49 protein-coding genes and 1 pseudogene (2 of these 50 only partly in view) are annotated in these 57,671 nt (G+C 69.6%); 30 read left to right on the top strand and 20 right to left on the bottom strand.

The features are described 5' to 3' along the window. Positions 1–138, top strand: partial view of a hypothetical protein gene (locus LBW94_RS09065; protein WP_225062287.1) — the 3' portion only. 117 nt of this gene lie to the left of the window's left edge; the window shows 138 of its 255 coding nt (coding positions 118–255); its start codon lies beyond the left edge, outside the window; it ends in the stop codon at positions 136–138. 106 nt (positions 139–244) lie between these two features. Further along, positions 245–1,120, top strand: coding sequence for a ribonucleotide reductase N-terminal alpha domain-containing protein (locus LBW94_RS09060; RefSeq protein WP_266270378.1), 876 nt, complete (start codon positions 245–247; stop codon positions 1,118–1,120). Positions 1,121–1,295: 175 nt separating this feature from the next. On the opposite strand, the gene LBW94_RS09055 is transcribed toward LBW94_RS09060, so the two are convergent. Next, a complete protein-coding gene (locus tag LBW94_RS09055) occupies positions 1,296–1,832 on the bottom strand; it encodes a GNAT family N-acetyltransferase (protein WP_225062839.1) in 537 nt (178 codons plus the stop codon). A 463-nt stretch (positions 1,833–2,295) separates the two neighbouring features. Between LBW94_RS09055 and fxsT the strand changes: the two genes are divergently transcribed. The 10 genes from fxsT (at position 2,296) to LBW94_RS09005 (ending at position 13,283) form a co-directional block, all read left to right on the top strand. Next, complete coding sequence (gene fxsT, locus LBW94_RS09050; protein ID WP_225062736.1) at positions 2,296–4,773, top strand: FxSxx-COOH system tetratricopeptide repeat protein; 2,478 nt, start codon at positions 2,296–2,298, stop codon at positions 4,771–4,773. An 870-nt stretch (positions 4,774–5,643) separates the two neighbouring features. Beyond that, positions 5,644–5,916: a hypothetical protein gene (locus tag LBW94_RS09045; RefSeq protein ID WP_225062735.1), complete on the top strand. Its 273-nt coding sequence runs from the start codon at positions 5,644–5,646 to the stop codon at positions 5,914–5,916. Positions 5,917–6,181: 265 nt separating this feature from the next. After that, on the top strand, positions 6,182–6,517 hold the full coding sequence (locus tag LBW94_RS09040) for a transposase (RefSeq protein WP_225062808.1): 336 nt from the start codon (positions 6,182–6,184) through the stop codon (positions 6,515–6,517). Beyond that, positions 6,517–7,446 (top strand): IS3 family transposase, encoded by a 930-nt coding sequence (locus LBW94_RS09035; protein WP_225062807.1) that lies wholly within the window; start codon positions 6,517–6,519, stop codon positions 7,444–7,446. The genes LBW94_RS09040 and LBW94_RS09035 overlap by 1 nt, the downstream gene beginning before the upstream one ends. A 43-nt stretch (positions 7,447–7,489) precedes the next feature. Next, entirely contained in the window at positions 7,490–7,675 is a 186-nt protein-coding gene (locus tag LBW94_RS09030) for a hypothetical protein (RefSeq protein ID WP_225055599.1), read from the top strand. Between the two features lie 54 nt (positions 7,676–7,729). Then, the gene (locus LBW94_RS09025) at positions 7,730–8,152 is read left to right on the top strand and encodes a VOC family protein (protein WP_225055597.1); all 423 of its coding nucleotides are present in this window, start codon (positions 7,730–7,732) and stop codon (positions 8,150–8,152) included. A gap of 384 nt (positions 8,153–8,536) precedes the next feature. Then, a complete protein-coding gene (locus LBW94_RS09020) occupies positions 8,537–9,457 on the top strand; it encodes an ABC transporter ATP-binding protein (RefSeq protein WP_225055595.1) in 921 nt (306 codons plus the stop codon). Next, a complete protein-coding gene (locus LBW94_RS09015; protein ID WP_225055593.1) occupies positions 9,454–11,085 on the top strand; it encodes an ABC transporter permease in 1,632 nt (543 codons plus the stop codon). Before LBW94_RS09020 ends, LBW94_RS09015 begins: the two co-directional genes overlap by 4 nt. 243 nt (positions 11,086–11,328) lie before the next feature. Next, positions 11,329–12,318: an Acg family FMN-binding oxidoreductase gene (locus LBW94_RS09010; protein WP_225055591.1), complete on the top strand. Its 990-nt coding sequence runs from the start codon at positions 11,329–11,331 to the stop codon at positions 12,316–12,318. Between the two features lie 383 nt (positions 12,319–12,701). Beyond that, positions 12,702–13,283, top strand: coding sequence for a hypothetical protein (locus LBW94_RS09005; protein WP_225055589.1), 582 nt, complete (start codon positions 12,702–12,704; stop codon positions 13,281–13,283). 315 nt (positions 13,284–13,598) lie between these two features. Here LBW94_RS09005 and LBW94_RS09000 read toward each other — a convergent pair whose 3' ends face one another. The 4 genes and pseudogenes from LBW94_RS09000 to LBW94_RS08985 all read right to left on the bottom strand — a co-directional run bounded on the left by LBW94_RS09000 (position 13,599) and on the right by LBW94_RS08985 (position 16,550). Then, entirely contained in the window at positions 13,599–13,841 is a 243-nt protein-coding gene (locus tag LBW94_RS09000) for a hypothetical protein (protein ID WP_225055587.1), read from the bottom strand. Positions 13,842–13,935: 94 nt separating this feature from the next. After that, a complete protein-coding gene (locus LBW94_RS08995) occupies positions 13,936–14,193 on the bottom strand; it encodes a DUF1918 domain-containing protein (RefSeq protein WP_225055585.1) in 258 nt (85 codons plus the stop codon). 334 nt (positions 14,194–14,527) lie between these two features. Next, a pseudogene (locus LBW94_RS08990) lies at positions 14,528–15,166 on the bottom strand (DUF4389 domain-containing protein); the annotation flags it as partial. 157 nt (positions 15,167–15,323) lie between these two features. Then, complete coding sequence (locus LBW94_RS08985; RefSeq protein WP_225055583.1) at positions 15,324–16,550, bottom strand: MFS transporter; 1,227 nt, start codon at positions 16,548–16,550, stop codon at positions 15,324–15,326. 99 nt (positions 16,551–16,649) lie between these two features. Here LBW94_RS08985 and LBW94_RS08980 point away from each other — a divergent pair, with 99 nt between their 5' ends. Continuing rightward, positions 16,650–17,351: an SRPBCC family protein gene (locus LBW94_RS08980; RefSeq protein ID WP_225055581.1), complete on the top strand. Its 702-nt coding sequence runs from the start codon at positions 16,650–16,652 to the stop codon at positions 17,349–17,351. A 34-nt stretch (positions 17,352–17,385) separates the two neighbouring features. On the opposite strand, the gene LBW94_RS08975 is transcribed toward LBW94_RS08980, so the two are convergent. The 3 genes from LBW94_RS08975 to LBW94_RS08965 all read right to left on the bottom strand — a co-directional run bounded on the left by LBW94_RS08975 (position 17,386) and on the right by LBW94_RS08965 (position 19,952). Continuing rightward, positions 17,386–17,916, bottom strand: a complete 531-nt coding sequence (locus LBW94_RS08975; protein ID WP_225055579.1) for a DUF2231 domain-containing protein — start codon at positions 17,914–17,916, stop codon at positions 17,386–17,388. An 84-nt stretch (positions 17,917–18,000) separates the two neighbouring features. Next, positions 18,001–19,221, bottom strand: a complete 1,221-nt coding sequence (locus LBW94_RS08970; RefSeq protein WP_225055577.1) for a sensor histidine kinase — start codon at positions 19,219–19,221, stop codon at positions 18,001–18,003. Next, positions 19,218–19,952: a response regulator transcription factor gene (locus LBW94_RS08965; protein ID WP_323137813.1), complete on the bottom strand. Its 735-nt coding sequence runs from the start codon at positions 19,950–19,952 to the stop codon at positions 19,218–19,220. The genes LBW94_RS08970 and LBW94_RS08965 overlap by 4 nt, the downstream gene beginning before the upstream one ends. Positions 19,953–20,150: 198 nt before the next feature. Between LBW94_RS08965 and LBW94_RS08960 the strand changes: the two genes are divergently transcribed. From LBW94_RS08960 to LBW94_RS08950, 3 genes are all read left to right on the top strand, one after another. Further along, positions 20,151–20,411 (top strand): SHOCT domain-containing protein, encoded by a 261-nt coding sequence (locus LBW94_RS08960; protein WP_225055575.1) that lies wholly within the window; start codon positions 20,151–20,153, stop codon positions 20,409–20,411. A gap of 174 nt (positions 20,412–20,585) precedes the next feature. Further along, positions 20,586–23,213, top strand: a complete 2,628-nt coding sequence (locus LBW94_RS08955) for a cation-translocating P-type ATPase (RefSeq protein WP_225055573.1) — start codon at positions 20,586–20,588, stop codon at positions 23,211–23,213. Next, positions 23,210–24,094, top strand: a complete 885-nt coding sequence (locus tag LBW94_RS08950; protein WP_225055571.1) for a universal stress protein — start codon at positions 23,210–23,212, stop codon at positions 24,092–24,094. Before LBW94_RS08955 ends, LBW94_RS08950 begins: the two co-directional genes overlap by 4 nt. Positions 24,095–24,222: 128 nt before the next feature. Here LBW94_RS08950 and LBW94_RS08945 read toward each other — a convergent pair whose 3' ends face one another. From LBW94_RS08945 to LBW94_RS08935, 3 genes are all read right to left on the bottom strand, one after another. Further along, positions 24,223–24,468 (bottom strand): hypothetical protein, encoded by a 246-nt coding sequence (locus LBW94_RS08945; RefSeq protein ID WP_225055569.1) that lies wholly within the window; start codon positions 24,466–24,468, stop codon positions 24,223–24,225. Between the two features lie 257 nt (positions 24,469–24,725). Then, on the bottom strand, positions 24,726–27,287 hold the full coding sequence (locus tag LBW94_RS08940) for an ATP-binding protein (protein ID WP_225055568.1): 2,562 nt from the start codon (positions 27,285–27,287) through the stop codon (positions 24,726–24,728). A gap of 278 nt (positions 27,288–27,565) precedes the next feature. Beyond that, on the bottom strand, positions 27,566–28,927 hold the full coding sequence (locus LBW94_RS08935; protein ID WP_225055567.1) for a DUF2254 domain-containing protein: 1,362 nt from the start codon (positions 28,925–28,927) through the stop codon (positions 27,566–27,568). 296 nt (positions 28,928–29,223) lie between these two features. Here LBW94_RS08935 and LBW94_RS08930 point away from each other — a divergent pair, with 296 nt between their 5' ends. Further along, positions 29,224–29,520 (top strand): hypothetical protein, encoded by a 297-nt coding sequence (locus LBW94_RS08930; RefSeq protein WP_225055566.1) that lies wholly within the window; start codon positions 29,224–29,226, stop codon positions 29,518–29,520. 117 nt (positions 29,521–29,637) lie between these two features. Here LBW94_RS08930 and LBW94_RS08925 read toward each other — a convergent pair whose 3' ends face one another. Both LBW94_RS08925 and otsB read right to left on the bottom strand, forming a co-directional pair. Further along, positions 29,638–30,888, bottom strand: a complete 1,251-nt coding sequence (locus tag LBW94_RS08925; protein WP_225055564.1) for an APC family permease — start codon at positions 30,886–30,888, stop codon at positions 29,638–29,640. 128 nt (positions 30,889–31,016) lie between these two features. Then, positions 31,017–34,997: a trehalose-phosphatase gene (gene otsB, locus LBW94_RS08920; RefSeq protein WP_225055562.1), complete on the bottom strand. Its 3,981-nt coding sequence runs from the start codon at positions 34,995–34,997 to the stop codon at positions 31,017–31,019. Between the two features lie 122 nt (positions 34,998–35,119). Between otsB and mgtA the strand changes: the two genes are divergently transcribed. From mgtA to LBW94_RS08855, 13 genes are all read left to right on the top strand, one after another. After that, positions 35,120–37,765 carry a magnesium-translocating P-type ATPase gene (gene mgtA / locus LBW94_RS08915; protein ID WP_225055560.1) on the top strand — a complete coding sequence of 882 codons (2,646 nt, stop codon included), beginning with the start codon at positions 35,120–35,122 and terminating at the stop codon, positions 37,763–37,765. A gap of 169 nt (positions 37,766–37,934) precedes the next feature. Continuing rightward, a complete protein-coding gene (locus LBW94_RS08910; protein WP_225055558.1) occupies positions 37,935–38,924 on the top strand; it encodes an Acg family FMN-binding oxidoreductase in 990 nt (329 codons plus the stop codon). After that, positions 38,921–40,423: an AAA family ATPase gene (locus LBW94_RS08905; RefSeq protein WP_225055556.1), complete on the top strand. Its 1,503-nt coding sequence runs from the start codon at positions 38,921–38,923 to the stop codon at positions 40,421–40,423. Before LBW94_RS08910 ends, LBW94_RS08905 begins: the two co-directional genes overlap by 4 nt. A 46-nt stretch (positions 40,424–40,469) precedes the next feature. Further along, the gene (gene hypF, locus LBW94_RS08900; protein ID WP_225055555.1) at positions 40,470–42,821 is read left to right on the top strand and encodes a carbamoyltransferase HypF; all 2,352 of its coding nucleotides are present in this window, start codon (positions 40,470–40,472) and stop codon (positions 42,819–42,821) included. A 3-nt stretch (positions 42,822–42,824) separates the two neighbouring features. Further along, on the top strand, positions 42,825–43,079 hold the full coding sequence (locus LBW94_RS08895; RefSeq protein ID WP_225055553.1) for a HypC/HybG/HupF family hydrogenase formation chaperone: 255 nt from the start codon (positions 42,825–42,827) through the stop codon (positions 43,077–43,079). Continuing rightward, positions 43,076–44,182 (top strand): hydrogenase formation protein HypD, encoded by a 1,107-nt coding sequence (gene hypD, locus LBW94_RS08890; RefSeq protein WP_225055551.1) that lies wholly within the window; start codon positions 43,076–43,078, stop codon positions 44,180–44,182. Before LBW94_RS08895 ends, hypD begins: the two co-directional genes overlap by 4 nt. Then, positions 44,179–45,225: a hydrogenase expression/formation protein HypE gene (gene hypE, locus LBW94_RS08885; RefSeq protein WP_225055550.1), complete on the top strand. Its 1,047-nt coding sequence runs from the start codon at positions 44,179–44,181 to the stop codon at positions 45,223–45,225. The genes hypD and hypE overlap by 4 nt, the downstream gene beginning before the upstream one ends. 77 nt (positions 45,226–45,302) lie before the next feature. Beyond that, positions 45,303–46,424 (top strand): 4Fe-4S dicluster domain-containing protein, encoded by a 1,122-nt coding sequence (locus LBW94_RS08880; protein WP_225055548.1) that lies wholly within the window; start codon positions 45,303–45,305, stop codon positions 46,422–46,424. Further along, positions 46,411–46,932, top strand: coding sequence for a Crp/Fnr family transcriptional regulator (locus tag LBW94_RS08875; protein ID WP_225055546.1), 522 nt, complete (start codon positions 46,411–46,413; stop codon positions 46,930–46,932). The genes LBW94_RS08880 and LBW94_RS08875 overlap by 14 nt, the downstream gene beginning before the upstream one ends. Continuing rightward, complete coding sequence (locus LBW94_RS08870) at positions 46,929–47,780, top strand: FAD/NAD(P)-binding protein (protein WP_225055545.1); 852 nt, start codon at positions 46,929–46,931, stop codon at positions 47,778–47,780. The genes LBW94_RS08875 and LBW94_RS08870 overlap by 4 nt, the downstream gene beginning before the upstream one ends. Beyond that, a complete protein-coding gene (locus LBW94_RS08865) occupies positions 47,780–48,556 on the top strand; it encodes an oxidoreductase (RefSeq protein WP_225055543.1) in 777 nt (258 codons plus the stop codon). The genes LBW94_RS08870 and LBW94_RS08865 overlap by 1 nt, the downstream gene beginning before the upstream one ends. Then, complete coding sequence (locus tag LBW94_RS08860) at positions 48,540–49,832, top strand: Ni/Fe hydrogenase subunit alpha (protein ID WP_225055542.1); 1,293 nt, start codon at positions 48,540–48,542, stop codon at positions 49,830–49,832. The genes LBW94_RS08865 and LBW94_RS08860 overlap by 17 nt, the downstream gene beginning before the upstream one ends. Continuing rightward, entirely contained in the window at positions 49,829–50,302 is a 474-nt protein-coding gene (locus LBW94_RS08855; RefSeq protein ID WP_225055540.1) for a hydrogenase maturation protease, read from the top strand. The genes LBW94_RS08860 and LBW94_RS08855 overlap by 4 nt, the downstream gene beginning before the upstream one ends. A 39-nt stretch (positions 50,303–50,341) precedes the next feature. Here the strand turns inward: LBW94_RS08855 and LBW94_RS08850 are convergent, their stop codons facing one another. The 7 genes from LBW94_RS08850 to LBW94_RS08820 all read right to left on the bottom strand — a co-directional run. Next, positions 50,342–53,098 (bottom strand): cation-translocating P-type ATPase, encoded by a 2,757-nt coding sequence (locus LBW94_RS08850; RefSeq protein ID WP_225055538.1) that lies wholly within the window; start codon positions 53,096–53,098, stop codon positions 50,342–50,344. 77 nt (positions 53,099–53,175) lie between these two features. Continuing rightward, on the bottom strand, positions 53,176–53,793 hold the full coding sequence (locus tag LBW94_RS08845; protein ID WP_225055537.1) for a V-type ATP synthase subunit D: 618 nt from the start codon (positions 53,791–53,793) through the stop codon (positions 53,176–53,178). Then, the gene (locus LBW94_RS08840) at positions 53,790–55,172 is read right to left on the bottom strand and encodes a V-type ATP synthase subunit B (protein WP_225055535.1); all 1,383 of its coding nucleotides are present in this window, start codon (positions 55,170–55,172) and stop codon (positions 53,790–53,792) included. Before LBW94_RS08840 ends, LBW94_RS08845 begins: the two co-directional genes overlap by 4 nt. Further along, entirely contained in the window at positions 55,169–56,914 is a 1,746-nt protein-coding gene (locus tag LBW94_RS08835; protein WP_225055533.1) for a V-type ATP synthase subunit A, read from the bottom strand. Before LBW94_RS08835 ends, LBW94_RS08840 begins: the two co-directional genes overlap by 4 nt. Beyond that, positions 56,911–57,438, bottom strand: coding sequence for a hypothetical protein (locus tag LBW94_RS08830; RefSeq protein WP_266270325.1), 528 nt, complete (start codon positions 57,436–57,438; stop codon positions 56,911–56,913). Before LBW94_RS08830 ends, LBW94_RS08835 begins: the two co-directional genes overlap by 4 nt. Then, a complete protein-coding gene (locus tag LBW94_RS08825) occupies positions 57,435–57,650 on the bottom strand; it encodes a V-type ATP synthase subunit F (protein ID WP_225055529.1) in 216 nt (71 codons plus the stop codon). The genes LBW94_RS08830 and LBW94_RS08825 overlap by 4 nt, the downstream gene beginning before the upstream one ends. A gap of 1 nt (position 57,651) precedes the next feature. Then, on the bottom strand, positions 57,652–57,671 hold the final stretch of the coding sequence (locus LBW94_RS08820) for an ATP synthase subunit C (protein WP_225055527.1). The gene runs 400 nt beyond the window's last position; 20 of the gene's 420 nt are visible here — the last part of the coding sequence; its start codon lies beyond the right edge, outside the window; the stop codon is at positions 57,652–57,654.

Here is a 57,671-nt window from a genome sequence, read left to right as displayed (position 1 = left end):
ACGATGATCGCTGATCTGACAGGCGTTCTGCCGGACTCCTTCGGCGTCGACCTGGCCGCGGATCGCGTGTTGGTCAGCGTCGAAGAGTACGCCGCCGGTCAGGCGGCACTCCAGCGATGGCATCCAGCGCGGGTGTGACCAACCAGCCTTCACACGAATCTGCTTGCTCCAGTAGCTCTTTCAGTTCCATTCACGCTTCCGGCTGACGGCTGCACGCTGTCAGCCGATCGAAACGAGTTCTTGTATGTCCCAATTCGTACCATCCCCGCACGCTGAGCATGTCTTACGAGCAGGCCGCATCATCGACCACGACGAAACACCGGCCCACATGGTGAAGCGCGTGACCGCCGCCTTGGCCGACCAGGAGGCCGAGTTTTCCGGCCGACGATCAGCCGCCCAATTCGCCGAGGCGTTCGAGGCAGCACTGGACCGGCGGGAGATCATCATGAGCACGCCGGTCATGATGAACGCCGGCCGCCACCCGGACCGGCCTCTGACGGCATGTACGGTACCGACCGCCGACCTCGATCCGGCTCGATCAGGGCGACTGCGCGAGGAGGTCATCACCCTGCACGAACAGGGCATGGGTACAGGATTCAATCTTGACACAGCAGAGGACCCTGTCGCTACCTTGCGCTTTCTGAACCGCGTCGCCGTCGACAGCGCACAGCAGGGCAGGGAAGAGCGCCCGGTCGGCAACATGGCCATCGTGAGCGTCCGGCACCCGAGAATCCATGAGTTCATCCAGGCCAAGGTCAGCGCGAGAGCCGACGACACCGACTGGAAGTTCAACATCTCGATCAACGTCGACGACGCCTTCATGGCAGCCGTCGATGGCGGGTGGGACGTTGAACTCCTCGACGGGTGCCGGGTCGACCCCAGTCGCCTCTTCGATGACATCTGCACTGCCGCAGCCGTATGCGCCGATCCCGGCATCGTCTTCCTGGAGAGGGCGTCGACCAAATGCTCGAACGCCTCGAACTCACCGACGACGAACGCGAAGCGCTCGAGGGCGACAGGGAGGTGCTCCTCCAACTCGCCGATCGACTTGCCGACGTCCCAACGCCTGCCGGACCGACGCCCAGCGAACTCGGCACAGACCAAGCGTTCATCGCACTGACCGAGCTTCAGGAGAGTATCGGCCGGTCGGCTGGCTCCACCTAGCCCGCATTTCAACCGAAGAAGTCCGCTCGCGAACGTCACGGAAATGCCGATTACCGCGCCGCACTTACTTCGCGAGAGCATCGAACGAGCGATGGCCAGTGGTATCGAGTCGCGATGGACGAAGTCGGGTGTCAGAGCTGTCTCGTGAGGAACACGGTGATCCCGCGGACCGCGTCGACTTCGGTGCGCTCGGTTTCGGTGAAACCGACCTTCGCCAGCACACGGCGAGAAGCGATGTTCCAGTCCCAGACTGTAGCCCACAGACGTTCGTACCCGGAGGATCTCGCCCAGTCCAGAACCGCCAACGAGGCTTCGGTGGCGTACCCGTGACCCCAGACTCGGCGAAGCAACTCGAACGCCAGCTCCGGTTCCCCCTCTGCTCCCCGTCCAGTGTCTACCAGTCCGCAGTAGCCAATGACGTCCCGGTCGACCTTGCGCTGGACCGCCAGCAAGCCGGTAGACGACGGCTGCTCGGTACGGATCCCATCCTCGAGCTCTGCGAGTGTGGGGTATCCATCCGCGTCGATTCGACGGTGCGGAGGCACTCGTGGATCACGTTCGGTCCACAGCTCGCGCTGGACGACGGCCTCGGCTACCCGCCAAGGCCTGAGCAGTAGGCGACTGGTCTCCAACACAACCTCGCGGCCCGGCGTCACTCCAGCTGGCATGAAAGCAACTCTCTCACAGGGGAACACACGACGATGCCGCATACCGAGCGAAATCTGCTGTGCCCAAAGAGCATCCGCTCATGCCGATTACCGGATGTTCGGGATCAGGGTCTCGACCGCTGAATATTCTGTTCGCTTCTCGCCCGCCCGTGAGGCCGTCGCGGGTGCGCTCGGATATGAGGGTGTGCGCGAATTCGGCGATGGTGCCCAGAATCGGGAAGAACATCGCCCCCACGGCAGGGAGGTGTCTATGCCCTGATCCCGCTGTCGATATCCGGAGTCGTGTGCACAGGTCCCCGATGCCCCCTGCAACGAGAAGGCCGTTCCCGCGGTGGTGTGGAGGTTCTACGATGAGGCGGTCCGCCCGCCAGGTTATGTGGCGGGGGAATGTTCGGCCGGTCCGTGTCGCGGGGCGGTCATGGCCCGGGGGATCTGCGTTCGGTGTCGTCGAGGTGGGGATCGGATGAAGTGGTTCGGGGGGCGCGGCAGGCCGACGCTGGTACCCGAGGCCGGGGCGTCGACCGGGACGTCCGGGCGACGGGCGGTCGTGGTCGAGACCGGCGGTGGTGACGTCTCCTCCACAGTGTCGATCGGGGGCGATACGACGGTGGTGCAATCGGCGCGGATCATCGGTGACGGCAATCATGTGGTGCAGGCCGGTCGGGACGTGGTGGCCCTACCGGCAGTGCCGTTGACCCCGATGGCCGAGGTCGATGCTCCGCCCGGGATGGGGAACGTGCCGTTGCCGCCAACCCGGTTCGTCGGCCGTGGTGAGCATCTGGCTGCGCTGGATACGGCGGCCGGGGTGGGGCTGATGGTGGTGACCGCGGTCCACGGGCTGGGCGGGATCGGTAAGAGCACCCTGGTCGCGCACTGGGCCACCACCGGTAGCCACGGGTGCACGCCGGTGTGGTGGCTCACTGCCGACAGTCCGGCTGCGGTCGAGCAGGGCCTGGCGGGTCTGGCGGCGGTGCTGGAACCGGTGGTGGCGCGGGGGCTGGCGGTCGAGCAACTGGCCGAGCGGGCAGTGCAGTGGCTGGCCACCCATACGGGGTGGCTGCTGGTCCTGGACAACGTGAGCGACCCACGCGATATCGAGACCGTGCTGGCCCGCACCCGGAACGCGGGAGGCCGGGTGGTGGTCACCAGCCGGCTGGCCACCGGCTGGCAGCACGCCACCACCACGATCGGAGTCGACGTCCTGACACCGCCGGAAGCATCGGCTCTGTTGTCGGGGATCGTCACCACCAGCGGGCCACGTGATCTGGACGGCGCGGCGGAACTGTGTGCGGTACTGGGGTTTCTGCCGTTGGCCGTCGAGCAGGCCGCCGCGTATCTGGCGCAGAACCCGGCCACCGGCCCGCGCACCTATCTGGGGTTGCTGACCGGGTATCCGGCCGTCATGTTCGACCGCGCGGCGGTGACCGCCGATCCGCAGCGGACAGTGGCACGGATCTGGCGGGTGACCATGGAGCAGATCGCCGCGCTCGAACCGTTCGCGGTGGAACTGTTCACGATCCTGGCCTGGTGGGCCCCCGACAACATCCCTGCGAGCCTGCTGGACGGGCTCGCCGACCCACCCACCGTGGACGTCGCGGTCGCGATCCTGGCCGCCTACACCATGATCACCGTCGACCCGGGTACCGGCGCGATCTCGGTGCATCGGCTGGTACAGGCTGTCACCCGCACCCCCGACCCACACCACCGTGCCCTGACCGACCAGGCATGCGATCGCGCCACCACCGCCCTGTCCGACGCACTGCCCCGAACATGGGAGGACCCCGCCGACTGGCCGTGGTGGCGGGTCCTGCTGCCGCACATCGAAGCACTGGCTGCCTGCACCCGGCCCGACACCGACACCGACACCACCGCGACCGTCCTCAACCGCACCGCGCTATTCCTCGACGATCAAGGGTCACCGACACGCGCCATCCCCCTGCTCCAGCGAGCCTTCACCGAACGAGAACGGGTCCTCGGCCCCGACCACCCCGCCACCCTCACCTCCCGCAACAACCTCGCCAGCGCCCACGAGTCCGCGGGCCGGATCGACGAAGCGATCACCCTGCACGAGCGAACCCTCACCGACCACGAACGGGTCCTCGGCCCCGACCACCGCGCCACCCTCCTCTCCCGCAACAACCTCGCCGGCGCCCACGAGTCCGCGGGCCGGGTCGACGAGGCGATCCCCTTGTACGAGCGGAATCTCACCGACCGGGAGCGGGTCCTCGGTCCCGACCACCGTGACACCCTGGCCTCCCGCAACAACCTCGCCAGCGCATACAAATCGGCGGGCCGGGTCGACGAAGCGATCACCCTGCACGAGCGAACCCTCACCGACTGCGAACGGATCCTCGGCCCCGACCACCCCGCCACCCTCACCTCCCGCAACAACCTCGCCGGCGCCCACGAGTCCGCGGGCCGGGTCGACGAGGCGATCCCCTTGCACGAGCGGAATCTCACCGACCGGGAGCGGGTCCTCGGCCTCGACCACCCCGACACCCTGGCCTCCCGCAACAACCTCGCCAGCGCATACCGGTCGGCGGCCCGGATCAACGAGGCGATCACCCTGCACGAGCGAACCCTCACCGACCAGGAAAGGGTCCTCGGTCCCGACCACCCCGCCACCCTCACCTCCCGCAACAACCTCGCCGGCGCCTACAGGTCGGCGGGGCGGGTCGACGAAGCGATCACCCTGCACGAGCGGAATCTCACCGACCGGGAACAGGTCCTCGGCACCGACCACCCCGACACCTTCTTCTCCCGCAACATCCTCGCCAACGCCTACCGGTCGACGGGCCGGGTCAACGAAGCGATCACCCTCTACGAGCGGAATCTCACCGACCGGGAGCGGGTCCTCGGCACCGACCATCCGAGGACAGCGGCGGTGCGAAACAATCTGGCGGTAGTGGTCGCCAACTCAATGCACGAGGACGACCGGTAGGCAAGGTGCAGTCGACGCGCGCTGTAATGCCGCATACCGCTCGAAACCGGTTGCGTCCGTACAACATTTCGCTCATGCCGATTACCGTGCGTTTCTGGCTGTGAGCGGTTGGCCGGAGCGGCCCGTGGCTGGCCCCATCCGAACAATAGCCAAGACGACCTGCGCGAGTTGATGTCGCTTTCGCGGGCGGTGATCTCGTGGTGCGGTCGGCTTCGGTCGCTCTTCTCGCGCGCTACACCGGCAGCTCCCGAATCCGCTGCGGCTCGGACCTACGCCTGTACTTCGCGTGGTGCTGCGAGCATGGGCAGGCACCGCTGAGCGTGGCGTGCCCGGAAGCCGAACGCTACGGGCGAGGGATGCGGGGAACCCGCTGATTCACACCATTCATCGTGTCGCGCACCATGGTCACGATCATCGCTTTCTGCCGGTGACCGCGCTCGCGGAGGTGAGCGCCGTCACCGGTATCTGTGTCATCGGCGGATCCTCGAGCACTCCCCGGCCCAGCATGTCCGCCGCCCGGGAGTGCACAACGACTCGCCCACCCCCGGGCTTCCACACCTGCGATTCGAATTCCTGCTCGCCTCCGCCTGCGATTCGGGCAACCGGTTCGACGTTCCCCGGTCGCGATGCTCGGCACGTTGAACCGCGTATCCGCGGTCTGGACTCGCCGGACTCGCATGGTTTAGGGTTGCCTAACCTAATGGAAGTGGGGATGGAATTATGCGGGATCGACAACGACAGGACTCGACGGAGCGCGTGGTCTCGTACGCGATCGGCATCGGGCGGATCGCGTGGGGTACCACCACAACTCTGGCGTCACGTCGCGTGCATTCCGCGCTCGGCGTCTCTTATCCCGGCGAGGACCGAGGCGTGTGGATCAAAGCTTTCGGCGTTCGTGACGTAGTCCTCGGCGTGGCGGCACTGCACCCCGACGCGACGATCCGCCGAGCGGCGCTGCGGTCCGGAATCGTGATGGACGTGATCGACGCCGTGGTGGTGGCCAACGCCGCTCGACTGGGCTTGCCGCACCGGGCAGCCACGGCGGGAATAGCACTCGCAGGCGGCACCGCCATGTTGGCGGCACTGGGACCAGCGGCACTCGGATACTTGCGAGACCGTGAGGTCGTGCCGAGCCAGCCGTAGCAGCCCTGCCGAGACCTGCACATACATCAGCCTCGAATCAGAGCCACGGCCGTACGCTGGCGTGCCCCCGAACAACACCAGCCATCAAGGGTCCCTCTGGCAGGTCGATAGATCACTCGGAGTTCCTCGGGTTTGAACGTCCTGTAATGCCGCGATTGGTGTGTCCGGTTGTCGTGCTGGCGCGCACCGTGGTTCATGTGAGGTTCCCCCTGGAAAGTGGACACCGATTTGACAGACCGAATGGTCTTGTTGGAAGGATGTCCCTATGCCACCTCGCAAGCGCCGGTCGTACACGGCCGAGTACAAGGTCGAGGCAGCACATTGTGTGATCGATACCGGTCGCACGATCGCCGACGTCGCCCGGGAGTTGGGGATCGACGCCGGCATGCTCAGTTACTGGGTGAAAGACGAACGCCGCCGCAACGGGGCCGCCGCCGGAGGTGGTGAAGACGGTGGTGGCGAGCCGTTGTCAGCCGTGGAGAGGGCCGAGTTACAGGCTCTCCGGAAGCGAGTTGCCGAGCAGGACAAGGACATCCAATTCCTTAAAAAAGCCTCGGCGTACTTCGCTGCGATGCAGAACAACCGACCCGGTTCGAACTGATGGCGAAGTACGCCGCCCCTGATGCGCAGGCGGTGGCCGCGACCGCCGGCACCACGACCAGCCCGCAATGCTTCGATGTGACCCGGATGGCACGGCTGCTGGAGGTGTCGAGGGCGGGATTCTATGCGTGGCGCAAGCGCAGGGCCGCAACGGATTTGACGCCGCGCCAGCAGCGCCGCGCGGACCTGACGGTGAAGATCCTCGACATCCATGACGACTCCGCGGGCACGTACGGATCACCTCGGATCACCGACGAGCTGCGCGAACGCGGCGAGAGGGTGAACTACAAGACAGTCGCGGCGATCATGGCCGAGATCGGGATCGAGGGCATCAGCCCTCGCACTTTCAAAGTTCGCACCACCGTGGCCGATCCAGCTGCGGTGTTCGCGCCGGACCTGGTGGCGAGGGAGTTCGATCAGGGCCACCCGGACGCCGTCTGGACCACGGATTTCACGTATCTGACCTGCGGAGAAGGCGACATGTATCTATGTGCCATCCGGGACGGGCATACCCGCCGGGTACTCGGTCACGCGGTCGCCGACCACATCGGTGCGGACGTGGTCGAGGTCGCGATCGAGCAGGCCGTTGCCGTGCGCGGCGGACGGGCGCGCGACACGATCCTGCATTCGGACCGCGGCGGCGAGTTCACTGCGGGATTGACCGTGAAAGCCTGTGCTCGCCACGGCCTGCGGCGGTCGATGGGGGCCACCGGCATATGCTGGGACAACAGCCCCGCCGAATCGCTGTGGTCGACCTTCAAGCATGAATTCTACTACCGGCACGCCTTCACCACGAAAGCCGAACTCATTGCCGCAGTTGACAAATGGATCATCCGTTACAACACTACGAGAAGACACTCCGCGATCGGTGGCATCAGCCCGATCCGCTACGAGCAGTCACTCATGACAGCCGCAGCGAACGCTGCGTAACCAGCTGTCCACGGTTCGGGGGGAACCTCAGGCCAGACAGGCTGTGCTGCTGTTGCAGCAGGGGATGGCGACGATCGAGGTCGCGCAGCGGACGGGGTACCACGACCAGCCGCACCTCGCGCGTTCGCTGACCCGGTTCACCGGCCGCACAGCTTCCCAGCTGCGGCGCGCCGACGACGACGAGATGCTGTCGCTCCTGTACAAGACCGAGGTCGAGGTGCGTCCCTAGGTTGGTGGTGTCGCCGGGAACACCCGGCACACCGGAAATCCTTGGAGGCACGTCGTGGCATTCACGCAGATCTACGTCAACCTGCCGGTCACAGACCTGGAGGCGAGCAAGAAGGTGTACACGGCGATGGGGGCGACGATCAACCCGGATTTCACCGGGGACACCTCCGCTCAGGTGGTCTTCGCGGACGCGGTCGTGGTGCAGCTGATGACCCGCGAGACGTTCGCCACCTTCACCAAGCGAGACATTGCGGATGGTCCGATCGAGGTGATCAACGCGCTGGCTGCCGGATCGCGTGAAGAAGTGGACCGCCTCGCCGACGCGGCGCTGGCCGCAGGGGCCACCGAACCACGGGAGGCCCAGGACATGGGCTGGCTGTACAACCGGGCAATCGACGACCCGGACGGCCACTGCTGGGAACTGCTGGCCTACGACCCGGGCGCCACGGGCGACGACACCACGACCGGCCAGGGCTGACATCGGCGGGTCGGATCGTCCCGGGTGCAGGCGGGGTGACCCGAGCACTGTTGCGCACCGACGGATTCCGCACCGCCACAGAGCTGTCCGACGCCGTCGGCTCCGGCGCGGCCGACCCCGCCGGCATGCGCGAAACGCTGGTGGTCGAGCCCGAACCACCCACCCGAATGCCTGTAGCGCAACAGACTGGGCATCGTCCCGGCGGCGTCATGCCTGCACCCGCAGGTCGATGTGCAGCGGTGCGGTCGCGATCGCCTTCGGCGGTGAGGTCCAACTGCTTCTGATCCGGGGACTTGCGGCCGTGGTCGCCGCGCGAGAGTGCGGCGCAGTCTCGACACACGGAGTACGACTTGGGCTCCGGCCGGTGTGTATCGAGGAGACTCCATGGCCGCAATAATCGACATTCGGGATCTGTACAAGAGTTTCGGACATGTCCACGCCCTCGACGGGCTCGATCTGACCGTCGACGAGGGTGAGATCCACGGCTTCCTCGGTCCCAACGGTTCCGGGAAATCCACCACGATTCGTATCCTGCTCGGCATTCTGCGGGCCGATTCCGGGCATGCGGTGCTGCTGGGTCGTGATCCGTGGGCCGATGCGGTCGCGCTGCACCGCCAGGTGGCCTATGTGCCCGGCGATGTCGCGTTGTGGCCGTCGCTGACCGGCGGGGAGACCATCGATCTGCTCGCACGCATGCGCGGGGGCATCGACACCGCGCGGCGGGCCGAGCTGATCGAGCGGTTCGACCTGGATCCGCGCAAGAAGGCGCGGTCCTATTCCAAGGGCAACCGGCAGAAGGTGGTGCTGGTATCGGCGCTGTCGTCGCACGCGCGGCTGCTGCTGCTCGATGAGCCCACGGCCGGGCTTGACCCGTTGATGGAGCAGGTTTTCCGGGATTGTGTGCGTGAGGCACGTGATCGCGGGGTGACGGTGCTGCTGTCCAGTCACATCCTGTCCGAGGTCGAGGCGCTGTGCGAGCGTGTCACCATCATCCGGTCCGGCCGCACCGTCGACAGCGGGTCGCTGGAGAGCATGCGGCATCTGTCGCGCACTGCGATCACTGCCGAATTGCTCGGTGACCCTGGCGATTTGAGCGATATTCCCGGCATCGAGAACCTCACCGTCGAAGGCTCGACACTGCATTGCCAGGTCGATGGCCCGAACCTCGGCGCGTTGATCCGCCGCCTCGGGGACATCGGTGTCCGCACGCTCGTCAGTCAGCCGCCCACGCTGGAGGAGTTGTTCCTGCGTCACTACCGGCTCGCCTCGGCGGACGCGCCTGCCGCGGAGTTGGTGACCGCATGACCACCCTCGCCTGTGCCCCTGCCGCTCCCGCTCGGCCACGGTCCGCCGGACTGGCCGGCACCTGGTTGTCGCTGCGATTGGTCCTGCGTCGTGACCGGATCGTGTTGCCGCTGTGGACATTCGTGCTCGGCGTGCTGATGCCGGTCACCTATGCGGGCAGCATCCGGACCGTCTACCGGACGCCGGCGGATCTGCAGGCGTTCGCCACCGCGACCTCTGCCAACCGTGCCGAGATCGCTCTGTACGGACCGGTGTTCAACGCCAGTCTCGGCGCGGTCTCCATCTGGAAGGCGCAGGCGCTGGGTGCGGTTCTGGCGGTGGCGGTGATCCTCACCGTCATTCGCCACACGCGCGCCGAAGAAGAGGTCGGGCGAACCGAATTGGTCGACTCCGCGTCGGTGGGACGCTTCGCCGGGCTCACCGCCGCGGTCCTGATGTCGGCGGGCGCGTCGATCGTCGTCGGTGCGGCGTTCGCGCTGATGCTGTGCGCATATCGGCTCCCGGTCAGCGGGTCGATCGCCTATGGTGCGGGACTGACCGCGGCCGGGCTGGTGTTCACCGGCGTCGGCGCGGTGGCGGCCCAGGTGAGTCCGAGCGCGCGCGCCGCGCGCGGTTACGCGCTGGCGGCGCTCGGTGTGGCGTTCGCGGTGCGGGCAGTGGGCGATGCGGGCTCGGGCACGCTGTCGTGGTTGTCGCCGCTGGGCTGGACCGTGCTGATCCGGCCGTTCGCGCAGGAACGCTGGTGGCCGTTGGGGTTGCACGCCGTAGCCATCGTGGCGCTGCTCGCGGCCGCGTACGGGCTGTTGGCCCGGCGGGATGTCGGGTCCGGTCTGCTGGCCGAACGCGCGGGGTCTGCCGGTGCCGGGCGTGGGCTGTCGGGTCCGTTCGGGCTCGCGTGGCGGATGCAGCGCGGCGTCATGCTCGCCTGGACCGTCGCGTTGACGCTGTACGGCTTGCTGTTCGGCAGCGCGGCGACCAGTGTCGGCAAGCAGTTGGGCAGCAACGAGGCGTTTCAGCAGTTCTTGCAGCGCATCGGCGGCACGCGCCAGCTGGACGACATGTTCGTCGGCATCGCCATCAGCATGCTGGCGATGGCCGCCGCGGCGTACGCGGTGTCGGCGGTGCTGCGGCTGCACTCCGAGGAGATCGCCGAACGGGCGGAGGCCGTCCTCACCGGTGCGGTCGGCAGAACTCGCTGGGCGGCAAGCCATATCGTCTACGCCCTGCTCGGACCCAGCCTCGCGGTGCTGGCGGCGGGTACGGCCGCCGGACTGGCGTACGGCAATTCGACCCACGACCTGGGCGGCAAACTCGCGGCCTGCGTCGCGGGCGCCGCGGTGCAGTTGCCCGCGATCTGGCTGACCGCGGCGGTGGCGGTGGCGTTCTTCGGACTGTCACCCCGCCGGGCGACCAGCGTCTGGGCGGTGTACGTCGGCTTCCTGCTGATCTATATGTTCGGCGGTGTCGCGAGATTCCCCCAGTGGGCGCGCGACCTCGAACCTTACAGCCATCTGCCCAAGCTGCCCGGCGGCCACTTCAACGCCGTCCCGCTGCTCTGGGAGGTGCTGGTTACCGCGGTGTTGCTGGTGATCGGTCTGGTCGCCCTGAGGCGGCGGGATCTGCGGTGAATCAGGTTCTGGGCGGCCCCTTTCGTCTGCGCCCCCACGCGGCCGGCGGTGAGAGGCAACCTCGGCCGCGCACCGAAGGACGGACACCGAATGCGCCGCCGGGCATCGGGCTTCGCCCTGCTATCGGCCCGCTGGGCTGTCGCGGACGTGACCGGTTGCCGCGCCGGGCACGGGCCGGGCTGCCCGAGGATCGGTGTCCAAAGGCCCTCGGCCCTCGGTTTCGCCGCTCCTACCGTGGAGTACATGAACAGTATCCCTTCCCATACGGTCATCGAGAAAGCGGTCCTGCTGGCCGGCCGGGCCCCTTCGCTGCACAACAGTCAGCCGTGGCAGTGGATCTTCGACGGCGTCACCCTGCAACTGTTCGTGGCCCGCGAGCGGTCGCTGCCGAACACCGACAGCACAGGGCGGCAGTCGATCCTGGGGTGCGGGATTGCCCTGGGGCACCTGCGTGCCGCGCTGGTGGCGGCCGGTTGGCGGACGGGTGTGTCGTGGCTGCCGGACCCGAACCATCGGGACCATCTCGCGACGGTCCGTTTCGCTCCGGCGCTGATCGTCACCGAGGCCGAGCGGGACCGGGCCGACGCGATCCTGCGCCGCCGCACCGACCGGCTGCCGTTCGATCCGCCCGCGAACTGGGACCGGGCCGAGACCGTGCTGCGCTCGATCATCGATCCCTCGGACGCGGTGTTCGAGGTGCTGCCGGAGCACAGCCGCCGGGAATTGGCCCCGGCCGCCCGGCTCACCGCCGATCTGCGGCGTCACGATTCCGGATATCAGGCCGAATTGCAGTGGTGGACAGGACATGTCACCGGCGCGACCGGAATTCCGGCGTCCGCGCTGACCAGCGCCCAGGAGCAGGAGCGGGTGCCGGTGGGGCGGAGCCTGCCGGTCACCTCCGGCACCCCGCGGCGACCCGATCGGGAGATCGATCGATCGGTGCTGGTCGCGCTGTCCACCGATACCGACCGCACCGACGACGTATTGCGGTGCGGGGAGGCGCTGTCGACCCTGCTGCTGGAGTGCACGGCGGCCGGATACGCCACCTGCCCGCTGACCCATCTCATCGAATTCCCGCGCAGCCGGTCGGTCGTCCGCGATCTGCTCGGCGGGGATTGGCAGCCGCAGGTGCTGGTACGCATCGGTTCCGTACCCGAGAACCGGGAGGAACCCGAGCCCACGCCCCGGCTACCGCTGTCGGCGATCCTGCGGACCGTGGCACCGCAGGTATGAGCGGCCCGGCTCCGCACGCCCGACGTCTACGTCGGTGTCGGCGATATCCACGGATTCCTCGGTGAGCGGGATGAATCGGTGCTGGTGATGCGGGCAGCTGCCGGCGCGGGCCAGGCTCACCGCCCTCGCCGCCGACCTGGCACGGGCGGCGGAACTGCTGCCCGCCCTGGTGACGACGCTCGCCGCGGGGCTCGTCACCAGCGCTTCCTGTTCGCCTGCCCGACCGGACAGAGGTCCCGAGCGACAGGGACCGGTCGGCCCATATCGGTTGCGACATTGTGCACTTCCGACGGATTCCACATCGCTGCGATGCTGGATTCGAGCCGAATTGCCTGGTAGCGACCGGGCCGATCGTGAACGGGATTCCGACCATGACACCAGCGATGACGAACAGATACCGACTGCTGCTACGCCGCGCGTGGACTATGTACCCATGGCGGCGTAACCCGCTCCTGCCCGCGAGCTACCGCCTGCGATACGCACTGCGTGCAGCGCTACTGGGCACCTTGGTGGCCGCGATCCCCGTCGCGGTGGCACTGGGTACCACCAGCTACAGCCACTTCGCTCAGGACAGCGACAGGCAACGGGTGGTTCTCCATCGAATCGACGCGACAGCCGATGCCGACGCATCGGTCATCTGGGGCGAGGAAACCGCGGTCCCGGCCGAATGGAACTATGCCGGAACAGGCCACACGGCAACGATTCCCGCGAATTCCACCACGCATGCACGCGATCGGGTCGAGATCTGGGTGACGGCCGCCGGTGACGAGACTGCGCCGCCGCCGACCCGATCACAGGACATCGGCGATGCGGTGGTGGCCGCGATCTCCGCCTATCTCGCTGGTGCGCTTGCGGTGGCGATTGCGCTGTGGGCCGTCGACCGGATGGTGGATCGGCACCGTTACCGGCTCTGGGACCAGGAATGGGCGGCGCTGGCCGCCGACCGGCGGTGGAACTCCCGATGACAACGCCAGGGGTCGCGCGCTGTCGGGGGTAGTCCGCGTGCATCCTCGGCGGCATGGCTTCTTCCAGCGTCGCCCCGCCCGCGCACATGCCCGGCCACCGAGGCGCACGGTGAGCGCCGGGAAGACCATGGTGGTGTTCTTGTCGGCAGCCGGTCGATGATCGGAATGATCGAATTCAGCCCGGGATCTCGCACCGCGACCACACGGCCCAGCCGGAACGGCACGCCCTTCTCGTACTGGAACAGGATCCGGACGGACATGCCAGCAGGATCACCGGCGCCGGCACGACCACCACCACGATGGTCATTGCGGGAGTCACCGCAGTTCCCCCGGGGAGGCGTGCGCGGGAACGGCTGCCAGCGCGTCACGGATGTCGTTTTCCAAGCCGTTCATCGCTGCGAGCGCGGAGGACGGATCGCTGTGCAGGATCGTGGGAAATTCGGGGCTGCAGGCGATGTAGGCGGCGTCCGCGGGGGCCCACCAGACCTCGCAGCGGAGTCCCAGTATCCGCCGTTCGATCGTGCTCGCCGCAGTCCCGGTCTGTATCGAAGTACTCATGTCGACCACTGTCGCTCGCGCCGATATACCGGCGACCGATGACGAAGACCTCGGTTTCGGTGGCTTTCGTCCTCGAAATCCGATCAATGCCCGTTCACATGCTCCGCGCACTCTGCTGCCCGGCCGTATAACGTGCCCATACCTCCGCTTCCGCAGCGTCCAGGTTCTCACTGGTCAGTACGTGTGCGTCGGGTCCCGGAAAGGTGAGCGCGCGGTGGCCGGTATCGGACCAGCGCACGAGAAACGGCGGCGTGCCGTCGATGCCGTGTACTTCCTCGATGAGTCCGCGGCGTGCCGGGCCGTCGACGACGCGAGCTTCGACCACCAGCCAGTCACCAGGCTTCGCACGCATATCCCGACCTCCTCGTGAGAATTGTGAGATGGCCTCCGCGCCGCGAACCTCGTCGCGCGGGGTGCTCTTCATCGTTACTCGCAGGTCGGCACCGCCACAGATCCGGTGGTCGCCGGAACAGGTGCCGTTGGTCCCTGTTCGTCCCGGCACCGGGCGCCGGAATGTGAGTAGGTTCGCCGATATGACCGATCGCAGCAGTCAGATGGTGCCCGGCATGAAACGATCCACCCGCATCGTGCGCTTCCGGTTCCGAGTCGCCGGCGGCGATCGGTTCGACGCACGCGAAGGACCCCGGCGAGGGCACCCTCGCCGGGGCAGGAGATCGTGAGTGGGTTCAGGCCGGCTCGCGGGGGCCTTGGTCGAGGCGGAACGGCGGGTACTCGTCGCGCATCAGCGCGGCGTACGCGATGACCCGGTACAGCCACCGGTTGACACCCATCACGAAATCGAACAGCCGACCAGGGTAGCGGCCGGTGAACAGCAGTGCCACCGCGGCGATGATCACCAGCACGCCCAGCAACGGAATCGCCATGTTGTTGCCGTGGTTGCCGCCGATGGTGGCGCCGCCACCGACCAGTGCCGCAACCACCAGATAGTGCGGGATCGCCAGCAGCCACCATTTGACGAGAACCAGCCCCCGCGAGAGCCGCTCGGGGTAGTCGATGTTCAGATCTGCCGGATAGTCGGCGGTGCCGAGCGTGAAAGGCGGGTATTTGTCGGTGCCCAGGGCGGCGTAGGTGTAGTACTGCACCCGCCACGACCAGCGCAGCACGCCGACGTTGAAGTCGAAGATCTTTCGCGGATACCGTCCGGTGAACAGGATCGCGAATCCGGCCACCACCGTGAGCACGGTGACAGCGACCCACAGTGCCAGCAGCACGATGTAATGGGGTATCGCCAACAGCCATTTGACCAGCCACAGCCACCGTGACAGCGGTTCATCGAGATCGCCTCGCAGCGCCACCGGATACACAGGAATGTTCTCGGACATGATGGTCCGTCCTCGCCTCGGTCAACCCGGACCTCTCGGTCTGGCGTACAGATCGAGTTTCGTACCCTGGCGGCGCCGCACGCTGGAGCACGAGGGCCCGAGCCGACCGGGACGAAAGCCCTGAATCCGGCTTCGCCGCCTACCGGCCGGCCGGGGCGATGTCACCGCGCGCCGCACCCGCCGGCGACAGGCGACTACCGGTCAGGGCGAGCACGGCGGCGAGCGCGAGTGCGACACCGCCGGAGATCAGCAACGGCATGCGGCCGTCGGTCTGCCAGAACAGACCGGCCCACAGGCCGGCGACGAGCACGGCGGCGCCCGTCAGACCCTGATAGATCCCTTGTGCGGTGGACTGGCGAGCGGCGGGGGCGAGGTCGGCGATCCAGGCTTTGCCGACTCCGTCCGTCGCGGCGGCGAATCCGCCGTAGACCGGGAGGACGACGAAGACCCAGGTGGGGGAATTCGCCAGGCCCAGACCGAGATAGCCGACCGCGAAACAGACCAGCCCGCCCGCGAAAACGAAGTGCCGCGGTAGCGAGTCCGAGAGGGCGCCCGCGGGATATGACAGCAGGGCGTATGCGGCGTTGTACGCGATGTAGCCGGCGATCACCCCGGCCACCGACAGCCCGAGCTGGTGAGCGCGCAGCAACAGCAGGGAGTCGGGGAAGTTCACCAGCGAGAACACCGTCAATACCGCGATCACGGTACGCAACCGTGCCGGCAACCGGGCAGGAGTATCTGCCGCTGCCGATTCGGCAGTGAATGTTGTTGCGGTGGCCGGGTTCTCGCGAACGGCGGCAACGAGAGCAACGGCCGCGAACGCCGGCAGGACAGCGATCATCAGCAGCGGCCGGATCTGGTGGCCGAGCAGCTCGTAGAGGCCCAGCCCGAGCGCCGGGCCGACAACCGCACCAGCGGTGTCGGCCGCGCGGTGAACACCGAAGATCCGCCCTCTGCGGGTGGGGTCGGCACCGACCATGAGCAGTGCATCGCGGGGTGCGTTGCGGACACCTTTGCCGAGGCGGTCCACGCAGCGGCCGGCCAGCACGAGCGGCCAGGCCACCGCGGCAGCCACGATGATCTTGCCCAGCGCCGCCAATGCGTAGCCGACGGCGATGAGCGGCCGCTTACGACGCCGATCCCCGAGACGTCCGACGAGGATCTTCGTCAGCGCGGCCGTGGCCTCGGCCGCTCCCTCGACCCCGCCGACCACGGCCGTGGGGGCGCCGAGCACAGTGGTGAGGAAGATCGGCAGGACCGGATACACCAGCTCGCTCGCGGTGTCGGCAAGAAAGCTTACCGCGCACAGCACCCGCAGGTTCGGCGTCAGCCATGCCGGCCACCGGCTGGTGCTCTCGGCTGTCATCGCCGTGATTCTAGGGCAGCGGGTGATCGGCCACACGTCCGGACTTTTCGGGCCGAACGACCCTGGCTGCCCGGTCCAGCGCACAGCACTCTGGGCGGTATGAGCTCTTCCCTCACCAAGACGATCACCGCCGCCGTGCTCGGTGGCGCGAGTTTCCTCGGCGGGCTGGCCGTCGGCTATCCCCTGTTCGCCCGCGCCAAGGTCCTGACCTGGGGTGCGAGCGGCGAGGAAATCGCTCGGCTGATGCCGGGTGACGAACTACTGCCGGAGGCCGCAATAGTCACCACCCGCGCGATCTCGATCTGCGCCGGGCCCGAGACCATCTGGCCGTGGCTGGTGCAGTTCGGGCCCGGCCGGGGCGGCGTGTACAGCTACGACTGGATCGACCAGTTGCTCGGCGTGCCGATGCACAGCGCCGATACGATCCTCCCCGAATACCAGCGCCTCACCGTCGGCGAGACATTCGGGCTCGCCGCCGAGGGGCCGCGGATGCGGGTCGAAATTCTCGAACCGCAGCACGCCCTGGTGTTTCGCTCCGAGGACCACAACTGGGTCTGGTCGTTCGGCCTCTACCCGGTCGACGGTGGCACCCGCCTGGTCAGCCGCAATCGGATCGCCACTGCGGACGCGTCCCCGGCCACCCGGGTGTGCTACCGCTACCTGCTGGAGCCGGGCAGCTTGATCATGGAGCGAAAGATGTTGCAAGGCATCAAGAACCGCGCCGAGCGAAGCGTGCCACCGAGAACGGTGAAGCCGGCATCCGCGATACGGCACGACACGACCGCACCGACACCCCGGTAGCTCATCCGGCAAACGTTCGCGGTGGGGTTCGGTTTCAGCGCTGGGCAGGGTCGGCGGCGGACTGATCCGCGACACGGTCGTGCCAGGCGGCTCGTGCCCCGCTGTCGCCGATTCGGTAGACCTGGACCATCGAGCCGACCGAGACGGCCACCGCTACCGCGGCGAGGACGATCGAGACGGCACGGTGCGCGCTCAGTGTGTCGATCTTGGCGAATCGTGGCCGCCACCACTGCCCCGCGCGTCGGCTGTGCAAGGCCCACCAGACGGCGGACAGCAGGAAGGTGGCGGCCGACCAGATCAGTAGTTGGTCGCCGAGGTCCGCATGCCGGCGGATCAGCGGGTCGTCGCCGCTGCGCTGGGCCAGCCATTCGCCGGAGTGGGTGGTCAGCGGGACGGTCACCAGTGCGGTGAAAGCGGTGAGAGGCACCAGGACTCCGAGCCGGGCCCGCGCGGCGGGCCAGCAGGCAACCAGAATCAGCAGGAGGGCGGCCAGCGGTACCAGCACGACCACGAAATGGACGAGCAGAACGTGGGCGGGCAGTCCGTCGATGATGGTGGGTCCCATGCCGGTCGGGGCTCCTCGTTCGGGTGATGCGGTAGTGGTCGCCCGGAGCGTAGGCGGCGATTCTTGGAGAATTCTCGGACCTGGTCACCGGTCGCGGGCGGCGGGCAGGGCCAGGACGAAACAGGCGCCGCGGCCGGGCGCACCGTCCACGGTGATCCGCCCCCGATGCGCCTCGACGACGGCTCGGACCAGAGCCAGGCCGATTCCGTGCGGCCGGGTTCCGGTGCTGTGGCCGTCCCCATGGGCGAACCGCTGGAACAGTCTCGCGGCGTCGCCCGGGTCCAGCCCGGCGCCGGTGTCACGGACCGTCACCGTCACCTCGCCCCCGCCGCGAGCCACGAGGACAGTGATTGTGCCGCCTGGCTTTTCGTGGTGCAGGGCATTGTCGATCAGGGCCAGCACCGCACGGCGTAGCGCGGGCCGGATGCCGTCGGCGATGGCGGCGCCGGAGCAGTCGCCGGCCACGAGCTCGACCGAGATGCCCAGCGTGGCAGCGTGTGCGGCGACACTGTCGACCACCTCACGGCACAGCACCGTCAGGTCGACCGGCTCCCTCCGATCGATGCGATGTTCGGCAGCCGCGGCCAGCAACAGGTCGTCGACGATGTCGGCGAGGGCACGGGTGTCGGCGACCAACCCGTCGAGCTGGTCACGCCAGGCAGGCTCGAGGTGTTCCCGGGCGGCGCGCCGGGCCAGTAGCTGAGTGCGCGTGTGCAACACCGTCAGCGGCGCCCGCAATTCGTGCGAGGCGTCGGCGACGAAATCGCGTTGGACGGCCAAGGCTTCGAGCATGGGACGGATCGCACGCCGGGACAACGACACCGCGGCTCCCGCCGCAGCGGCCAGACCGGCGAGCTCGGTCACCAGCAGGGCCACCAGCACGTGGTGCCGACGCTGTTCCCAGGGCCGGGTGTCGACCAGCACAACGACCCTGCGATCGGCGCGCTCCACCACCAGCGCCCGATACTCGATACCTCCGGATCGCACGGACGAGTAGCCGACCGGGCCGGCCAGCAGTGTGGCAGTGGGAGCAGGCGCGTTGTCGCTGACACTGCTGTCCCGGCCGACCCGGACGATGCCGATGGCCATACCCGGCGGCGGGTCGTCGGCGTCGTCGACCTGGGCCGCCACCTGTGCCAGCTGCGTGTCCATCTGCTGATTGCCGGTGCGGGTCTCCACCACGAGCAGCACAGCCCCGGCGACCAGCAGAACGGCCGCCAGTACGAGCGCCGCGCGCACCGCCGCGCCGCGGGCCGTGCGCCGTAACGACGCGGGCTCGGCGAATACCGTGACCGGCTTTTTCATCGGGCGCCGAGCCGGTAGCCCAGACCGCGCACGGTGTCGACGGCGTCGCGGCCGAGTTTGCGGCGCAGGTAGTGCACGTAGGTGTCCACGGTCCCGTCGGTGTCGGCGCGATCGAAGACCGAGTCGAGCAACTGGGCGCGAGTGAACACCTGCCGCGGCGACCGGGCCAACATCTCCAGCAGTGCGCACTCCCGCTCCGACAACAGCACCTCCCGATGCGCACCGGCGGGGTCGATCACGGTGCGGGTCGCCGGGATCAGCCGTCGGGTCCCGACCGGCAGGGCCGGCGCGGTGGCCAGATGGCGGCGGTGCAGCGCGCGCACGCGGGCCAGGAATTCGGGTATCTCGAACGGCTTGACCAGGTAGTCCTCTGCTCCCCCGTCGAGTCCGTCGACCCGGTCGGCCACCGACCCTCGGGCGGTGAGCAACAGGGCGGGGGTGAGAATGCCGTGATCGCGCAGTGCCCGCAGCAGTTGCAGTCCTTCCAGGACCGGCAGCCCGCGGTCGATGACCAGCACGTCGAACCGCTCGGTCAGGCCGCGATGCAGACCTGCCTGGCCGTTCTCGGCGCCCTGGACCAGGTAGCCCTCCTCGGTCAGCAGGCCGGCGATCATGTCGGCGAGGACACGATCGTCCTCGACCAGTAGCACCCGCGGCGCGCCGCTGTCCGCAATCGACATGCTGTCCAGCGTGCCACCGGACGCCCGTCCCGCCGAGGCGGGCTCGGTCACCTCGTGCAGCGGAATTCGAGTGCGGCCGGTTCCGGATGCGATCTCAGCTCGGAGGAGCTCGGTCGTGTTCGAGGGACGCCATGATCCACCACAGGCGGGGACTCTTGTCCCCCACTCCGGTGCTGTTCGGCTGTTTCCAGTTCGTATCCGGAGCACCAGGCTGAGGTGGCAATCCCGATACGTCCGAAGGAGACGGCGATGATGTTCTGGTACGGGCACGATATGAGCGGCTTCGGCTATGTCCTGATGACGGTGGGCATGATCGTGTTCTGGGTTCTGATGATCGGCGGGTTCTTCGCGCTGATCCGGTATGCGACCACCAGCTCCGCCTCCGGCGGCCTGCCGCCGCAGGCGGGTCCGACCCCGCAGCAGGTGCTCGCCGACCGATATGCGCGAGGAGAGATCGATGACGAGGAGTACACCCGACGACTGAGGACCCTGAACTCCGGAACGCATTGAGCCGCAGCCGGGTAGGGGCCGAAAGACCCTGCGGCCGGTGACCTCGGCGGGCTGTGCAGAGCTCGGGCCATCGGGAAACCTGGAAGTCGTCGCGGGGAGGTGGACCGGCGCGGTGATCATCGTGGCTCGGCGCGGGAAAGAAGCGAGCTGGTATCGCGGAACGGACGGGACCACATGCCGGGAAGTCCGATCGGATCGACGCTGACGACGGCGGGGCTGACCTCGACCGAGGCGGCCGATCGGCTGGCTCGTCAGGGTCCGAACGTGCTGCCGCAGGCACCATCGGTGCGGTGGTGGCAGCGGATCGCGGCGCAACTGCGAGATCCGTTGATCGTGGTGCTGCTCGTGGCGGCGATATTGACCGCGGTGACCGCGGACTGGACCGATATGGCAGTAATCCTGCTGGTCGTGGTGGCCAATACCGCTGTCGGCGTCGTGCAGGAGATACGGGCCGACCATGCCATCGCGGCATTGTCGCAGCTGACCGCTCCGGCCGCCGAAGTGGTCCGGGACGGCGTGCGGCAAGAGGTACCCGCCGCCGAGGTCGTGGTCGGTGACGTGCTGGCGCTGGCCGAAGGTGACATCGTCGCCGCCGATGCGGCGGTGATCGAGGCGGCAGCGCTGCGGGTGGACGAGTCCGCGCTGACCGGCGAGTCCGTCCCGGTGGACAAAGCAGTGGCCGGGGACGACGCATTGTTCGCGGGCACGGTTGTTGTCAAAGGTCGTGGCCGGGCCGTGGTGACCGCTGTCGGGGCGGCCAGTGCTACCGGACGGATCGCGCGGTTACTGGATCAGGGCGGTGGTCCGACGCCGTTGCAACGCAGGCTTGTCGACGTCGGCCGGTTGCTGGCCGGTGTCACCGTGGCGCTGTGTGTCATCGTGCTGATCTCGGGTTTGGTGCGGGGCGAGCCGGTGGAGCTGATGGCGGTGACCGCCATCAGCCTCGCCGTGGCAGCGGTCCCGGAATCGCTTCCTGCCGTGGTCACTCTCGGGCTGGCAGTGGGTGCGCGGCGGATGGCCGCACGACACGCGCTGATTCGCACACTTCCGGCCGTCGAGACGTTGGGTGCGGTGACGGTGCTGGCCACCGACAAGACCGGAACCCTCACCGAGGGCCGGATGGTCGCCCGGCAGATCTGGACGAACGGGACCGAGGCGGTCGTGACGGGGTCGGGTTATGCACCGACCGGCGAAGTCCGCGTCGGCGGCCGCGTTGTCACCGCATCGGATGCACCCGATGTCACCCTCCTGCTGACGGCTGCCGCCCAGTGCAACGACGCACATCTGACACCCCCGGCCGGCGACGGGGAGCAGTGGACCGCACTGGGTGATCCGACCGAGATCGCATTGCTGTCCGCCGCGGGCAAATTCGGCATGTACCGTGACGACGTCGATGCCGCGCTGCCGCGGATCGCGGAACGGCCGTTCGACAGCGACCGCAAGCGGATGAGCACGATCCACCGACTGGCCGGCGGGCAGGTCCGGGTGGTCTGCAAGGGCGCTCCGGAGGCGGTGCTGAACCCGGATGTGCTCGCCGACGACCCGGTGCTGCTGGCTCGCGCCACCGAACGAGCCGACCGTCTGGCGCACGACGGATATCGGGTACTCGCCCTCGCCCAGGCCGATCGAGAGACCCCGCCGGCGGCCGGCACGGACCCAGAACAGGGATTGCGCCTGCTCGGCCTGATCGCCATCGTCGACCCACCCCGTACCACTGCCGGTGACACGATCTCGGCATGTCGGCAGGCGGGAATCCGTCCCGTGCTGATCACCGGCGACCATCCCGGTACCGCCCGCGCGATCGCCACCGAGGTGGGCATCATCGGGGCCGGCGACCCGGTCGTCGACTGTCGCAGTGAGGGGACGCTCGCGGAGGCGTCGGTGTACGCGCGCGCCACCCCGGCCCAGAAACTCACCATCGTCGCCGCGCTGCGCGACAGCGGCGACATCGTGGCGATGAACGGCGACGGGGTCAACGACGGACCCGCGCTGCGCCGCGCCGACATCGGGGTGGCCATGGGTGGCCGCGGTACCGAGGTGGCCCGCCAGGCGGCCGATCTCGTGCTGGCCGACGACGATCTCGGCACGGTCGTCGCCGCCGTGGAGGAAGGGCGCCGGATCTATGCCAACATCCGCCGCTTCCTGGTCTACGGCCTGGCCGGCGGCGCGGCCGAGATCGCGGTCATGCTCGCCGGGCCCTTCCTGGGCCTCACACTGCCGCTGTTGCCCGCCCAGATCCTGTGGATCAACCTGCTCACCCATGGCCTGCCGGGCGTCGCGCTCGGTGGCGAGCCCGCGGATCCGGGCCTCATGCAACGGCAACCGCGCCCGCCGACCCAGAGCATCCTCGCGGCCGGCCTGTGGCAGCGGGTGGTGCGTATTGCAATAGTGCTGACCGCGGCGACCGTCGGCGTCGCGGTGTGGGCCGACCACACCGGACGGCCCTGGCAGACGATGGCCTTCTTCACCCTCGGTGCGACTCAGCTCGGTGCCGCCCTCGGCTCCCGCGCCCGCCCCCGCTCACTGGCGAACCCGATGCTGCTCATCGCCGTCACCGTCGCGCTGGGCCTCCAGCTGGCCGCGCTGTACCTGCCCCTGCTGCGCGGATTGCTCGGCACCGAACCGCTGACCGGCACCGACCTGCTCGTCGTCGCCTGCCTGTCCACCCTCGGATACGTCGCCGTCCGGCTCGACCGAGTACTGCATCCCAGCCGCCGGAACCGATCGAGTTCCGGGATACATCGGAAAACCACGCAACCCGGACGCTCCCCGCGGGCAGCCGGCGAGGAGGACAAGCCGTGACCGACTCCACATCGGCGCCGGACGCCGCGGATCAGTCCGTTCTGGTGGCCGTCGACGGCTCGCAGCCATCGACGCACGCCGTGGCGTGGGCCGCAGCGGAAGCCGTACTGCACCACCGCAACCTGCACATCGTCACGTCCTATGGCTATCACCCGTTGAGCGGCCTGGACGCCGTGCTGGCCACCCGAGAGGGCGAGCTGCTGCGCAGCGCGGCCGAACACACCCTGGCACGGGCCGAGCGGGCCGCCCGCCGCACGCGACCGGAGGTGCGGGTATCCACACAACTGACCTTCGAATTGATCGTTCCCATGCTGATCGACCGCTCGACGCGGGCGGCGATGATCGTCGTCGGCAGCCGACGGTACGGTCCGGTCCGCCGCACATTGTTCGGATCGGTCAGTACCGAGGTCAGCCGACGGGCGCACTGCCCGGTGGCGATCGTGTCCGAGGGCGTACCCACCGACCCGGCGGCGGCGAACCGACCGGTGCTGGCCGGCGTCGACGACCTCGATACCGGTGCAGCGACTCTGGATATCGCCTTCGACGAGGCAGCGCGCCGCAAGGTCGGCGTGGTTGTCCTGAAGTCGGGGCAGGACTCGAATCCGCCCGAATTCCCCGGAGCAACAGTTCGCCGGCACCGGCCCGGTGGCGACGACGATCCGACAGCCGAGTGGCGTGCGCGGTATCCGCACGTGCCGGTCGAGGCACTTGTCGTCGTCGAGGATTCGGTGAGTGCGTTACTCGACCGCGCCCGGCAGGCGCAACTACTCGTGATCGGCAGCCACGGGCTCACCGGATTCGCCGGACTGCACGACGCGGCGGCGACCGCGGAATTGTCGAGGCAGGTGGACTGTCCCGTGATCGTCGCGCACGGACGCTGACCCGGGCGACGCGATCGCGGCCACGGATTCGCGATGACGGGTCGAATCCAGTCGGCTGGGGTCGGCTCAGCACGGTCCGGGAACTTACCGAGGGTGTCGACCAATGCCCGGTCCGGCGAATCGGTGCCCTATCTCCGTCCCCGGCGGACTCGGTGCACCCCGTGGCGGACCGCCGTGCCGATGTCGTGGTGGTCCGCGAGCAGTATCCGGATCGCGACGAGGAGAAGGACGAGCAGGAGGATCGCGGTGCCGATCCACACCTCGGTCGGGGTGTAGACAGGTACGGTACGTGCCGCTGCCAACTCGGCGCAGGCCGACGTCGGCAATTGCTCGGTCGACGACATCCGGATCTCCTCGAGAGACTGTGTCACCATCGATGCTCCCCGCTGTCACCGATCGCCGCCAGCGCCGACGCGTGCAACGGACGGGCGAATCTCGTAAAAAATCTCCGTGCCGCACTCGATCCTGGTCGCGGCCCCGGGTGCTGTCGGCCGCCGGCGACCTGGCCGGGAAGGTCGATTCCGCGGCCTGCCACTCGGGGTTGCAGGGTTGATCATCGGCCGGTGGCGGATTGCCGCTCCGCAGCCGCCGAATTCCCGAATCCTTTGCGAGCGGGTGACATACACCACGGTTACGCCGCCACGTCGAGCAGGACGGTCATGGTCAGGCCGCCGCCGGGGGTGTCCTCAGGAACGACGGTGACGCCCATGGCTTCCGCGAGGCCGCGGGCCAGCGCCAGTCCCAGGCCGACGCCGTTGCCGTTGTGGCGGTCACCGAGGCGCTGGAACGGCTGGAACACCCGCTCGTGGTCGGCGGGATCGATGCCGGGACCGTGGTCGATGATCCGGATCCGGACGGTCCCGCTCCCGGTGCCGGCGGCCTCGATGTGGGGCGGCAGGTGGGCGGGGCTGTAGCGCAGTGCGTTGGCGACGACGTTCACCAGGACACGTTCCAGCAGTACCGAATCCGCGCGGATCAGCGGCAGCCGCGGTTCGACGGTGGCGTCGACCAGGCCGGTGGCGTCGAGGTCGTCGAGGACGCGGGGCAGGATCTCGTCGAGCGCGAAATCCTCGAGGTGGACGCCGATGACACCGGCTTGCAGCCGGCTCATGTCGAGCAGATTGGTGACGAGACGGTTCAGGCGCGTGAGGGATTCGCCGGCGGCGTCGAGGAGTTGGGCTCGATCGCCGGGGGAGAATTCGACGCTGGTGTCCTGCATGCTCGTCACCGCCGCCATGGCGGCGGCCAGCGGGGTGCGCAGGTCGTGACCGACGGCCGCCAGCAGCGCGGTACGCATGCGATCGGTTTCGGTGAGCGGCGCCACCGCCGCGGCCTGCTCGGTGAGCCGCTGCTGTTTCAGAGCTACGGCCGCCTGCACCGCGAAGGCGGCGGCGACGCGCTGATCGGCGGCCTCGAGCCGCCGCCCGCGCAACACGAGCGTGCGGCGGTCGTCGGCGGGTACCTCGACGTCACCGTGGGCGGGTGCGGTGCAGGGTTCGGCGCCGGTGGTCGCGACGATGTGCCACTGGTCCGGATCGCGGCGCAGGTCCGGATCGTCGACGCTGTCCGTGGCGCGTTCGAGCAGGGTGACGGTGTCCATGCCGAAGCTCTCCCGGACCCGTTCCAGCAGTGCGGGCAGCGCGGCGTCGCCGCGCAGCACGTTGCCGGCGAGGGTGGACAAGGTATCGGATTCGGCGTGCGCGCGGGCCGCCTCGGCGGTGCGGCGGGCGGCCATCTCGACGGTGGCGCTCACCGCGACCGCGACCACCAGGAAGATCACCAGCGCCAGCAGATTTCCGCGATCACCGACGGCCAGGCTGTGTTTGGGTGGGATCAGGAAGTAGTCGAGCAACGCGAATCCGCCGACGGCGGCGAGTCCGGCCGGATAGAGCCCGCCGATCAGGGCCACGGTGATGACGGCGCCGAACAGCAGCACGATGGTGGCCGCCAGCGGGAGCCCCACCGCCAGCGCCGCGGCGAGGACCCCGGGCAGCCCGGCCAGTGCCGCGGCGAGCCCGATCAGCCTGCGCCGCATGCTCAGTGCCGGTGGCGTGCGCCGGCTGCGGCGTGAGGTGCGGGTGGCCTCGTGTGGCACCAGGTGCACGTCGATCGCGTCCGAGCGGACACTGATGGTCGCGCCCACGCCCGCCGACAGGCGCGAGGCGATCGGCCCGCGCCGGCTGGCGCCGAGCACCAGTTGTGTCGCGTTCACTCCGCGCGCGAAATCCAGGATGGCCGTGGGGATGTCGTTGCCGAGTACCTGGTGGTAGCTGCCGCCGAGATCTTCGACCAGCCGGCGCTGCCGGGCCAGGTGGTCCGGTCCGGCGTCGACGAGCCCGTCGCTGCGGGTGACGTGCACGGCGAGCAGGTCCGCGCCGGCGGTGCGACCGGCGATGCGGGCGGCGCGCCGGATGATGGTGTCACCCTCGGGACCGCCGGTCAGTGCGACGACGATGCGTTCGCGGATTTCCCAGGTGCGGGTGATGTGGTGTTCGGCGCGATACCGGTCGAGCTGGTCGTCGACCTCGCCGGCCACCCACAGCAGCGCCAGTTCCCGTAGCGCGGTGAGGTTTCCGGTGCGGAAGTAGTTCCGCAGCGAGGCATCGATCTTCTCGGCGGGATACACGTTGCCGTGTTCCAGCCGCCGCCGCAGCGCCTCGGCGGTCATGTCCACCAGCTCGACCTGTTCGGCGGCGCGTACCACCGCGTCGGGCACGGTCTCGCGCTGCACCACTCCGGTGATCCCCGCGATGACGTCGTTCAACGATTCCAGATGCTGGATGTCGAGCGTCGACAACACGGTGATCCCGGCGTCGAGCAGTTCGTCGATGTCCTGCCAGCGCTTCTCGTTGCGCGAGCCCGGGACGTTGGTGTGGGCGAGCTCGTCGACCACGACCACCGCGGGCCGGCGCGCGAGGATGGCGTCCAGGTCCATCTCGGTGAACTCACAGCCCTTGTACCCCAGTGTCTTTCGCGGAACCGCCGGCAGGCCGTCGAGCAGTGCGGTGGTGTGCTCGCGGCCGTGGGTCTCCACGAGCCCGAGCACCACATCGGCGCCACGGCCGGCCCGCCGCCGGGCTTCTTCCAGCGCCTTGTAGGTCTTGCCCACTCCCGGGGCGGCTCCGAGATAGATTCGCAGCCGCCCCCGGACCGGAGGTTTGGTCATCTTCGTCCCGAATCGAAGGTCCGACATCGACGCCACCGTAACGCGGTCGACGGTCCGCCAGCGGCGCTGCCTGCGATCTTTTCGGAATCCCTACGAGTGCGCGGCTATCCGGGCACTCCGTCGGCGAGCGGAGCCGGTGACAGCGCGGGCAGGAAGTCGGGCAGGGCGAGGACGATCGCCGAACCAGCGAGTACAGCACCATGATCCGGCCGTAGCGGCCGCAGCCGACTGCCGGGGCTCGAGCACCCCCGCCGCCACGCGGTGCGGCCGGTGCACCGCGATCCGGCTTCGGAACAGCGCCATGGTCATCGGAGTGTCCCCCGGTGCCGAATCACGGCCGGAAATACCTTCGCTATCGGGCTGTCGAGAGCACGTGTCAGCAGCTGATACCGGCGCAGGACGTCGTCGAGATCGGACTCCTCGGAAATCGACTCCCGCGCGGCCCGCTCGATCATGCCGGCCTGTTCGAGCAGCAGCCGCAGCCGGTCGGGATGCACTGTGCGACTGGCTATCTCGGTGAGTGCGTCGAGCTGCCGGATCAGGACCGCCGGCATACCGCGCCCGGACTGGCGGATCTTCTCGAACGCGCGCTGCACCAGGCGCTCGTAGGTCGCCTGCGCGGCGATGACCCGGATGTAGCCGTCGCCGTCGCGGCGCACCGGACTGGGATCCCAGGACACGGTGACCCGCGCGAGCGCGTCACCCAGCCAGTCGATGCAGGTCAGCGCGGTGAACGTGTCGTTGACGGCCGGAGACAGCGCACGCAGGGCGATCTCCACGAGCTGATCGATTCCGAAGGAGATGTCCTGGGTGAGCGTGCGCATCGGCCCCACGACATGGCCACGCGCGAAATCCGCGGTGATCCGGGCCGCGGCCTCGGCCGGCCACACCGTCGCCACGATCTGGCCCTCGGTGAGGAAATGACCGGGACGGTAGGGCAGGTGGATGACCGCGTCGGCGGCGGTCGCGAACCGGATCAACCGCTCGTACCGGATGTATTGCAGATAACCGCTGCCCGCGACGTGAACGGGACCTCCCGACTCCGCCAACCGGACCGTCAGCTCGTCCACCGACGGCCCGCGCGGCGGCACGGCCGCGACCGGCTCCCGGTTCGCCTCGACCGCCGCGGAAACCTCACCCGCGATTCCGGCGATGACGTAGGGCAGCTGGATCGCCGTGGCGATGTGATTGATGAAATAGATCAGCACCGCCAGGTCCGCGACCAGCGACACGATCGACACCGTGGTCGAGATGTGCGGCACGAAATCCGCACCGATGGACACCAGCGTCAGGATCGCGTACACGAAGGTCGCGACGAAGGTGCCCAGGGTCAGCTGTGTGCCGCGATCACGGATGAAATTGCGTAGCATCCGCGGACCGAACTGGGTGGAGGCCAGGGTCAGCGCGACGATCGTGATCGAGAAGACCACCCCCACCACCGTGATGATCGCCGCCGCGCTCGCGGTCAGCACCTGCCGGGCCGCATCCGGCGTTCCGCCGATCACCCAGGACGGGAGCGCGAACCCGTGCCGGTACACCGCCCGGTCGAGCGCATAGGTCACCACGAACAGCGCGACCGCGACCAGTACTTCCATACTCGGCGCGAACCACAGATTGGTGCGCAGCGCTTCGCGCCAACGATCGGATTCGAGATCAATACCGAACATTTCGGGCCTCCGCGCGGCTGATTGTCGCTACGCCGACCAGGCTTCCCGGCTCTCCTCGATACAAAGCCCCATACTACCGGGCACCGCGCCGGTGAGCTGCTCTCGCGGCCACCCCTGCCGCGGGTGACGAGGACAGGTCCGACCGGAGGGTCCCACGCCTCGAACCGTACGGAACTCGTTCGATATGCAGGTGGAAGCCATCAAGAGTGCGTCAAGGCAGCCGTCGACCGCGCCGGCGCCGCCTAACGTCCGATTCCGGTCCGGCTCTGGTTCCGGACAGCGAGGAGACGCTCCGGATGTACGGCGATCACGACAACACGGTGCTGGATGAACTGGTATCCCATCGCCATGTCGTCGAGATCCTCGACCTGCTGTCCGAGTCCGGCTGCACCACAGCGCTGCTGGCCAGACTCGTCCGGGCGCAGGGGACGGATCTGGCGTCCGCACTGCGCCTGATCGCCGCCCACGGACTCCTCACCGGCGGTGACCATGGCAGCTGGGACGACCCTCTGACCGGCCGCGGGCCGATCCGGCTGACCGAGCGGGGCGAGGCGGTCGCACAGGTGCTGTCGAACCCGCAGCGCCGACCATGACGATCGGCTCGGCGCCGACCACGGCTGGCGGCAGGCATCGCCGACCGGCCTCTGCCGCACAGCCGACCATCGGAGACACAGGTTGTGCGCCCACCGCTGTCCGATGCCCACACCGCATTACTGCCGGGCCGGTCGCCGGCGGGCGGCGTAGACCAACACGCCTACGGCGAGAACGGCCGCGCCGGACAGGACCGAGGCGGTGGGCAGAGTGCAGGCGAGGGCCAGGCAGCCGGTGAGGCCGAGAGCGGGGATCGCCAGTGGCGGGCGGCCTTCCGCGGGCGTCAGGGTCCACGCGGAGGCGTTGGCGATGGCGTAGTAGACCAGCACCCCGAAGGAGGAGAAGCCGATTGCGCCGCGCAGGTCGGTGGTCGCGGTGAGGATCGCGACAAGGGCGCCGATGGCCAGCTCGGCACGGTGGGGTACGTCGAAACGGGGGTGCACGGCAGCGAGGAGGTGGGGCAGGTGCCGGTCGCGGGCCATGGCCAAGGTGGTTCGCGACACGCCGAGGATCAGCGCCAGCAGCGACCCCAGGGCGGCGACGGCGGCGCCGGCCCGGACCACCGGGACCAGCCCGGACATACCGGCGATGCGGACCGTTTCTGTCAAAGGTGTTGCTGTGGAGCCCAATGCGTGCGGGCCGAGGACGGACAGGGCGGCGATCGCGACCGTCGTGTAGACCACCAATGTCACGGCCAGGGCGATCGGAATCGCGCGCGGGATGGTGCGGGCGGGGTCGCGGACCTCCTCGCCGAGGGTGGCGATGCGCGCGTAGCCGGCGAAGGCGAAGAACAACAGCGCCGCTGCCTGCACGACCCCGGCTGCCGAGGCATCGGCGCCGATCGCCAGATGTCGAGCATGGGAAACCGGGGAGGTGAGTGCGGTGACGACGACCGCTGCGAGCACGGCGAGGACGATGACCACGATCACGCGGGTCGCCAGTGCCGATTTCTGCACACCGCGATAGTTCACCGCGGTCACCACCACCACGGCGGCGACGGCCACCTCGTGGGCACGGCTCGGCCACAGGTAGGTGCCGGCGGTCAGGGCCATGGCCGCGCACGAGGCGGTCTTTCCGATCAGGAATGCCCACCCGGCCAGGTAGCCCCAGAATTCGCCGAGGCGTTCGCGGCCGTAGACGTAGGTGCCGCCGGAGGACGGGTATCGGGCGGCGAGCCGCGCGGAGGAGGTGGCGTTGCAGTAGGCGACGACCGCCGCGAGCGCCAGGCCGATCAGCAGCCCGGACCCCGCGGCTGCCGCCGCCGGGGCGAGAGCGGCGAAAATACCTGCCCCGATCATGGATCCGAGCCCGATCACCACCGCGTCACCGGTGCCGAGCCGGCGCGACAACCGAGGGCTGGACGAGGCCATGGCGGGCGCTCCTGACACGTTCACGGGCCGGACACCGGCGACGATATTCGATCTCGGAACCGATGGCGTGGCTCCGCGAGGAATTCATCGACCGTCCATGGTGTGGAAGGGTTGGCGGTCGGCCCGGTCTACCCGGGTATCGGATCCGGCGCCGCCCAGCGGACGACAGCGCCCGGGGCGAGGCGTTGCATCCTTCCGGCGCAATGGATCTCGACCGGAAGCGCGACGCCGGGGTCGGAACGGACCTCGACCCGCCGGGTGTCGATGCGCACGGTCAGCCGATGGCCGCGGTACACGATCGGGAAGGTGAGTCCGCCCAGTTCGGGGGGCCAGTGAGGGTCGAGGATCAATCGGTCGTCACGGATCTCCAGGCCCGAGAAGCAGCGCTGGACCAGATCGACACTGCCCGCCATGGCGCCCAGATGAATCCCTTCCTCGGTGGTGCCGCCCTGGATGTCGGCGATATCGGAGTCGAGGACCTGTTCGAAGAACTGCATGGCGCGAGAGCGGTTGGCTCGCGCCAGCACCCACGCGTGCACCACCGCGCTGAGCGTGGAGCCGTGGGAGGTGCGGGCCAGGTAGTAGTCGATGGTTCGGGGGATCATCTCGCCGGGTAATTCGTAGCCCAGGCGGTGCAGAATCTCTCGGAGTTCGTCGGCCGACATGAGGTAGAACAGCATGAGGACATCGGCCTGCTTCCCGGCGCGGTAGCGGTTGATGTCGTCGCCTTCGGACTCGAGGATTCGGTCCAGCCGCTGAATGTCCGGGTAGGTGCTGCGGTACCGGTCCCAGTCCAGTTCCGTCAATTGCTCGTAGCCGGCGAATTGGCTGATCACACCGTCGTGGAACGGGATCGTCATGCGGCGGCTCACCGCATCCCAATGGCCGAGTTCGGCCGGATCGACTCCGAGCGATTCGAGCAGGCGGGCGCGGTCGCGTGGCGCCAGCCGGGCCAGGGCCTGCTGGGCGTGGCAGATGGTCCAGACGGCCATGATGTTCGTGTAGGCGTTGTCGTCGACGCCGTCGAGCGGGGCGGCCGGGTATCCGGAATGGAATTCGTCGGGGCCGATCACCCCGCGCAGGTGATAGCGGTCCGTGTCCGGGTCGTATTCGGCGAGAGTCGCCCAGCAGCGGGCGATCTCGACCAGCAATTCGGCGCCGTATGCGGCGAGGAATTCGACGTCGCCGGTGACCTGGCAGTGCTGCCAGACGTTGTAGGCCACCGCGCCACCGATGTGATAGGCGCGGTGACTCGGATCGGGATGCCAGTGTCCCGACAAGGGGTTCAGGTGCAGGGACTGGCTCTCCTCGCGGCCGTCGCTGCCGGACTGCCAGGGGAACAACGCACCTTTCAGGCCCGCGACAGCGGCGGCGCGCCGGGCCTCGGGCAGCCGCCGGTAGCGGTATCGCAGCAATGATCTGGTCAGTATCGGGAGGCGGGGATTGAGTAGTGGGAACACGAACAATTCGTCCCAGAAGATGTGGCCCCGGTACGCCTCTCCGTGCAGGCCACGAGCGGGAACGCCGACGTCGAGATCGGCGGTGTGCGGTGACAAGGTCTGGACCAGATGCAACATGTGCAGCCGCATCACCCGCAGCGCGTGCTCGCCGTCGTCGAGGTCGATACGCAACCGATCCCACACGTTCGACCAGGCCAGGCCGTGGGCGGCGAGCAGGTCCGTGAAGCCGCCGGCCGTGGCCAGCCACCGCGCCGCGTCGTCGGCCGGTGCCGAGACGCCGTGGTCACGTCCGGTGACGACGGCGACCACCTTCTCCAGGACGATCGAATCACCCGGTGCGGCCTCGACCGAGCGGATATGACCGATCACACCACCCTCGTCGACCAATCGTGTTTCGGCAGCGGGCATCTCACCGCCGCGGGACACCGTGTCGCGGGCGGCGACAGCGATGGGAATTCGGGATCGGTTGGTGCACACCGTCATCAAGACCGTATCGGCGGACAGCTCGCGGGTTGCGACCGGTTCGAGGTGCCGATCCGACAGATCCCGGTATCGCGCCACCAGGGTGTTGCGGATGTTGCCGTCGACGGTGGCGCGGAGGTCGAGCCGCCCGGCCCAATTCTCCGCGGTGATCCGGGTTTCCAGTGCGCACAGATGCGGGGCGTGCATGGACGCGAAGCGGCGCTGGGTCACCGCGGTGACCCGCCCGGCGACGTCACGGATCCGGAACCGCCGGGTCAGCAGCGCCCGGCGCAGATCGAATTCTTGTCGATAGGACAGGATTTCGACGGCGTCGAGATCGAACCACGGGCCGCCGTCGATGCGGAAGGTCACCGGCAGCCAGTTGGGCAGGTTGACCAGGCTCTCGTTCTCGACACTGCGGCCACCGATCTCGTCGGTGAGCCGGTTGTAGATCCCGGCCACATAGGTTCCGGGGTAATGATGCTCACCCGCAACCGATTCCGGCGCGGCGCCACGAGCGGCGAGGTACCCGTTGCCGACGGTGCACAAGGCCTCGCGCAGCCGCTCGGTGGCCGGGTCGTAGCCGTCGTAGGCGAGCAGCCACGACGATGACGCCGGAATCTCCAGCTCCTCGAACAGGAGCGTCACCAGACCGTCGAGCAATTGCCCGACCTCGGGTGGCCCGCCCAGCACGTAGCGGGCAGCGGTGGGCCGGTCACCGCTCTCGTCCTGGCGGACCGCGATGCCCAGCCCGTCCGCCACGACCGCGTCGAAGGCGTCCTCGTCGGTGAGGTCGTCACCGACATAGATCGGCAGTACCGCGGCCGCCAGGTGGTCCAGGATCCAGCGCAGCGCAGTGCCCTTGTCCCACTCCAGATCCGGCCGCAGTTCGGCTACCTTGCGCCCGAAGGTCAATCGCAGGCCGCTGTCGTCGGCCCGGCCGTGCACGGCCGCGATCACCGCGCCGACGCGGGCCGGTTCGACCTGCCGATAATGAACCGCGACGGCGAATCGCTTGTGCTCCACTCGAACTCCGGGCACGGCCGCCAGCTCGTCACGCAACTGCCGGGCAGCGGCGGCCAGTGCGCGCTCGGCATCCGGGGCCGCCTCGTGGACATGGACGGTCCCGTCGGGCGCGAGCAGTTCGAATCCGTGACACCCGGCGTACCAGAGACCTTCGACGTCGACCCGGGCCCGGAGGTCCGCCAGTTCGCGCCCGCTGACGATGGCGACCGGACATTCGGCGGCCAGTCGCGACAGTGTCCGGGCCATACCGTCGGCCGGCGTCGCCGCCGCCGGATCGGCCACGATCTCCGACAATGTCCCGTCGAAGTCGAGCAGGACCGCGACCTTCTCGGTATCCAGGAGATCGCCGATCTGTGCCCACGAGTCCAGCGCATCGGGTAACTGCGAGAGGCGATCGAAACCGCCCCGGACATCGACGTCCGCCAGATCACCGACGACGACGTCGGCGCCCTCGGTGTGCAACCGGGTGGCGTGCCCGGCGCGGTCGACGCCGATCACCAGACCGAAGCCGCCCGCCCGGCCGGCATGCACGCCGGCCTCGGAATCCTCGACGACCACGGCGCGTTCCGGGGCGACGCCGAGCCGGCGGACCGCCTCGAGCAACATCGCCGGATCGGGTTTCCCCGGCAGCGCCAGCTCCTCGGCGACCACGCCGTCGACGCGGACCGGGAACAACTCGCCGACGCCCGCGGCACGCAGTACCTCCGCGGAGTTACGGCTCGCGGAGAACACCGCCGTGCCCAGCCCGGCGGCCTGTAGCCGCCGCACCAGAGCGACCGTGGATTCGAACACCGGGACACCGTCGCGCGCCACCCGGTCGAGGAACAGGCGGTCCTTGTGGTTACCCAGCGCGCACACGGTGAGCTGGTCACCGCTGTCCTGCGGATCACCCCAGGGCAGTGCTATCCCCCGCGCGGCGAGAAAGTCGTGGACCCCCGCGTAGCGGGGCTTCCCGTCGACCCAGCGCAGGTAGTCGGCTCCGGTGAAGGGGGTGGTGTCCTCGCCCGGGGCCGGAGCGCGGCGGGCAAGGAATTCGTCGAACAATTCGGTCCACGCCGCGGTGTGGATGGACGCGCTGTCGGTGACCACGCCGTCCATATCGAAGAGCACCGCATCGTATCGCCGCGCATCGATCGTCACCGGCGCCATGTCCCTGTCCATGCTGCCACCCTCGCCCTTCTGCCACCATGCCCCCAAGGGCCACAAGTCCTCGATCCGGCGCCCGGGGCCGTGAGCCGTTGGTCCCTAGCGTGCGGCGCACACCGCTGGGCAGGATTGGACAAATGAACCGTGTGACCACCACCGACTCGCCACGCGACCGAGCCGGGGAACTCACCGCGGCAGGGGCCGCGACGCTACCCGGTCCCGCCGTCCTCGCGACTCTCGGCGCCACGGGTGAGGGGCTCACCGGATCAGAAGCGGCGGCACGGTTGCGGCGGCACGGCCCGAACGCGGTGCGGTCGCATCATGCGCAGTTGGCGCCGGTGTTGTTGCGGCAGTTGCGTTCTCCGCTGTTGTTGCTGTTACTGGGTACCGCGATCGTGTCGTTCGTCCTGGGCGAGCGCAGCGATGCGGTGGTGATCGGGGTGATCGTCGCCGTGTCGGTCGGTCTCGGTACCGTGAACGAATTCCGGGCCGAGCAGGCGGCCGAGGCGCTGCACGATCGCATCCGGCACCAGGTCGTGGCGCTCCGCGACGGCGCCGCGCGGTCGGTCGACCTGACCGCGCTGGTCCCCGGCGATATCGTCGAATTGCGTTCGGGTGAGCTGATTCCGGCGGATATCCGGCTGCTGGACGTGAACGGCTTGCAGTGCGACGAATCGGTGCTGACCGGGGAGGCGGTGCCGGTGTCCAAATCGGTCACCCCGGTGCCGGATACGACCGCGCTCGCCGATCTGTCGTGCTGCGCGTTGATGGGGACCATCGTGGCCGGGGGCCACGGCCGGGGGGTGGTGGTCGCCACCGGTGGCCACACCGAGTTCGGGCGGATCGCGGCCGGCCTGGCCGAACGAGCGCCGGAGACCGAATTCCAGGTGGGGCTGCGCCGGTTCTCGATGTTGCTGGTGCGGGTGGCGGCAGTGCTCACCATCGGGATCTTCGCCGTGAACCTGGTGCTGCATCGGCCGTTGCTCGACGCGTTGATGTTCTCGCTGGCCATCGCCGTCGGAATCTCGCCGCAGTTGCTGCCCGCGGTGGTCTCCACCAGCCTGGCGGCCGGCTCGCGGCTGCTGGCGCAGCAGAAGGTGCTGGTGAAGCGGCTGGTCTGTATCGAGGATCTCGGCGATGTCGAGGTGCTGTTCACCGACAAGACCGGCACCCTCACCGAGGGGAGGATCGAATTCATGCGTGCGGTGGCGGCCGACGGGACCGACAGCGACGAGGTCGCGACGCTCGGCATGGTCTGCACGGACGCGCTGATCCACGACGGCGCGCTGGCCGGCGGCGACCCGCTGGACACCGCGCTGTGGGCCGCGCCGATGGCGCCGCGGCAGGCGGCCGCCGCGTACGTCCGCCCGGCCGTGCTGCCGTTCGACCACGTCCGGCGGCTGGTGTCCGTGCTCGCCGTGCTCGATGATCAGGCGTTGGTCGTCACCAAGGGGGCGCCGGAGGAGGTGCTGGCGCGCTGCGCCACGGTTCCGGATTCGGCGCGCACGATGCTGGATGCGGAGTTCGCCGCGGGCCATCGCGTGGTGGCTGTCGCCACCCGCCGCGCCGCGCCCGGCGCGCGGCAGCTGACCGCGGCCGAGGAGACCGGACTGGAGTTCCGCGGTCTGCTGGTCTTTCTGGATCCGCCGAAGAAGACCGCGCGTCATGCGCTCACCCGGCTGGCCGATCTCGGGGTCGTGGTGAAGGTGGTCACCGGTGACAATCCGGCGGTGGCGGCCCGGGTGTGCGCCGAACTCGGCCTGCCGCCCGGGCAGGCGCTGACCGGCGCCGACCTGGATCGGCTCGACGATCGGCAGCTGGCCGAGATACTGCCCACGGCAACGATATTCGCGCGAGTGAGTCCGGAGCAGAAGGCGCGGATCGTGCGGGCGCAGCGTGGCCTGGGCGTCGATGTCGCCTTCCTGGGCGACGGCGTGAACGATGCGCTGGCACTGCACGCCGCCGATGTCGGGATCTCCGTCGACTCCGCCACCGACGTGGCCAAGGACGCCGCCGACGTGGTGCTCCTGGAGAAGGATCTCGACGTGCTGGCCGACGGTGTCACCCAGGGACGGCGGGTGTTCGCCAACACCATGAAGTACATCCTGATGGGCACCTCGAGCAATTTCGGGAACATGTTCAGCGCGGCCGGGGCGTCGGCGTTCCTGCCGTTCCTGCCGATGCTGCCCTCGCAGATCCTGCTGAACAATCTGCTCTACGACGCGAGCCAGCTCGCCATCCCCACCGACACCGTCGATCCGGAGCAACTGGCCCGGCCGGCGCGCTGGGACATCGGGCTGATCCAGCGGTTCATGCTGGTGTTCGGGCCGATCAGCTCCATCTTCGATTTCGTGACCTTCGGCGTCATGATGTGGGGCTTCCATGCCGGTGAAAACCTGTTCCACACAGCCTGGTTCGTCGAATCGCTGGCCACCCAGACACTGGTGCTGTTCGTCATCCGCACCCGCCGCACCCCGTTCTTCCGCAGCCACCCCTCCGTCCCGATGCTGCTGGCCGCACTCGGCGCGGTCGGGGTCGGCGCCCTGCTCCCGGCCACCCCCGTCGCCCGCGACCTCGGCTTCACTCCCCTGCCCGCGACGTTCTTCGCGACACTCGCGCTGATGATCGTGGTCTATCTGATCCTCGCCGAGGCCGCCAAGCACTGGTTCTTCCGAGCTCAGCCGCGGGTGTCCCGGCGCCGCGCGCGGACCGCCGGGCATCGGCTCCGCCGACGCGCGGCCGGGTTCACCGTCCACCGGCCCGCCGTTCCGCCGACGGCGTGACCGGTTGCCGCGCCGGGCGATCGGCGCCGGGCTCACGCCCGCCGATCGCGTCGAATCCGGTCACCCCGCGGTCACCGCACCGGTGGCCGCGATGCCCGGTCATGGTTCCCGGTAATCGGGGTCCTTGGACTCTCGGCCCGGCCGGCCGGGCCTTCTACCGTGGAGAATCATGAACGACGTCCCTTCCGCAGAAGTTGTCCAGAAAGCGGTCCTGCTGGCCGGGCGCGCTCCCTCGTTGCACAACAGCCAGCCCTGGCAGTGGTTTTTCGACGGCACCACTCTGCGGTTGTTCGCCGCTCGTGAGCGGTCGCTGCCGGGCACCGACGCCACCGGGCGGCAACTGATCCTCGGTTGCGGTATCGCCGTCGGGCACTTGCGTGCCGCGCTGGCGGCGGCCGGGTGGCGGGCCGGAGTCGCCTGGCTCCCGGATCCGAATCGCCGGGAGCACCTGGCGACGGTCCGCTTCGCTCCCTCGGCCGTGGTCACCGATGCCGACCGTGATCGCGCCGACGCGATCGTGCGCCGCCGTACCGATCGGCTGCCGTTCGCGGCACCGGAGAACTGGAACGATTTCGAGACCGTGCTGCGCTCGATCATCGCCCCCGCGGAGGCGGCGATCGACGTCCTGCCCGAGGACAGTCGCCGGAAACTGGCCCACGCCTCCCGGCTGACCGCCGAACTGCGTCGCTACGACTCCGGGTATCAGGCCGAATTGCAGTGGTGGACAGGACATGTCGTCGACAGGACCGGTATCCCGGCGACCGCGCTGACCACTGCCGAGGAACAGGCGCGAGTCCCGGTGGGCCGCACGCTGCCCGCCACCACCCGAGCCTCGCGGCGCACCGAGCAGATCGCGGACCGGTCGGTGCTGGTCGCGCTGTCCACCGATACCGACAGCGCCGAGGACGTGCTGCGCTGCGGGCAGGCCCTGTCGACCCTGCTGCTGGAAGCCACCGTGGCCGGGTATGCGACCTGTCCGCTGACCCACCTGGTCGAATCTTCCCGCAGCCGCGCGATCATCCGCGAACTCGTCGGCGGTACCGCACAACCGCAGGTGCTGGTGCGGATCGGCTCCGCACCCGAGGGCGGTGCGGAGCCCGAGCCCACGCCCCGGTTGCCGCTGTCGGAGATCCTCCGCATCGAGGCGCCGCGGACATGACCGGCACCGCGCCGCACGGCATCTACACCACCGGGCGCGGGCCCGACGACGAGCCCTACGCCGCGCTGCACGAAACCCACACCGGGCTGGTGGTGCTGGCCGGGGACCGCGCCTTCAAGACCAAGAAGCCGATCGTCACCGACTTTCTCGACTTCGGTACCCGCGCGCTGCGGACCGCGGCCATCGAACGGGAACTGCGGCTCAATCGCCGACTGGCCCCGGATGTCTATCTCGGTGTCGGGCAATTCCAGGGTCCGGGTGGGGAGCCGGGCGAAACGGTGCTGGTGATGCGGAGGCTGCCGCGGCGGACCCGGCTGAGCATCCTGATCGAGGATCCGGCCCGGGCGGCGGAACTGCTCCCGGCGCTGGTCGGCACGCTGGCCGACTTCCACGACTCCGCCGCCCGGGGCGCCGAGGTGGCCGCGGCCGGGACCGTCGACGCGCTCCGCGAACGATGGAAATCGTTGCTGGACGGCCTCACCGAGCCACCGGTGCCGGCCGGGACCGGCGCCGCGCTCGCCCGCCGGGTGGAACGGTATCTGGCCGGTCGCACGCCGCTGTTCGAGGCCCGCATCGCCGACGGCCGCGTGGTCGACGGGCACGGCGATCTGCACGCCGGAGACATCTACGCGCTCCCCGACGGCTTCCGCATCATCGACTGCCTCGACTTCGACGACCGGCTGCGCTGTGTCGACCGGATCGACGACATCGCGTTCCTCGCCATGGACCTGGAGTTCCTCGGGCATCCGGAACTCGCGGTCGAGTTCGCCGACCGCTATCGCACCCGCACCGCCGATCCGGCGCCGCTGTCGCTGTGGCAGCACTACCTCGCCTACCGCGCGGTCGTGCGCGCCAAGGTCGACTGCCTGCGGCACGAACAGGGTGACCCGGAGTCCGCGGACCATGCCCGACGCCACATCGACATCGCGCTGCGGCAACTGGCCGCCGGAACCGTCCGGCTGGCCCTGGTCGGCGGGTTGCCCGGGACCGGCAAGTCCACCGTCGCCCGCGCTCTCGGCGACGCCACGGGCGCGATCGTGCTCTCCAGTGACCATGTCCGTGCCGGGATGCGCGCCGCGGGTGCGATCACCGGTGCGGCCGGCAGCTACGGCCGAGGCGCGTATACCCGGGACGCGCGTGACCGGGTGTACCGCGAGATGCTCGCGCGCGCCCGCGAACACCTCGGCAACGGTCGCAGTGTCGTACTCGATGCGAGCTGGCTCGATTCCGGGCAGCGCCGCGCGGCGATCGAGCTGGCTGCCGAGACCTCGGCCGAGCTCGTTCCATTGGCCTGCCGGGCACCGCAATCCGTGGCCACCGCCCGGATCGGAGCTCGGCTGCACAGCGAATCCGACGCGACCGCCGCCATCGCCACCGCACTCGCCGCCGACGCGCGACCGTGGCCGGAGGCGATCCCGCTCGACACCACCGAACCGCTTGCCGGCACCACACGGCGGGCGGTCCGCGCCTGGACCGAGGCGGGCACCACCGACCGCTGACGCGTGGCGCCGATCCGGACGCGATCGGGGACCTTCTGCTCTTGGCATGCCGATCCGCCACCGTCATCGTGGATGGGTGCACGCCCGCGAGCAACCGGCCACCGATCTGCGGTGTACCCGCGTCGTGGTGGACGGCATCGTGCAGGGCGTCGGCTTCCGGCCCTTCGTGTACCGGCTCGCCGGGGACCACGGTCTGACCGGTGAGGTCCGTAATGCGGGCGGGCGGGTCGAGATCCGGGTCGCCGGAACCGCTGCGGCCGTGGACGACTTCCTCGCCGGACTCGTCACCGCCGCCCCGCCCGCAGCGCGCGTGGACCACATCGAGGTGACCACACTGCCCGCGGCCGACCATCCGGGATCCGGATTCGTGGTGGCCGACAGTGTGGTGGACCGCTCGACCACCGCACAGCTGCCGGTCGACCTGGCCCCGTGCGCCGAATGCCTGCGGGAGTTGTCCGACCCCGCCGATCGTCGTTATCGGTACCCGTTCCTGAACTGCACCCAGTGCGGCCCACGGGCCACCGTCATCATCGAGTTGCCCTACGACCGGCAGCGCACGGCCATGCGCCACTTCCCGATGTGCGACGACTGCGCCGGGGAGTATCACGATCCCGCCGACCGGCGTTTCCACGCGGAGCCCACCTGCTGCCCGGCCTGCGGGCCTCGGCTGGCGTGGCGGTCCGGCGAAGTGAGCTCGATCCTGGTGGGCGAGCACGCATTACAAGCCGCTTGCGCCGTGCTGGCCGGCGGCGGAATCGTCGCCCTGAAGGGAGTCGGCGGCTACCAGCTGTGCTGCGACGCCGCCGACGACGCGGCCGTGACCCGCTTGCGCACCGCCAAGTGCAGGCCCGCCAAACCGCTGGCCGTCATGGTCGAGAACCTCACGGCCGCAGCCGAACTCGTCCTGATCGAGGAAGCGGTGGCGACCGCGTTGAGCGAGCCCGGCGCGCCGATCGTCCTCGCCCCGGCCCGCCCCGGCGCCCCGGTGTCGGAGGCGATCGCCCCCGGCTGCGCCGATCTGGGCGTATTCCTGCCCTCCAGCGCACTGCATCACCTCCTGCTCGCGCAGTTGCGGCGTCCGCTGGTCGCCACCAGCGGGAACCGCGGTGGCGCGGCGACGATCGTGGACGACGAGATCGCCCGGCGGGAGCTGTCGCCGATCGCCGACGGCATCCTGGATCACGACCGGCCCATCGTGACGCGGTTCGACGATTCGGTGGTCCGCGCGGCGGCAGGCCGGGTGACGACCGTACGGCGGTCCCGCGGCCTGGCTCCCTCGACCCTGCCGCTGCCGACAGCCGCCGGGCAACCCGTCCTCGCGGTGGGCGCGCAGTTGAAGAACACCTGCACACTCGCCACCGCGGCACTGGCCACCACCGGCCCGCATCTGGGGGATCTGTCGGACGCGGAGACCTTCACCGCCTTCGAGCAGTCCGTCACCGCGCTGTGCCGGTGGTCGGCGGTCCGGCCGGAGGTGGTCGCCCACGATCTGCATCCCGGATATCTGTCCACCCGGTACGCCCAACGGCACTGGCCCGCAACCCGGCGGCTGGCGATCCAGCATCACCATGCTCATGTGGCCGCTGTCGCCGCCGAACACGGTGTCACCGGCACATTCGTCGGCATCGCCTTCGACGGACTGGGTTTCGGTGACGACGGAACCCTCTGGGGCGGTGAGATTCTCGTCGCCGATCTGATCGGTTACCGGCGATACGGCCGGTTCGCCACCGCCGCCCTGCCCGGCGGTGCGGCGGCGGTCCGGCGGCCGGCTCGCACGGCGCTGGGATATCTCCACGGCGGTGAGCGATTCGGCGCGGGGCGATCACCGGCGGACCCGGCGCCGATCCGGATGACCGACCATGAGGCCGCCGTGCTCCGGACCATGATCGACCGCGGGCTGAACTGCCCGCGCACGTCCAGCGCCGGGCGGCTGTTCGACGCGGTCTCCGCCCTGCTGGGGCTCTGCGCGGAGAACACCTACGAGGGCGAGGCGGCGGTCCGGCTGGAAGCCGCAGCGGCGGGCCACCCCGGTGCCGCGGCACTGCCCTGGACGCTGCGCCGCCGTGCGGGACTGCTGGTGTACGACCCGGCCCCGACTCTCGGCGCCGTGATCGAACTGCTACCCGGTACTGCCGTGGGCGAGATCGCCGCCCGGTTCCATCGCACGGTGGCGGAGGTGGCGGTCACCATGGCCGCCGAGGCCGCGGCCGCCGCGGACACCGGCGTGGTGTGTCTCGGTGGTGGGGTGTTCCAGAATGCCCGGCTCACGACCGCGGTGCTGGACGGTCTCGCCCTACTCGGTCTGCGGGGCCTGATCGGGCAACGGGTACCGGCGAACGACGGCGGCGTGAGCTACGGCCAAGCGGCGATCGCGGCCGCGCGCACGAGGAGGATGTGAACCGTGTGTCTCGGTGTACCCGGCCGCATCGTCTCCGTCACCGACGACGACCCACTGCTGCGCATGGGAACCGTCGACTTCGACGGCGTCCGGCGCGCGGTGTGCCTGGCCTACGTGCCGGACGCGACCGTGGGCGACTACGTGATCGTGCACGTGGGCTTCGCCATCACCCGCATCGACGCGCAGGAGGCCGCCACGACACTGGCGGTGATCCGGGCGGCGTCGCTCGCACCGGATCCCGCGGCGGAGGATGCATGAGATACCTGGACGAATATCGTGACCCGGTGCTCGCCCGCCGGATCCTGGACCGGCTCGCTACGACGACCACCCGGCCCTGGGCGATCATGGAGGTCTGCGGTGGCCAGACCCATACGCTGGTCCGGCAGGGGATCGACGAACTGCTGCCCGCGGGGATCCGGATGATCCACGGGCCGGGCTGCCCGGTATGTGTGACGCCGCTGGCGTTGATCGACCGGGCGGTCGCGCTCGCGGCCCGGCCGGAGGTGATCTTCACCAGTTACGGCGACATGCTGCGGGTGCCCGGCAGCAGCGGTGATCTGCTGGGTGTGCGGGCACGCGGCGGTGATGTGCGCGTGGTCTATTCACCGCTGGCGGCGGTGGACATCGCGCGCGCCGACCCGGACCGGCAAGTGGTGTTCTTCGCCGTCGGCTTCGAGACCACCGCACCGGCCAACGCGATGGCGGTCCTGCACGCGGCGGCCACCGGCGTCCGCAATTTCAGCGTGCTGGTCAGCCATGCGCTGGTACCGCCGGCGCTGGCCGCGATCCTGGACGCGCCCGACAATCAGGTGCAGGGCTTCCTGGCCGCCGGGCATGTGTGCGCGGTGATGGGGTGGACCGAATACGAGCCGATCGTCGCGAAGTACCGGGTACCGATCGTGGTGACCGGCTTCGAGCCGCTGGACCTGCTCGAGGGCATCCTGATGGTGGTGGGCCAATTGGAAAGCGGCCGAGCCGAACTCGGCAACCAGTATGTCCGGGCCGTGCACCGCTCGGGCAATCCGGCGGCGCAGCGGGCGATCCGGCGGGTTTTCCGGGTCGTCGATCGGAGCTGGCGCGGCATCGGGACCATTCCCGGCAGCGGATTCGGGCTCACACCCGAATTCGCCGAGTTCGATGCGTTGCGACGCTTCGGGTCCGGCGGCGCGATCGGCGCCGAGAACGCCCTGTGCCGCGCCGGGGACGTGCTGCGCGGGACCGCGCTGCCCACCGATTGCCCGGCCTACGCCGGTGCGTGCACCCCTCGCACTCCGCTCGGCGCGCCCATGGTGTCGGCCGAGGGCACGTGCGCGGCCTACTTCACCGCCGGACGGCGCGCGAACCGGGAGCCGGTCCGGTGACCGGCCTCGATCCCCTCCGGGCCGAATGCCCGCTGCCCCGGGCGGAGACCGAACGGCTGCTGCTCGGCCACGGCTCGGGTGGCCTGCTGTCGGCCGAGCTGATCGACACGGTGATCTGCGCCGAACTCGGCGACACCGACGCCACCCAGGACGCGGCCGTGGTCGAGGTGGGTGGCGCCGAGGTGGTCTTCAGCACCGACGGGTTCGTGGTCACCCCACGCTTCTTCCCCGGCGGTGACATCGGTGTTCTGGCGGTGCACGGCACCGTCAACGATCTGGCGATGCGCGGGGCACGCCCGGTGGCGCTCGCACTGGCCTACCTGCTCGAGGAGGGACTGCCACTGGACGAGCTGCGCGCGGTCACCGCCTCGGTCGCGCGCGCCGCGGCCGGCTGCGGCGTACGGATCGTCACCGGCGACACCAAGGTGGTGAATCGAGGCGCGGCGGACGGTATCTACATCACCACCACCGGCATCGGTGTGCGGCTGCCGGGTGCGGAACCGTCGGCGACGGCGGCCCGGCCCGGTGACGCGGTAGTGCTGTCCGGCCCGATCGGCGCGCACGGCACCGCGATCCTCTGCGCCCGCGAAGGCCTCGACGACGACATCCGCTCCGACACCCGCCCCCTGCACGACCTGGTGGCCACGCTGATCGGTGCCGGCGGACCGGCGATCCACGCACTGCGCGACCCCACCCGCGGCGGCCTGGCCGGTGCACTCGGCGAAATCGCCGAATCCTCCCGTGTCGGCGTCGAGACCGAGGAAGCCGAGGTCGCGGTGCCCGGCCGGGTCGCCACGGTCTGTGAGCTGCTCGGGCTGGACCCCTGGCACGTGGCCAACGAGGGTGTGCTCGTCGCGTTCGTCGCCCCCAGCGCGGTGGACTCGGCGCTGGCCGCGATGCGCGGCACTCGGGCCGGCGCCGAAGCCCGGCTGATCGGCCGGGTCACCGCCGGGCCGCCGGGACAGGTCACGGCTCGCACTCCGCTCGGCGCCCGCCGGATCGTGGACCGGCTCGTCGGCGAGCAACTTCCCCGGATCTGCTGACCTTCGGCCCTCGACCGGCCTGGCCGGTGAGGCGACACTCGAGGGGAACGAACACCACACCAACCTCGGGAGGCCAGATGGAACCCGGCGGCACCATGGTGATCGACCGTGACGGACTCGACAGACTCGTGGACGTCCTGCGCGCGCAGGGGTACCGGGTGATCGGCCCGCAGGTTCGCGAGGCCGCGATCGTGCTGGGTGAACTCACCTCGGCGGCACAACTGCCCGCCGGGTGGAGCGTGGACACCGAGCCGGGCCGGTACCGGTTGCGGCGTCGGGACGATGCCGCGGTGTTCGCGCATTCGGCCGGCCCCGGTTCGTGGAAGCAGTTCCTGCACCCACCGCATCGCCGGGTGCGGGAGATCGGCCCGGATCTGGTCGAACGGGAGGTCGAGGAGAGTCCGGAGCAGCTCGCGTTTCTCGGCGTGCGTGGCTGCGACCTGGCGGCGATCGGCATCCTGACCCGGGTGCTGGCCGGCGGTGCGCAGCCCGACACCGGGTATACCGCGCGCCGCGCAGGGCTGTTCGTGATCGCGGTGAACTGCACCGAGCCCGGCGGCGTCTGCTTCTGTGCGTCGATGGGCACCGGGCCCGGTGTGTCGGCCGGATACGACCTCGCGCTCACCGAGACGATCGACGACGCCGGACATCGTTTCCTGGTCGTGGCCGGCAGCCCGGCCGGGGCCGAACTGCTGGGCGAGCTGGCGGCGTACCCGGCCGCGGCCACCGAGATCGCCGCCGCCGCGGCCGCGGTGGATGCCGCGGCGGGACGGATGGGCCGGGCGATGCCGGACGCGGACCTGCGCGCCGTCATCCGGGACTCCCAGGAGTCGCCGCAGTGGCAGGAGGTCGCGTCCCGATGCCTGACCTGCGGCAATTGCACGATGGTCTGTCCCACCTGCTTCTGCACGACGACCGAGGACGTCACCGACCTCACCGGTGACCACGCCGAACGCTGGGAACGCTGGGCGTCGTGCTTCGAACTGGACTACTCCTACGTGCACGGTGGCAACGTCCGGCAATCCGGGGCGAGCCGGTACCGGCAATGGCTCAGCCACAAGGTCGGGACCTGGCACGACCAGTTCGGCAGTTCCGGGTGCGTGGGTTGCGGGCGGTGCATCGCCTGGTGCCCGGCCGGGATCGACATCACCGCCGAGATGACGCGGCTCGCGGCGGGGGTGCCCGATGATCACCGTTGACGACCTGTCGGGATTCCCGGCGCTGACGGAGCTGACGAGAGACGAACTGGCGGTGCTGGCGCAGCTCGGCCGGGAGGTGTACTACCCGGGCGGGCACCGGCTGATCACCGAGGGCCGGTCGGCGGATCGGTGCTGGCTCATCCGCGACGGTCAGGTCCGCATCGACAGCGAGGTGCCCGGCCGCGGCAATGTCGTACTCCAGACCCTGGGTCCCGGCGAACTACTGGGCTGGTCCTGGCTGGTTCCCCCGTACCGGTGGCATTTCGGCGCCTGCACGACCGAGCCGGTCGACACGATCGAATTCGATGCCGCGGCCCTGACCGGATACGCCGACACCGATCCGGTGTTCGGGCGCGCGCTGACTCGCACGCTGTTCATGTCCGTGCTGGACCGGCTTCAGGCCACCCGGGCCAGGCTGCTGGACCTCTACAGCAATCCGGCCGATCCGCCGCAGCATGCCACCGGACGCCCGGCGGTTCCGGTCACCGGCGCCGACCGCGTCCGATGACCGCGGCAGAGTCCATCGTGGCGGGACCCGGCGCGGGCGACGTGATGCTGCCGTACCGCGTCGTCGTGCGCCGGCCGCACAATCGGGACACGGTGAGCCTGCTGCTCGAACCGGTTCACCGGGCTGCCCCGGCATTCCGGGTAGGGCAGTTCATGATGCTCTACGCCTACGGCGTCGGCGAGATCGCCATCTCGATCAGCGGACCCGCCGGCGTCGGCGGCCCGCTGGAGCATACGATCCGGGCCGTCGGCGCGGTCAGCCGTGCCCTGCACGACACCGGTGTGGGCGGGCTGATCGGGGTACGCGGGCCGTTCGGCACCGGCTGGGATCCGGAGTCGGCCGCGGGGCGGGATCTGGTGATCGTCGCCGGCGGCGTCGGTCTCGCGCCACTGCGACCGGTCGTGCTGGCGGCGCTGGCCGACCGCGAACGGTTTCGCCGGGTCGTTCTGATCACCGGTGCCCGCACGCCCGGCGACATCCTCTTCCGCTTCGACCAGAGACAGTGGGCCGCACACCGTGTCGAGGTGCGGCAGACTGTCGATCGGCCCGCACAGGGCTGGACCGGCCCGGTGGGTTTCGTCACCGAACCGTTGGCAGCGCTACCTCTGGACCCCGACCGGACCACCGCCTTCGTGTGCGGCCCGGAACCGATGCTGCGCTTCTGCGCACACACATTGCTGCGCAAAGGGATCGACGCCGCCGACATCCGGGTGTCGCTGGAACGTCACATGGAGTGTGGGGCCGCCCGGTGCGGCCATTGCCAGCTGGGGCCGTTGCTGCTGTGCCGCGACGGCCCGGTCGTGGACTATGCGACCGCCGAACCCCTGTTGTCGATCCGGGAGTTGTGATGGACTCGCCGACGCCGACCCTCGCGGTGTGGAAGTTCACCTCGTGCGACGGGTGCCAGCTCACGCTGCTCGACTGCGAGGACGAGTTGCTCACGCTGGTCGGCCGGGTGCGCATCGCGCACTTCACCGAGATGACCGAGATCGACGAACCGGGTCCGTTCGACGTATCGCTGGTCGAGGGGTCGGTGACCACCGAAGCCGAACAGCGCCGCATCGCCGAGATCCGGGCGATGTCGAAGACATTGGTGGTCATCGGCGCGTGTGCCACGCACGGCGGGATCCAGGCGCTGCGCAACTTCGCGGATGTCGAGGAGTTCACCTCCGTGGTGTACGCCTCTCCGCAGTACATCTCGACGCTGGCCACCTCGACACCGATCTCGGCGCATGTTCCGGTGGACCTGGAACTCCGTGGCTGCCCCATCGATCGTCGCCAGCTGCTGGGGACCTTGTCCGCGCTGCTGGCCGGTCGCAAGCCGGACCTTCCGAACACCAGCGTGTGCACCGAGTGCAAACGTCGCGGCACCACGTGTGTGACTGTCGCACAGGGCATTCCGTGCCTGGGCCCGGTGACGCATGCCGGCTGCGGCGCACTGTGCCCGGCCTACGGGCGCGGCTGCTACGGCTGTTTCGGCCCCATGGAGGCCCCCAATATCCGTGCCCTGCTGCCGATCCTGAGCGTGAACGGGATGTCCACCGACGAGGTCGGCCGTGTGTTCCACACGGTGGCGGCCGCGGCGCCGGAATTCGAAAGGGCCACCGATGAGTCATCGCAGTAGGCAGTTGCGGGTCAGCTCGCTGGCTCGCGTCGAGGGTGAGGGCGCGCTGCGCATCGTGATCGACGGCGATGTCGTGGAGCGGGCCGAGTTGAACATCTACGAGCCGCCGCGCTTCTTCGAGGCATTCCTGCGTGGCCGCTCCTTCACCGAACCGCCCGACATCACCGCCCGGATCTGCGGCATCTGTCCCGTCGCGTATCAGACCAGCGCCTGCAACGCACTCGAACAGGCCTGTGGCGCCGAACTGGATCCGCCCTTGGCCCGGCTACGTCGGCTGCTGTACTGCGGCGAGTGGATCTCCAGCCACGCACTGCACATCCACCTGCTGCACCTGCCCGATTTTCTCGGCTGCCCCGATGCCGTCGCGCTGGCCACCGGCCATCGTGATCTCGTCGAACACGGCCTGGCCGTGAAGAAGTCGGGCAACGCGCTGCTGGAATTGCTCGGCGGGCGAGCGATTCACCCGATCAACGTACGGGTCGGCGGATTCCATGCCGTACCCGATCCCGCGGACCTGGCGCCGCTGGCCGAACAGCTGCGTCACGCACAGGGTTTCGCCGTCGACACCGCGCAGCGAGTCGGCGAACTCGACTTCCCCGACCTCGAACTCGAGCACGACCTGCTCGCCGTCACCGCCCCCGACGGCTATGCGATCGAATCGGGGAACATCCGGGTCAGCACCGGAACTGTCTTTCCCGCAACGGAATTCCCCGACCATGTGGCCGAGCATCAGGTACCGCACTCGACGGCGTTGCACGCCACCTTCGACGGCCGCCGCTACCTCACCGGCCCGCTGGCCCGCTACAGCCTGAACTCGGCGGCGCTACCGCCGCCGGTCCGCCGACTCGCGGAATCCATCGGACTGGGCGACGAGTGCCGTAATCCCTTCCGCAGCATCCTGGTTCGTGCCGTCGAGGTCGTGTTCGCCATCGACGAGGCGCTACGCCTGATCACCGAGTACGAGAAGCCGCCACGGGCCGCGGTACCGGTGACGCCCCGGGCCGGCGTCGGCCACGGAGTCAGCGAGGCGCCACGCGGTCTGCTCTACCACCGCTACGAGATCGGCGACGACGGGCTGGTCCGCTCGGCGACCATCGTCCCGCCGACCTCGCAGAACCAGGCCGCGATCGAGGAGGACCTGCGCCGTGTCGTCGCCGCGAATCTCGACCTGGACGATGCGGCGCTGACCGCGTTGTGTGAGCGCACCATCCGCAACTACGACCCGTGCATCTCCTGTGCGGCACACTTCCTACAGCTCCGGATGGAGCGGCGGTGACCGGCGCCCGAGTGGTCGTCGCCGGCATCGGCAACGACTACCGCCGCGACGATGGGATCGGGCCCGCAGTGGCCAGGGCCGTCGAGAAACTGCGACTGCCGGGGGTACTCGCCACCGTGTGCGACGGCGAACCGACCGGCCTGCTGGATGCCTGGGCCGGCGCCGATCTCGCCGTCGTGGTGGACGCCGTCCTCTGCGAACCAGCCACCCCGGGCCGGATCTGGCTCACCACCGTGGACGCGCTGCGCGGTGTGACCACCGCCGCCAGCTCGCACGCGCTCGGCATTCCCGACGCGATACCGCTGGGCGCGGTCCTCGGCCGGCTGCCCCGCGAGATCGTGGTCGTCGCCGTCGAGGCACAGACCCTCGAACTCGGCGCCGGACTGTCCGAACCGGTGGCGGCGGCTGTTCCGGAGGCGATCCGGGTGACGTTGCGCGAAGTGGAACGGGTGCTCGCGAACAGCCGCTGATCGATCATCCCCGGGTATGCCGGTCCGCCGGAGGCCGGCTCACCGCCGGGCGGCACGGCGGCGATCCCGGCGGCGAACCAGCCACCGGCACAACTCGTCGGCGCCCAGGACGACGAACGGGTACGGCACCAGCATCGCGAGGTCGTGCCACGGCAGCGCGGCCGTGCCCAGCAGCGCTTGCAGTGGTGGGGTGTAGACGAATACGGCAGCCAGCGCGAGTTCGGCGACGATCCCGGCGAGCAGATAGCGATTGGCGAACAGGCCGACCGACCACAGTGACGTTCGCTGGGCCCGCACGGCGAACGCGGTGCCGATCTGGCCGACGATCATGCCGAGGAACGTCATCGTGGTGGCTTGCCGGTAGGCCGCGTGTAGCGGTGTTCCCGGCCCCACGGCATCGCCGGGATGCCATCCGGCGCTCAGCAATACGACGAAGAATCCGGTCAGTGCCAGCGCCGTGACGATTCCGCCGAGCAGCAACCACGCGCGCAGCAGCATCCATCCGCGAATGACGCCCTCGTCGCGCGGGCGTGGCGGCCTGGACATGATGCCGGGTTCGGCCGGCTCGCGGGAGAGTGCCAGCGCGGGAAGGGTTTCGCTGCCCACATCGAAGGCGAGCAGCTGAAGAATGGTGAGCGGCAGCGGGATCAGGCCGCCGCCGATCGCGAAGACAAGGAAGGCTACGGTTTCCGGGGTGGCGTGGGCGAAGATGTAGACGATGAACTTCCGCACGTTGTCGTAGATGCGGCGACCGGCCTGCACCGCCGCCACGATGGAGCCGAAATCGTCGTCGGTGAGCACCACGGTCGCGGCCTCCCGGGCGACGTCGGTGCCGGAACGACCCATCGCGACGCCGATGTCGGCGCGGTGCAGTGCCGGAGCGTCGTTGACACCGTCCCCGGTCATCGCGACCACGTGGCCGCTGTCGTGCAGTGCCTCGGCGATGTGCAGCTTCGCCTCGGGCGAGGCGCGCGCGAAGATCACCTCGGGTTCGTCGCGGATGAGCGCCGCCAGTTCCTTCTCGGTCAGATGGTCCAGCGTGTCGCCGGTGACCACCGTGGGATGGGGACCGGTGATACCGATGCGCTCGGCGATGGCCGCGGCCGTGAGTGGATGGTCGCCGGTGATGACGATGATCCGGATACCTGCGGTATGACAGTCGGCGACGGCCTCGGCGACGCCGGGGCGTGGTGGGTCCAGGAGGGCGATCAGTCCGACCAGGCACAGTCCCGATTCCGCGTCGTCGCGGCGCTGTGGCGCGGGTCCCGCCGGTAGTCGCCGCCGGGCCAGGGCCAGCACTCGTAGCCCTTCGGCGGCAAGGGAATTCACGACCGCGTCGGCCCTGTCCCGTTCGGTGGCGGTGAGTGGCACGGACGCACCGCGCGCATCCAGCACCTCGTTGCAGCGGGGCAGTACCGCCTCCGGCGCCCCTTTGGTGTGCACGATCAACGCGTCCTCGTCGCGGTCGATGGTGGACATCATCTTCAGCACGGGGTCGAAATGGAAAAGCCACTGCCGGTGCGCTTCTCGCGGCGCAACGGCTACGTCGGCGCCGAGGGTGCGGGCCGCGGACAGCAGAGCGAGCTCGGTGGGCTCGCCGGCCGTGGTGCCGTCGCGGTCGAGCCGGCCGTTGTTGCACAGGGCCGCCACCTGCCCGAGCTGCCGTAGTTGCGGCGCACTGTCCGACGACGATGGCGGCCGGTCCGGGTCCAGGTCCACTCGGCCTGCCGTGGTCCACGCGCAGACCGGTGTCATGCGGTTCTGCGTGAGGGTGCCGGTCTTGTCGGTGCAGATGACATCGGTCGAGCCGAGCGTCTCCACCGCCGACAGGCGTTTGACCAGCGCTCCACGGCGGGCCAGCGACCGCACCGCCACCGCCAGCGCGAGGGTGATCACCGGCAGCAACCCCTCCGGGACCATCCCGGCCAGCAGGCCCGCCGCGAAGACCAGCGCGTCGATCACCCCCAGTCCGGCGGCCAGAGTCGCCAGCGGGATGAATCCCGCCGCCAGCAGCAGCGAGACGGCGGCGATCAGCCAGGCCACCCGGCGCACCTGCCGCTCCAGCGGGCTGGGGTCCTGGCGGACGCGTTCGGTGAGCGCCGCGATGCGGCCGATCTCGGTGGCCATGCCGGTGGCGAACACCACGCCGCGCGCTTCTCCCCCGGTGCAGGTGGTGCCGCTGAACACCAGGTCGTGGGCATTGAGCAACGGCGTGTGCGCGTCCATCAGCGCGGCCGAGCGCAGGATGGGCACGGACTCGCCGGTCAATGCCGACATGTCGACCTCGACCGCCCCGGTGAGCAGGCGGATATCGGCAGCGATCCGGTCACCCTCGGTGACCACGACGACGTCACCGGGCACCAGGTCCACGGCGTCGATCTCGGTGACCGCGCCGTCACGTTCTACTGTGGTCCGCTGTGGGAGAAATTTGGCCAGTTCCTCGACCGCCCGTTCGGCCTGCAACTCCTGGATGAACGCGAACGCGGCGTTCAGGAAGATGATCAGCATCACCGCGATCGCGACGACATTCGAGCCGACGATCAGCAGCAGCGCGGCGGCGAGCCACAACAGCAGTGCCAGCGGGTGGGTGACCTGCCGCACCAGGGCCTTCGGCCACTGCCGGCCGCCGCGCCGGCTCAGCTGGTTCGGCCCGTATTGCAGCAGCCGCCGTCCGGCCTCGGTGCCCGACAGCCCGCGCGGGCCGCTGCGCAGATCGCGCAGCAGCCGGTCCGCGGCTTCCTCGGGGTCCCAGCGCTGTTCCTGTGGGTGGATCCGATGGTCCTGACGAGTGGACATCTCTCGATGGTCGCGGCCCGCGCATGTGCTGCGACAGGACCGATCGAACCGATCTCGAGGACTTTCGGCCCTCGGCGTCACATTTCCTGCCCGACGCCGCCGGCGCGGGCACGGCCGGGGAGGATGCGCTCGGCACGCTCGCGTTCCTCCAGGACCAGGTCCAGTTCGGCCAGCGCGGTCCGCAGTGCCGGGATCCGGCGATGGCGCAGCGCCCGGACCCGCAGCCCGGTGGCCGCGAGTTCCTGTTCCACCACCTGCACCGCGGCGGCGGCGACCGCGTGCCCGGCGGCGGCCGTGACGGCGGCCACGGCCGCCGCCCGGGCCGCCGCCATGGTCGTGCCGCCGGTTGCCCGGCCGGGCGGGTCCTCCGGCACGGACAGCAGCGCCGTATCGGGATAGCTCGCACCGGCGACCGTGGCGGTGCCGACGGTCAGCTCGGCGGGCTGCGTGGCGGCGAACGTCAGCGACCACTGCCCGCCGAGTAGCGCCGCCCTGGCCTGCCAGACGTCGGCGGCGGCGGCCGCCGACGTCCAGTCCGCGCGGGTCCGGTCGCGGCGTAGCCGCAGCCCGGTCAGTCGTTCGTCGAGGATCGCCTGCTTCTGTTCCAGCAGGGACAGCGCGGACTCGGCGAGCCCGAGCCGCTCCCGCAGCCAGACCCGTCCCGCCCGGCCCGGCGGCACCCGCAGCCCGGTCACGACGGCCGGCCGAGGTGCTCGTCCAGCAGGTCGCCGGGCAGCATGGTCAACGCGCTGCGAGGCAGCCGGGCGAGGACCCGCCATGCTCGATCCAGGGTGTCGTCGAGCGCGCGGCGCTCGCCCGCACCCTGGTCGACCAGTTCGGCGGTGAACGCATCCGACAGGTCCAGATGGGCTCGATCGAGGTCGGTCAGCGCGGCGGTGCCGATCAGCTCGGCCAGTTCCCGCACCTGCCGCGCACGGGCGAGCGCGGCCAGCAGTTGCGCCGCCAACGGGAGATGGTCGGCGCGGGTTCGTTCCGGTCCGGCGCCGTGCCGCATCAGCCGCGACAGCGACGACAGCGCGTCGATCGGTGGGTAGACACCGCGGGCGTGCAGGTCCGCCGACAACACGATCTGCCCCTCGGTGATGTACCCGGTCAGATCGGGTACCGGGTGGGTGATGTCCCCGCCCGGCATCGTCAGCACCGGGAGCACCGTCACCGATCCCGATCGGCCGCGCAGGCGCCCGCACCGTTCGTACAGTGACGCCAGATCGCTGTAGAGGTAGCCGGGATAGGCCCGGCGACTGGGTATTTCGCCACGCGCCGACGACACCTCGCGCAGCGCCTCGGCGTAGTTGGTCATATCGGCCAGCACCACCAGCACATGCCGGCCGTCCACGGCGCCGAAGGCGAGCTCCTCGGCGATGGTCAGCGCGGCCCGGGGGGTCAGCAGCCGCTCGACGACCGGATCGTCGGCCAGATTCAGCAGCAATGCCAATTCGCCCGCGGCGCTGCGTTCTTCGAGTGTGTCGCGGAGCCGGTCGGCCTCGGCGTGGGTGAGACCGAGCGCGGCGACCACCACGCAGAACGGCTGCCCGGCCACCTGGGCCTGCGCGGCGATCTGGCCCGCGAGCTCCAGGTGCGGCAATCCGGGCAGCGAGAAGACCGGCAGTTTCTGCCCCCGCACCAGCGTGGTCAGGGCATCTATTGCCGACACCCCGGTCAGCACCGGATCCGCCGGCGGCTCCCGGTGCGTGGGATTCAACGGTGCGCCCGAGACCGGCCGCCGCCGCCCGGCCACCGGCGGGCCGCCGTCCAGCGGTGCGCCGCGACCGTTGCACACGCGTCCGAGCCACTCGTCGCCGACCGGGATCTCGAAGGGTGTGCCGGTGAATTCGACGACGGTCCGGGCGGGATCGATGCCCGCGGTGCCCTCCAGCACCTCCACCACCGCCAGGTCCCCGGAGACTTCCAGGACCACGCCGTCGCGGCGGCCGTCCGCGCACTCGATGTGGACGAATTCGTCCCAGCCGACCCCGGATACGCCGGTGACCACCAGCAGCGGGCCTCGTACTTCCCGAATTCCGTCGTATCGCAGCCAATCCCGTGGGTTCACGAGGCGACCTGCGGCGCGGGCGGCACCGGGTCGTGCGGACGTGCGAGATCGTCCAGCCGGCCCAGCGTGTGGTCTCGAATCATGTTCACACTCGTGATGTCCTCCGGGTCGGCGGCCTCGGGCGCGCGGATCAGCGGGCCGAAGTCCACCGCCTCCAGTTGTTCGGGTGCGACGGCGGATCGGACCAGTGCGCGGCAGCGGTCGATCACCGCGAGGGCCGCATCCGCGACCGCGTCGGTCTTCGCTTCGGAGCAATAGGAATCATTGGGCGACAGCGCATTCTGTGCGAGGACGCCGTCTCGCAGCAGGCGCCCGGCCAGCAGGGTCACCCGTTGATCGGCGGGCAGCGAGTTCACTCCGACCAGTTCGGTGAGCGCGGTGAGCCGGTCGGCTTCCGCGAGCAGGCCGAGCACCCGGCCGCGCCGGACGGCCCGATCGGAATCGGCCGCGGAGGTGCTCAGGATGTCCGCGTCGTGGGAGAACGACGCCGACCAGGACACCGCGGGATAGTGCCGGGCGTAGGCCAATTCGCGATCCAGCGTCCAACGGCAGCGCACGAACCGTTCGGTGTGGACGGTCACCGGTTCGGAGAGGTCGCCGCCCGGCGGCGATACCGCGCCGACGATCGTCACCGACCCGGCGGTACCCGCGAGGGTCTCCACCATCCCCGCGCGCTCGTAGAATGCCGCCAGCGCCGAAGCCAGATCCGCCGGATATCCTTCCTCGGCGGGCAGCGCCCCGACACGAGAGGCGAACTCGCGCAACGCCTCCGCCCAGCGTGAGGTCGAGTCGGCGATCACCACCGTGTGATATCCCATGTCGCGGAAGTACTCCGCGACCGTGACACCGGTGTAGATGCCTGCCTCGCGTGCCATCATGGGCATGTTCGAGGTGTTGGCGACGACCACCGTGCGGTCGGCCAGCCGCCCACCGGTGCGGGGATCGGTGAGGGAGAACAGTTCGGCGACCACCTCCGCCATCTCGTTGCCACGTTCGCCGCAGCCGATGTAGACGATCACGTCGGCGTCGCACCACTTGGCCAGCTGTTGCAGCAGCATCGTCTTGCCGGTGCCGAATCCGCCCGGGACGGCCACCGTCGCGCCTTTGGCGACCGGGAACAGCAGATCCACCGCGCGCTGGCCGGTGCGCAACGGCACCGTCGAGGGCCGGCGGCGGCGGATCGGCCGGGCGGTGCGCACCGGCCAGTACTGCGCGATCGTCACCGGTGTACCGGCGATCGTCGCCACCGGCTCGTCCGCTGTGTATTCGCCCTCGGCGGCGATCCGATCCACCCGGCCACGCACCGAGGGCGGGACCAGTACTCGGTATTCCAGCGGCCCGCCGCCCTGCACCGAGCCCAGCACGGCGCCCGCGTCCACCGTGGCACCGACGGCGTGCAGTGGCCGGAAGTGCCAGCGCTGCTGTAGGTCTCGCACCTCCGGGCCCGGGGTCAGCCAGACCGGTGCGGTGGTCAGTGGCCGCAGCAGGCCGTCGAAGACGCCGCCGAGCAGATCCGGTGCGAGCCGCGCCGACAACGGTCGCCGCAACGGTGTCACCGCGGTACCCGGGCCCAGCCCGCCGGTGTATTCGTAGGCCTGTAATGTCACCCGGCCGTCCGTGATCCCGACCACCTCGGCCGTGATCTCCACCTCGCCCAGCGTCACCAGGTCGTTCATCGCCACGCCGGGGAAGGCGTCGATTTCGACCAGCGGGCCGGACACCCGGCGGATCTGTGCGGTCATGGCTGCTCCTCACCGGGTTCGGTCGCCACCCGGTCGATCGCGCGCACGGCGATGGTCGCCAGCCGCAGATCGAGCAGCCGTCCGCCGGTGTGGGCGATCAGGCCACCGGCGGGATCCTCCGTGACAACCGTGTCCGGGCCCAGCAGCGCGATCGCGGTGGCGCGCAACCCGTCCAGGATCGCCGGATAACCGGGTTCGTCGGCCATGTGCAGCACCGCGGCGGTGGCGGCCGAACGGAACCGCTCGTCGGCCTCGCGGCGGGCGGCCAGGATCTCCCCTCGTCGCCGCGACGCCGCGCGATGTGCTGCGGCGGCCACCGCGGCAGTGCCGCGGCGGCGGCCGAGTTCGGCGGCGCGCGCGGTGGTCGCCGCCGCGTCGGCCTCGGCTCGTTCGAGTTCCGCGCGCACGTCGGCCTCGGCCGTTCGCTCGATATCCCCGGCCGCCGCGGCGGCGGCGGCCGCCAGATGGGCCCGGAGGTCGGACAATGCCGCATCGGTGTCGGTCCGGTGGTCACCGTCCATCACGGCATCACCACGGTCAGCAGTGTGGCGGTGGCGGTCTCGGCGCTCAGTTGCGCGGCGGCGGCCGGGGTCAGGATCACCAGCGCGGTGCCCGGATCCAGCTCCGACCACGCCCGCCGGACCGCATCCGGATCCGAGGCGCCGCGGACGGTGACACCGGCCAGACCGTAGCCGCTCACCCGCTCGGGTTCGCCGATCACCGTGATGCCGCCCATATCAGGCCTTTCCGATCAGCA

The organism is Nocardia sp. alder85J (genome assembly GCF_020176955.2).
Taxonomy (GTDB): Bacteria; Actinomycetota; Actinomycetes; order Mycobacteriales; family Mycobacteriaceae; genus Nocardia.
Note: the sequence above shows the minus strand (reverse complement) of the source record. Positions and strands in the feature narration are given on the sequence as shown.

Coding starts and splice junctions, on each gene's coding strand:
- LBW94_RS09060 (WP_266270378.1), top strand. CDS start 245: ATGTCCCAATTCGTACCATCCCCGCACGCTGAGCATGTCTTACGAGCA.
- LBW94_RS09055 (WP_225062839.1), bottom strand. CDS start 1,832: ATGCCAGCTGGAGTGACGCCGGGCCGCGAGGTTGTGTTGGAGACCAGT.
- fxsT (WP_225062736.1), top strand. CDS start 2,296: ATGAAGTGGTTCGGGGGGCGCGGCAGGCCGACGCTGGTACCCGAGGCC.
- LBW94_RS09040 (WP_225062808.1), top strand. CDS start 6,182: ATGCCACCTCGCAAGCGCCGGTCGTACACGGCCGAGTACAAGGTCGAG.
- LBW94_RS09035 (WP_225062807.1), top strand. CDS start 6,517: ATGGCGAAGTACGCCGCCCCTGATGCGCAGGCGGTGGCCGCGACCGCC.
- LBW94_RS09020 (WP_225055595.1), top strand. CDS start 8,537: ATGGCCGCAATAATCGACATTCGGGATCTGTACAAGAGTTTCGGACAT.
- LBW94_RS09015 (WP_225055593.1), top strand. CDS start 9,454: ATGACCACCCTCGCCTGTGCCCCTGCCGCTCCCGCTCGGCCACGGTCC.
- LBW94_RS09010 (WP_225055591.1), top strand. CDS start 11,329: ATGAACAGTATCCCTTCCCATACGGTCATCGAGAAAGCGGTCCTGCTG.
- LBW94_RS09005 (WP_225055589.1), top strand. CDS start 12,702: ATGACGAACAGATACCGACTGCTGCTACGCCGCGCGTGGACTATGTAC.
- LBW94_RS09000 (WP_225055587.1), bottom strand. CDS start 13,841: ATGAGTACTTCGATACAGACCGGGACTGCGGCGAGCACGATCGAACGG.
- LBW94_RS08995 (WP_225055585.1), bottom strand. CDS start 14,193: ATGCGTGCGAAGCCTGGTGACTGGCTGGTGGTCGAAGCTCGCGTCGTC.
- LBW94_RS08985 (WP_225055583.1), bottom strand. CDS start 16,550: ATGACAGCCGAGAGCACCAGCCGGTGGCCGGCATGGCTGACGCCGAAC.
- LBW94_RS08980 (WP_225055581.1), top strand. CDS start 16,650: ATGAGCTCTTCCCTCACCAAGACGATCACCGCCGCCGTGCTCGGTGGC.
- LBW94_RS08975 (WP_225055579.1), bottom strand. CDS start 17,916: ATGGGACCCACCATCATCGACGGACTGCCCGCCCACGTTCTGCTCGTC.
- LBW94_RS08970 (WP_225055577.1), bottom strand. CDS start 19,221: ATGAAAAAGCCGGTCACGGTATTCGCCGAGCCCGCGTCGTTACGGCGC.
- LBW94_RS08960 (WP_225055575.1), top strand. CDS start 20,151: ATGATGTTCTGGTACGGGCACGATATGAGCGGCTTCGGCTATGTCCTG.
- LBW94_RS08955 (WP_225055573.1), top strand. CDS start 20,586: ATGCCGGGAAGTCCGATCGGATCGACGCTGACGACGGCGGGGCTGACC.
- LBW94_RS08945 (WP_225055569.1), bottom strand. CDS start 24,468: ATGGTGACACAGTCTCTCGAGGAGATCCGGATGTCGTCGACCGAGCAA.
- LBW94_RS08940 (WP_225055568.1), bottom strand. CDS start 27,287: ATGTCGGACCTTCGATTCGGGACGAAGATGACCAAACCTCCGGTCCGG.
- LBW94_RS08935 (WP_225055567.1), bottom strand. CDS start 28,927: ATGTTCGGTATTGATCTCGAATCCGATCGTTGGCGCGAAGCGCTGCGC.
- LBW94_RS08930 (WP_225055566.1), top strand. CDS start 29,224: ATGTACGGCGATCACGACAACACGGTGCTGGATGAACTGGTATCCCAT.
- LBW94_RS08925 (WP_225055564.1), bottom strand. CDS start 30,888: ATGGCCTCGTCCAGCCCTCGGTTGTCGCGCCGGCTCGGCACCGGTGAC.
- otsB (WP_225055562.1), bottom strand. CDS start 34,997: ATGGACAGGGACATGGCGCCGGTGACGATCGATGCGCGGCGATACGAT.
- mgtA (WP_225055560.1), top strand. CDS start 35,120: ATGAACCGTGTGACCACCACCGACTCGCCACGCGACCGAGCCGGGGAA.
- LBW94_RS08910 (WP_225055558.1), top strand. CDS start 37,935: ATGAACGACGTCCCTTCCGCAGAAGTTGTCCAGAAAGCGGTCCTGCTG.
- LBW94_RS08905 (WP_225055556.1), top strand. CDS start 38,921: ATGACCGGCACCGCGCCGCACGGCATCTACACCACCGGGCGCGGGCCC.
- hypF (WP_225055555.1), top strand. CDS start 40,470: ATGCCGATCCGCCACCGTCATCGTGGATGGGTGCACGCCCGCGAGCAA.
- hypD (WP_225055551.1), top strand. CDS start 43,076: ATGAGATACCTGGACGAATATCGTGACCCGGTGCTCGCCCGCCGGATC.
- LBW94_RS08880 (WP_225055548.1), top strand. CDS start 45,303: ATGGAACCCGGCGGCACCATGGTGATCGACCGTGACGGACTCGACAGA.
- LBW94_RS08875 (WP_225055546.1), top strand. CDS start 46,411: ATGATCACCGTTGACGACCTGTCGGGATTCCCGGCGCTGACGGAGCTG.
- LBW94_RS08870 (WP_225055545.1), top strand. CDS start 46,929: ATGACCGCGGCAGAGTCCATCGTGGCGGGACCCGGCGCGGGCGACGTG.
- LBW94_RS08865 (WP_225055543.1), top strand. CDS start 47,780: ATGGACTCGCCGACGCCGACCCTCGCGGTGTGGAAGTTCACCTCGTGC.
- LBW94_RS08860 (WP_225055542.1), top strand. CDS start 48,540: ATGAGTCATCGCAGTAGGCAGTTGCGGGTCAGCTCGCTGGCTCGCGTC.
- LBW94_RS08850 (WP_225055538.1), bottom strand. CDS start 53,098: ATGTCCACTCGTCAGGACCATCGGATCCACCCACAGGAACAGCGCTGG.
- LBW94_RS08835 (WP_225055533.1), bottom strand. CDS start 56,914: ATGACCGCACAGATCCGCCGGGTGTCCGGCCCGCTGGTCGAAATCGAC.
- LBW94_RS08825 (WP_225055529.1), bottom strand. CDS start 57,650: ATGGGCGGCATCACGGTGATCGGCGAACCCGAGCGGGTGAGCGGCTAC.